Origin of the sequence: Staphylococcus sp. HMSC62A08 (assembly GCF_001839105.1) — a bacterium.
In the GTDB taxonomy this organism is placed as follows: Bacteria; Bacillota; Bacilli; order Staphylococcales; family Staphylococcaceae; genus Staphylococcus; species Staphylococcus caprae.
Genome location: NZ_KV840052.1, coordinates 73,208 through 124,548 on the forward strand (window position 1 = coordinate 73,208; position 51,341 = coordinate 124,548).

Annotated in this window: 45 protein-coding genes and 6 pseudogenes; 40 read left to right on the forward strand and 11 right to left on the reverse strand. The window is 33.4% G+C overall.

Translation table 11 applies throughout. From position 1 onward, the window contains the following. From nadE to HMPREF3264_RS11090, 9 genes and pseudogenes are all read left to right on the forward strand, one after another. Positions 1–404: NAD(+) synthase (gene nadE / locus HMPREF3264_RS11050; RefSeq protein ID WP_070873344.1), on the forward strand; the 404-nt coding region annotated here is incomplete at its 5' end. Positions 405–492: 88 nt separating this feature from the next. Further along, positions 493–1,119: a DUF2179 domain-containing protein gene (locus tag HMPREF3264_RS11055; RefSeq protein ID WP_070873345.1), complete on the forward strand. Its 627-nt coding sequence runs from the start codon at positions 493–495 to the stop codon at positions 1,117–1,119. Continuing rightward, positions 1,103–1,282: an NETI motif-containing protein gene (locus HMPREF3264_RS11060; protein ID WP_002445431.1), complete on the forward strand. Its 180-nt coding sequence runs from the start codon at positions 1,103–1,105 to the stop codon at positions 1,280–1,282. Before HMPREF3264_RS11055 ends, HMPREF3264_RS11060 begins: the two co-directional genes overlap by 17 nt. Positions 1,283–1,554: 272 nt before the next feature. Then, the gene (purB, locus tag HMPREF3264_RS11065; RefSeq protein WP_070873346.1) at positions 1,555–2,850 is read left to right on the forward strand and encodes an adenylosuccinate lyase; all 1,296 of its coding nucleotides are present in this window, start codon (positions 1,555–1,557) and stop codon (positions 2,848–2,850) included. A 123-nt stretch (positions 2,851–2,973) separates the two neighbouring features. Continuing rightward, positions 2,974–3,276 carry a YerC/YecD family TrpR-related protein gene (locus HMPREF3264_RS11070; protein WP_002445436.1) on the forward strand — a complete coding sequence of 101 codons (303 nt, stop codon included), beginning with the start codon at positions 2,974–2,976 and terminating at the stop codon, positions 3,274–3,276. 323 nt (positions 3,277–3,599) lie between these two features. Then, entirely contained in the window at positions 3,600–4,289 is a 690-nt protein-coding gene (locus HMPREF3264_RS11075) for a heptaprenylglyceryl phosphate synthase (protein ID WP_070873347.1), read from the forward strand. Further along, positions 4,289–6,477, forward strand: a pseudogene (pcrA, locus tag HMPREF3264_RS11080) (DNA helicase PcrA). Before HMPREF3264_RS11075 ends, pcrA begins: the two are co-directional and overlap by 1 nt. A gap of 6 nt (positions 6,478–6,483) precedes the next feature. Next, positions 6,484–8,487, forward strand: a complete 2,004-nt coding sequence (ligA, locus tag HMPREF3264_RS11085) for an NAD-dependent DNA ligase LigA (protein WP_070873348.1) — start codon at positions 6,484–6,486, stop codon at positions 8,485–8,487. A 12-nt stretch (positions 8,488–8,499) separates the two neighbouring features. Next, positions 8,500–9,708 carry a CamS family sex pheromone protein gene (locus tag HMPREF3264_RS11090; protein ID WP_002445442.1) on the forward strand — a complete coding sequence of 403 codons (1,209 nt, stop codon included), beginning with the start codon at positions 8,500–8,502 and terminating at the stop codon, positions 9,706–9,708. A 79-nt stretch (positions 9,709–9,787) separates the two neighbouring features. Here the strand turns inward: HMPREF3264_RS11090 and putP are convergent. Further along, positions 9,788–11,322 (reverse strand): annotated as a pseudogene (putP, locus tag HMPREF3264_RS11095) (sodium/proline symporter PutP). A gap of 379 nt (positions 11,323–11,701) precedes the next feature. Between putP and gatC the strand changes: the two are divergent. From gatC to dinB, 7 genes are all read left to right on the forward strand, one after another. After that, complete coding sequence (gene gatC / locus HMPREF3264_RS11100) at positions 11,702–12,004, forward strand: Asp-tRNA(Asn)/Glu-tRNA(Gln) amidotransferase subunit GatC (RefSeq protein ID WP_002445445.1); 303 nt, start codon at positions 11,702–11,704, stop codon at positions 12,002–12,004. A gap of 1 nt (position 12,005) precedes the next feature. Next, positions 12,006–13,463: an Asp-tRNA(Asn)/Glu-tRNA(Gln) amidotransferase subunit GatA gene (gatA, locus tag HMPREF3264_RS11105; protein WP_070873349.1), complete on the forward strand. Its 1,458-nt coding sequence runs from the start codon at positions 12,006–12,008 to the stop codon at positions 13,461–13,463. 12 nt (positions 13,464–13,475) lie between these two features. Next, positions 13,476–14,903: an Asp-tRNA(Asn)/Glu-tRNA(Gln) amidotransferase subunit GatB gene (gene gatB, locus HMPREF3264_RS11110; RefSeq protein WP_070873350.1), complete on the forward strand. Its 1,428-nt coding sequence runs from the start codon at positions 13,476–13,478 to the stop codon at positions 14,901–14,903. Between the two features lie 257 nt (positions 14,904–15,160). Continuing rightward, complete coding sequence (locus tag HMPREF3264_RS11115) at positions 15,161–16,129, forward strand: diacylglycerol kinase (RefSeq protein ID WP_002445451.1); 969 nt, start codon at positions 15,161–15,163, stop codon at positions 16,127–16,129. A 70-nt stretch (positions 16,130–16,199) separates the two neighbouring features. Continuing rightward, a complete protein-coding gene (gene rlmD / locus HMPREF3264_RS11120; protein WP_070873351.1) occupies positions 16,200–17,561 on the forward strand; it encodes a 23S rRNA (uracil(1939)-C(5))-methyltransferase RlmD in 1,362 nt (453 codons plus the stop codon). A gap of 151 nt (positions 17,562–17,712) precedes the next feature. Further along, positions 17,713–18,255 (forward strand): DUF3267 domain-containing protein, encoded by a 543-nt coding sequence (locus HMPREF3264_RS11125; RefSeq protein WP_002445455.1) that lies wholly within the window; start codon positions 17,713–17,715, stop codon positions 18,253–18,255. A gap of 369 nt (positions 18,256–18,624) precedes the next feature. Beyond that, complete coding sequence (dinB, locus tag HMPREF3264_RS11130; protein WP_070873352.1) at positions 18,625–19,695, forward strand: DNA polymerase IV; 1,071 nt, start codon at positions 18,625–18,627, stop codon at positions 19,693–19,695. A gap of 37 nt (positions 19,696–19,732) precedes the next feature. Here dinB and HMPREF3264_RS11135 read toward each other — a convergent pair. Next, positions 19,733–20,286 (reverse strand): annotated as a pseudogene (locus HMPREF3264_RS11135) (3'-5' exonuclease). Positions 20,287–20,537: 251 nt separating this feature from the next. Then, complete coding sequence (gene ftnA, locus HMPREF3264_RS11140; protein ID WP_002445463.1) at positions 20,538–21,038, reverse strand: H-type ferritin FtnA; 501 nt, start codon at positions 21,036–21,038, stop codon at positions 20,538–20,540. Between the two features lie 228 nt (positions 21,039–21,266). On the opposite strand from ftnA, the gene HMPREF3264_RS11145 reads away from it, so the two are divergent. The 3 genes from HMPREF3264_RS11145 (at position 21,267) to HMPREF3264_RS11155 (ending at position 24,107) form a co-directional block, all read left to right on the forward strand. After that, entirely contained in the window at positions 21,267–22,580 is a 1,314-nt protein-coding gene (locus HMPREF3264_RS11145) for a lipid II isoglutaminyl synthase subunit MurT (RefSeq protein ID WP_002445465.1), read from the forward strand. Beyond that, positions 22,581–23,306: a lipid II isoglutaminyl synthase subunit GatD gene (locus HMPREF3264_RS11150; RefSeq protein WP_070873353.1), complete on the forward strand. Its 726-nt coding sequence runs from the start codon at positions 22,581–22,583 to the stop codon at positions 23,304–23,306. It begins immediately after the preceding gene. A 249-nt stretch (positions 23,307–23,555) separates the two neighbouring features. Next, positions 23,556–24,107: an immunodominant staphylococcal antigen IsaB family protein gene (locus HMPREF3264_RS11155; protein ID WP_070873354.1), complete on the forward strand. Its 552-nt coding sequence runs from the start codon at positions 23,556–23,558 to the stop codon at positions 24,105–24,107. Between the two features lie 142 nt (positions 24,108–24,249). Here HMPREF3264_RS11155 and HMPREF3264_RS11160 read toward each other — a convergent pair. Beyond that, a pseudogene (locus HMPREF3264_RS11160) lies at positions 24,250–25,238 on the reverse strand (aromatic acid exporter family protein). 174 nt (positions 25,239–25,412) lie between these two features. On the opposite strand from HMPREF3264_RS11160, the gene map reads away from it, so the two are divergent. The 5 genes from map (at position 25,413) to vraR (ending at position 29,087) form a co-directional block, all read left to right on the forward strand. Next, complete coding sequence (gene map, locus HMPREF3264_RS11165; protein ID WP_070873355.1) at positions 25,413–26,168, forward strand: type I methionyl aminopeptidase; 756 nt, start codon at positions 25,413–25,415, stop codon at positions 26,166–26,168. 154 nt (positions 26,169–26,322) lie between these two features. Next, entirely contained in the window at positions 26,323–26,709 is a 387-nt protein-coding gene (locus tag HMPREF3264_RS11170) for a hypothetical protein (RefSeq protein ID WP_070873356.1), read from the forward strand. Positions 26,710–26,723: 14 nt separating this feature from the next. Then, positions 26,724–27,425 carry a cell wall-active antibiotics response protein VraT gene (liaF, locus tag HMPREF3264_RS11175; RefSeq protein ID WP_002445474.1) on the forward strand — a complete coding sequence of 234 codons (702 nt, stop codon included), beginning with the start codon at positions 26,724–26,726 and terminating at the stop codon, positions 27,423–27,425. After that, positions 27,422–28,468 carry a sensor histidine kinase VraS gene (locus HMPREF3264_RS11180; RefSeq protein ID WP_002445475.1) on the forward strand — a complete coding sequence of 349 codons (1,047 nt, stop codon included), beginning with the start codon at positions 27,422–27,424 and terminating at the stop codon, positions 28,466–28,468. Before liaF ends, HMPREF3264_RS11180 begins: the two co-directional genes overlap by 4 nt. Then, positions 28,458–29,087 carry a response regulator transcription factor VraR gene (gene vraR / locus HMPREF3264_RS11185; RefSeq protein WP_037541848.1) on the forward strand — a complete coding sequence of 210 codons (630 nt, stop codon included), beginning with the start codon at positions 28,458–28,460 and terminating at the stop codon, positions 29,085–29,087. The genes HMPREF3264_RS11180 and vraR overlap by 11 nt, the downstream gene beginning before the upstream one ends. Positions 29,088–29,150: 63 nt before the next feature. On the opposite strand, the pseudogene HMPREF3264_RS11190 reads toward vraR, so the two are convergent. The 3 genes and pseudogenes from HMPREF3264_RS11190 to HMPREF3264_RS11200 form a co-directional block, all read right to left on the reverse strand. Next, a pseudogene (locus HMPREF3264_RS11190) lies at positions 29,151–30,406 on the reverse strand (YihY/virulence factor BrkB family protein). Between the two features lie 372 nt (positions 30,407–30,778). Continuing rightward, positions 30,779–31,063 (reverse strand): hypothetical protein, encoded by a 285-nt coding sequence (locus tag HMPREF3264_RS11195; RefSeq protein WP_002445480.1) that lies wholly within the window; start codon positions 31,061–31,063, stop codon positions 30,779–30,781. A 5-nt stretch (positions 31,064–31,068) separates the two neighbouring features. Then, positions 31,069–31,533 (reverse strand): low molecular weight protein-tyrosine-phosphatase, encoded by a 465-nt coding sequence (locus HMPREF3264_RS11200; RefSeq protein ID WP_070873357.1) that lies wholly within the window; start codon positions 31,531–31,533, stop codon positions 31,069–31,071. 140 nt (positions 31,534–31,673) lie between these two features. Here HMPREF3264_RS11200 and HMPREF3264_RS11205 point away from each other — a divergent pair, with 140 nt between their 5' ends. From HMPREF3264_RS11205 to HMPREF3264_RS11215, 3 genes are all read left to right on the forward strand, one after another. Further along, entirely contained in the window at positions 31,674–31,880 is a 207-nt protein-coding gene (locus tag HMPREF3264_RS11205) for a DUF1128 domain-containing protein (protein WP_002445484.1), read from the forward strand. Positions 31,881–31,892: 12 nt separating this feature from the next. Continuing rightward, on the forward strand, positions 31,893–33,131 hold the full coding sequence (locus tag HMPREF3264_RS11210; RefSeq protein ID WP_070873358.1) for an aminopeptidase: 1,239 nt from the start codon (positions 31,893–31,895) through the stop codon (positions 33,129–33,131). Between the two features lie 111 nt (positions 33,132–33,242). Then, on the forward strand, positions 33,243–33,773 hold the full coding sequence (locus tag HMPREF3264_RS11215; RefSeq protein ID WP_002445489.1) for an acyl-CoA thioesterase: 531 nt from the start codon (positions 33,243–33,245) through the stop codon (positions 33,771–33,773). A 371-nt stretch (positions 33,774–34,144) separates the two neighbouring features. Here HMPREF3264_RS11215 and yfkAB read toward each other — a convergent pair whose 3' ends face one another. Further along, the gene (gene yfkAB / locus HMPREF3264_RS11220) at positions 34,145–35,287 is read right to left on the reverse strand and encodes a radical SAM/CxCxxxxC motif protein YfkAB (protein WP_070873359.1); all 1,143 of its coding nucleotides are present in this window, start codon (positions 35,285–35,287) and stop codon (positions 34,145–34,147) included. 152 nt (positions 35,288–35,439) lie between these two features. Between yfkAB and HMPREF3264_RS12700 the strand changes: the two genes are divergently transcribed. The 7 genes and pseudogenes from HMPREF3264_RS12700 (at position 35,440) to HMPREF3264_RS11250 (ending at position 41,100) form a co-directional block, all read left to right on the forward strand. Then, complete coding sequence (locus HMPREF3264_RS12700; protein WP_002445674.1) at positions 35,440–35,601, forward strand: SE1561 family protein; 162 nt, start codon at positions 35,440–35,442, stop codon at positions 35,599–35,601. 181 nt (positions 35,602–35,782) lie between these two features. Continuing rightward, positions 35,783–36,301, forward strand: a complete 519-nt coding sequence (locus tag HMPREF3264_RS11225; RefSeq protein WP_070873360.1) for a type 1 glutamine amidotransferase domain-containing protein — start codon at positions 35,783–35,785, stop codon at positions 36,299–36,301. 249 nt (positions 36,302–36,550) lie between these two features. After that, positions 36,551–37,360, forward strand: a complete 810-nt coding sequence (gene sgtB, locus HMPREF3264_RS11230; RefSeq protein ID WP_070873361.1) for a monofunctional peptidoglycan glycosyltransferase SgtB — start codon at positions 36,551–36,553, stop codon at positions 37,358–37,360. A 171-nt stretch (positions 37,361–37,531) separates the two neighbouring features. Further along, positions 37,532–38,350, forward strand: a complete 819-nt coding sequence (recX, locus tag HMPREF3264_RS11235) for a recombination regulator RecX (protein ID WP_070873362.1) — start codon at positions 37,532–37,534, stop codon at positions 38,348–38,350. Further along, positions 38,328–38,642, forward strand: coding sequence for a YfhH family protein (locus tag HMPREF3264_RS11240; protein ID WP_002445497.1), 315 nt, complete (start codon positions 38,328–38,330; stop codon positions 38,640–38,642). Before recX ends, HMPREF3264_RS11240 begins: the two co-directional genes overlap by 23 nt. A gap of 15 nt (positions 38,643–38,657) precedes the next feature. Next, a pseudogene (locus HMPREF3264_RS11245) lies at positions 38,658–40,174 on the forward strand (ATP-binding cassette domain-containing protein). Between the two features lie 8 nt (positions 40,175–40,182). Further along, a complete protein-coding gene (locus HMPREF3264_RS11250; RefSeq protein WP_070873363.1) occupies positions 40,183–41,100 on the forward strand; it encodes a hypothetical protein in 918 nt (305 codons plus the stop codon). Between the two features lie 226 nt (positions 41,101–41,326). Here the strand turns inward: HMPREF3264_RS11250 and HMPREF3264_RS11255 are convergent, their stop codons facing one another. Beyond that, the gene (locus HMPREF3264_RS11255) at positions 41,327–42,304 is read right to left on the reverse strand and encodes a metal-dependent hydrolase (protein ID WP_070873364.1); all 978 of its coding nucleotides are present in this window, start codon (positions 42,302–42,304) and stop codon (positions 41,327–41,329) included. A 152-nt stretch (positions 42,305–42,456) separates the two neighbouring features. Here HMPREF3264_RS11255 and mutY point away from each other — a divergent pair, with 152 nt between their 5' ends. From mutY to HMPREF3264_RS11270, 3 genes are all read left to right on the forward strand, one after another. Continuing rightward, positions 42,457–43,500: an A/G-specific adenine glycosylase gene (mutY, locus tag HMPREF3264_RS11260; protein WP_070873365.1), complete on the forward strand. Its 1,044-nt coding sequence runs from the start codon at positions 42,457–42,459 to the stop codon at positions 43,498–43,500. A 103-nt stretch (positions 43,501–43,603) separates the two neighbouring features. After that, positions 43,604–44,146: a nucleoside tri-diphosphate phosphatase gene (locus HMPREF3264_RS11265; protein WP_002445505.1), complete on the forward strand. Its 543-nt coding sequence runs from the start codon at positions 43,604–43,606 to the stop codon at positions 44,144–44,146. Positions 44,147–44,428: 282 nt separating this feature from the next. Beyond that, a complete protein-coding gene (locus tag HMPREF3264_RS11270) occupies positions 44,429–46,165 on the forward strand; it encodes an ABC transporter ATP-binding protein (RefSeq protein ID WP_070873366.1) in 1,737 nt (578 codons plus the stop codon). A 97-nt stretch (positions 46,166–46,262) separates the two neighbouring features. Here the strand turns inward: HMPREF3264_RS11270 and HMPREF3264_RS11275 are convergent, their stop codons facing one another. Both HMPREF3264_RS11275 and HMPREF3264_RS11280 read right to left on the reverse strand, forming a co-directional pair. Next, a complete protein-coding gene (locus HMPREF3264_RS11275) occupies positions 46,263–47,357 on the reverse strand; it encodes an FUSC family protein (protein ID WP_002445508.1) in 1,095 nt (364 codons plus the stop codon). A 194-nt stretch (positions 47,358–47,551) separates the two neighbouring features. Then, positions 47,552–48,844: a glutamate-1-semialdehyde 2,1-aminomutase gene (locus HMPREF3264_RS11280; RefSeq protein WP_070873367.1), complete on the reverse strand. Its 1,293-nt coding sequence runs from the start codon at positions 48,842–48,844 to the stop codon at positions 47,552–47,554. A gap of 80 nt (positions 48,845–48,924) precedes the next feature. Here HMPREF3264_RS11280 and bcp point away from each other — a divergent pair, with 80 nt between their 5' ends. The 3 genes from bcp to perR all read left to right on the forward strand — a co-directional run bounded on the left by bcp (position 48,925) and on the right by perR (position 50,887). Continuing rightward, positions 48,925–49,380 carry a thioredoxin-dependent thiol peroxidase gene (gene bcp / locus HMPREF3264_RS11285; RefSeq protein WP_070873368.1) on the forward strand — a complete coding sequence of 152 codons (456 nt, stop codon included), beginning with the start codon at positions 48,925–48,927 and terminating at the stop codon, positions 49,378–49,380. A gap of 5 nt (positions 49,381–49,385) precedes the next feature. Further along, a complete protein-coding gene (locus HMPREF3264_RS11290) occupies positions 49,386–50,336 on the forward strand; it encodes a phosphoglycerate dehydrogenase (protein WP_070873369.1) in 951 nt (316 codons plus the stop codon). A 95-nt stretch (positions 50,337–50,431) separates the two neighbouring features. Continuing rightward, positions 50,432–50,887 (forward strand): peroxide-responsive transcriptional repressor PerR, encoded by a 456-nt coding sequence (gene perR, locus HMPREF3264_RS11295; RefSeq protein WP_037541849.1) that lies wholly within the window; start codon positions 50,432–50,434, stop codon positions 50,885–50,887. Positions 50,888–51,341 lie beyond the last annotated feature (454 nt).

Here is a 51,341-nt window from a genome sequence, read left to right on the forward strand (position 1 = left end):
AGCGCATGAAAGTTCAATTTTCTATTGCTTCAAATCAAAGCGGCATCGTCGTAGGAACGGATCATTCTGCCGAAAATATTACAGGTTTCTATACTAAATATGGTGATGGTGCAGCTGATATTGCGCCTATTTTCGGTTTAGATAAAAGACAAGGTAAACAGTTACTTGAATATTTGAAAGCACCAAAACATTTATATGAAAAAGTGCCTACAGCAGATTTAGAGGATGATAAACCTCAACTACCTGATGAAGAAGCGCTTGGTGTGACATATGATCAAATTGATGATTACTTAGAAGGTAAAGAAATACCTGCTGAAGCACGCGAAACAATCGAAAAACATTATGTAAGAAATGCGCATAAACGTGAGCTTGCTTATACAAGATATACATGGCCTAAAAATTAATAATGATTAATACGTAAAAATTTAAGTGACAAATCGATGCATGACTGATAAAATGATTTGGATTTAATTGTAAGAAAAGAGGAATAATATGTCAGCAATTGCTCACAATCCATGGTTAATGGTCTTTGCTATATTTGTAATCAACGTATGTTATGTCACATTTTTAACAATGAGAACGATACTAACGTTAAAAGGTTACCGATATATTGCTGCTGCAGTGAGTTTCCTTGAAGTTCTCGTATATGTTGTTGGTTTAGGTTTAGTTATGTCTAGTTTAGATCAAATTCAAAATATTTTCGCATATGCATTAGGATTTTCAGTGGGAATCATCGTCGGTATGAAAATCGAAGAAAAATTGGCATTAGGTTATACCGTTGTCAATGTAACATCTTCAGAATATGAATTGAAATTACCAAAAAAAAAAAGAAATCTTGGTTATGGAGTTACACACTATGAAGCATTTGGTCGTGATGGCAGTCGAATGGTGATGCAAATCTTAACCCCTCGTAAATACGAACTTAAGCTTATGGATACAATCAAAAATTTAGATCCTAAAGCGTTTATTATTGCATATGAACCTAGAAATATTCATGGTGGATTCTGGGTTAAAGGTGTACGTAGACGTAAACTTAAAGCTTATGAACCAGAACACCTTGATGTAGTAGTAGAATACGAAGAACAAGAAAGTGCAAGGTCAAATGAGCAAAAAATTTAAAGTAGAAGATAATGAGACCATTTCAGACTGCTTAAATCGAATGCGAAATGAAGGATTTATGCCAACGCGTAGAATGGAGAAACCAGTCTATAAAGAGAATAAGGACGGAAGTATTGAAGTCCTTAGACAAGAAATTATTTTTGTAGGTAAACCAATCAAGTAACAAGTTATAAAATTTCATATATAAATATGTTCTAAGAGTAGGATATCGAAATGATACTAAAGTAGAATTTCTATCCTACTCTTTCTTATAGTTAATTGAGTTTCTAAGGTAATTACAATAAAATAGGAATATAAAGAAAAAAGATTTATACATTTTGAAACAGTTCTGTTAAACTAAAGACGAAAGCTTAAACACGAACTTTTAGATTAAAAAATAATTTAATGTACAGGTTTTAAATCTACAATAATACATACGATTGGAGTTTATAAAGAATGATTGAACGCTATTCAAGAGAAGAAATGTCTAATATTTGGACGGATCAAAATCGCTATGAAGCTTGGTTAGAGGTAGAAATATTAGCATGTGAAGCATGGAGCGAATTAGGTTATATTCCTAAAGAAGATGTCCAAAAAATTCGTGACAATGCAAAAGTTGATGTAGCACGTGCAAAAGAAATTGAATTAGAAACACGTCATGACGTCGTAGCATTTACAAGACAAGTTTCTGAAACATTAGGTGAAGAAAGAAAATGGGTCCACTATGGCCTTACATCAACTGATGTAGTAGATACTGCATTAAGCTTCGTAGTTAAACAAGCGAATGAAATCATTGAAAAAGACTTAGAAAGATTTATTGATGTATTAGCAGAAAAAGCTAAGAATTATAAATATACGCTTATGATGGGACGTACACATGGTGTTCACGCTGAACCAACTACATTTGGTGTGAAAATGGCATTATGGTACACAGAAATGAAACGTAACCTTAAACGTTTCAAGGAAGTACGTAAAGAAATTGAAGTAGGTAAAATGAGTGGTGCAGTTGGTACATTTGCGAATATTCCTCCAGAAATTGAAGCATATGTTTGTAAACATCTAGGTATTGATACTGCTCCTGTATCAACTCAAACATTGCAAAGAGATCGCCATGCATATTATATTGCGACGCTAGCATTGATTGCGACTTCTTTAGAAAAGTTTGCAGTAGAAATTCGTAATCTACAAAAAACTGAAACACGTGAAGTAGAAGAAGCATTTGCTAAAGGTCAAAAAGGTTCATCTGCAATGCCTCATAAACGTAATCCAATTGGTTCTGAGAATATTACTGGAATATCTCGCGTTATTCGTGGCTATATTACTACTGCTTATGAAAATGTTCCTTTATGGCATGAACGCGATATTTCTCATTCTTCAGCTGAACGTATTATGTTACCAGATGTAACCATAGCGCTTGATTATGCATTGAATCGTTTTACTAATATTGTAGATCGCTTAACGGTCTTTGAAGATAATATGCGAAATAATATTGATAAAACATTTGGTTTAATCTTCTCACAACGTGTATTATTAGCACTTATTAATAAAGGCATGGTTCGTGAAGAAGCATATGATAAGGTTCAACCTAAAGCAATGGAATCATGGGAAACTAAGACACCATTTAGAGAATTGATTGAACAAGACGAAACAATTACTAATGTCTTAACTGAAGAAGAATTAGATGAATGTTTCAATCCAGAACATCACCTTAATCAAGTCGACACAATATTTGAACGTGCAGGTTTAGAATAAAAATCTTAAATATCATGTTAGAAAAGCGGTTAAATTCCTATACTTTTTTCATTGAAACTACTACACTTTAACTAATTAGTACGTTAAAATGATGAAAGAAAACGTGTATAGGGGTTGTTCGAGATGCAAATTGAAAAATTACGTGGTCAAGCATTAGATGAATTATTTGATGCGATCCTAGCGCTAGAAAATAGAGAAGAATGTTATCAGTTTTTCGATGATTTATGCACTGTCAATGAAATACAGTCATTATCTCAGAGGCTTCAAGTTGCTAAAATGATTAAACAAGGTTATACGTATGCAACAATTGAAGACGAATCTGGAGCATCAACTGCAACAATTTCTAGAGTGAAACGATCATTACAATGGGGTAACGATGCGTACACTATGATTTTAGATAGACTTAATATCGAAACACAGTCATAAGACAATGTTGATTTAAAATTGATTTACAGTCTGACGCTGACTCGTTTTGATGTTTTAATTTTTATAAAATAATATGACCTAAGGCTTTGAAAAGTGTTTAATCATTTTTCGAAGCCTTTTATATTTGAAAATAAAAGTTCGCAATGATGATTAGTTTAAAGGAAAAATGATTGATTCAATTCTCAACAAATTCAAAATTAGACACGTCCTAGAGTAAATAAAGTTATTACTTAAATAATGTATTATTTTCATATTTACTCTTTAGAACTTAGTACTTAAAAATGCTATAATTTAGGGTATGTTAATTAAAGGAGTTACGAAAAATGTATGACATAAAAAAATGGCAACATATATTCAAATTAGATCCTGCTAAGTCAATTTCTGATGATGATTTAGAGGCAATATGTATGTCTAATACAGATGCAATTATAATTGGTGGTACTGATAATGTAACTGAAGACAATGTCATCCATTTAATGAGTAGAGTAAGACGTTATCCATTACCACTTGCATTAGAAGTCTCAAATGTTGAAAGTGTCATGTCCGGGTTTGACTTTTACTTTATACCGACAGTGATGAATAGCAACGATACGAGATTTCACAACGGTATTTTGCTAGAGGCACTGAAACAATATGGACATGTGATCAACTTTGAAGAAGTAATATTTGAAGGATATTTAGTATTAAATTCAAATAGTAAAGTAGCTCAAAGTACCAATGCCAATACGGCACTTGATATGGAAGATGTTGAGGCATATGCGCAAATGGCTAATGAACTCTTTCATTTCCCAGTAATGTACATAGAATATAGTGGGGAGTACGGTGATATTGATAAAGTCAAAGCCGTATCTAACATGCTTACAGAAACACAACTTTTCTACGGTGGAGGCATCACAAGTTTAGGACAAGCACAAGAGATGGCTGATATTGCCGATACGATTATCGTAGGAAATATCATATATACAGATATTAAAAAAGCGCTAAAAACAGTAAAAATAAAGGAGTCTAATTAATGAATTCGCTAGTCAAGAATATGAATACCGAACAAAGTGAAGCCGTAAGAACGACTGAAGGGCCACTACTAATAATGGCAGGTGCGGGATCAGGAAAAACACGTGTATTAACACATCGCATCGCTTATTTATTAGATGAAAAAGATGTCTCTCCTTACAATATTTTAGCGATTACTTTTACTAATAAAGCTGCTAAAGAGATGAAACAACGTGTTGAACAACTTGTTGGTGAAGAAGCCCAAGTTATTTGGATGTCAACGTTTCACTCCATGTGCGTAAGAATATTGAGAAGAGATGCGGATAGAATTGGCATAGAAAGAAATTTCACGATTATTGATCCTACTGACCAAAAATCTGTCATTAAAGATGTTTTGAAAAATGAAAATATTGATAGCAAGCGCTTTGAACCTAGAATGTTTATTGGCGCAATTAGTAATTTAAAAAATGAATTAAAAACACCTGAAGATGCTCAAAAAGAGGCAAATGATTTTCATTCACAAATGGTAGCGACAGTTTATAAAGGGTACCAAAGACAACTGTCTCGTAACGAAGCATTAGACTTTGACGATTTAATTATGACTACTATCAATTTATTTGAACGTGTGCCTGATGCTCTAGAATATTATCAAAATAAATTCCAATACATTCACGTAGACGAATATCAAGATACAAACAAAGCGCAATATACTTTAGTGAAATTACTTGCTAGTAAATTTAAAAATTTATGTGTCGTAGGGGATTCTGACCAATCGATATATGGTTGGCGTGGCGCTGATATTCAAAATATTTATCCTTCGAGGAAGATTATCCAGAAGCGAAAACCATTTTCCTAGAACAAAATTATCGTTCAACTAAAAATATTCTCAATGCTGCAAATGAAGTCATTAAAAATAACTCAGAACGTAAGCCAAAAGGTTTATGGACTGCCAATACCGGCGGAGATAAAATTCAATACTATGAAGCAATGACTGAACGCGATGAAGCGGAATACGTTGTTAGGGAAATTATGAAGCATCAACGTAATGGTAAGAAATATAGTGATATGGCTATTCTTTATAGAACAAATGCACAATCACGTGTGTTAGAAGAAACATTCATGAAATCGAACATCCCATATACGATGGTTGGTGGCCAAAAGTTCTATGATCGTAAAGAGATTAAAGACTTGCTAAGCTATTTACGAGTAATTGCTAATAGCAATGATGACATTAGTTTACAACGAATTATTAATGTGCCGAAAAGAGGTATCGGACCTTCTTCAGTGGAAAAAATTCAAACCTATGCTGTTCAAAATCAAATTAGTATGTTTGATGCACTTGGTGAAGTTGATTTTATTGGATTATCTAAAAAGGTCACTCAAGAATGTATCAATTTTTATGAAACCATCACTAATTTAATTAAAGAACAAGAGTTTCTTGAAATAAGTGACATTGTAGATGAAGTATTACAAAAATCTGGATATCGTGACATGCTTGAGAGAGAACAAACACTAGAATCTCGTAGTCGCCTAGAAAACTTAGATGAATTTATGTCAGTACCAAAAGATTACGAAGAAAATACACCTTTAGAAGAACAATCATTAATTAACTTTTTAACTGATTTATCATTGGTTGCCGATATAGATGAAGCGGATACGCAAAGCGGTGTAACGCTCATGACAATGCACTCAGCTAAAGGTTTAGAATTCCCAATTGTCTTCATTATGGGTATGGAAGAATCACTGTTTCCTCATATTCGTGCAATCAAAAGTGATGATGATCACGAGATGGAAGAGGAACGTCGAATTTGTTATGTAGCAATTACGCGTGCAGAGGAACTTTTATACATTACGAATGCTACGACAAGAATGTTGTTCGGACGTTCTCAATCAAATATGCCTTCACGATTCTTAAGGGAAATTCCTGAGGACTTACTTGAAAGTCATACTGGAACGAAACGTCAAACTATTCCACAGACTAAACCACAACAAAAACGTGGATTTAGTAAACGCACAACGTCACCTAAGAAACAAGTTTCTTCTTCTGATTGGAAAGTTGGAGATAAGGTTACACATAAAGCATGGGGCGAAGGTATGGTGAGCAACGTCAATGAGAAAAATGGTTCAGTAGAGCTAGATATTATCTTTAAATCTGAAGGACCTAAACGTCTACTTGCACAATTTGCGCCAATAGAGAAGAAGGAGGATTAATGGGGGATGGAAGATTTACAACGTCGCGTTAATGAATTACATGACTTATTAAATCAGTATAGTTATGAATATTATGTACAGGATAATCCGTCTGTACCAGACAGTGAATACGATAAACTATTACATGAACTTATAGAGATTGAAACAGAACATCCTGAGTATAAAACTGCAGATTCACCTACTGTTAGAGTAGGTGGAGAAGCTCAGTCCTCGTTTGAGAAGGTAAACCACGATACACCTATGCTAAGTTTAGGCAATGCTTTTAATGAGGAAGATTTAAGAAAGTTCGACCAACGTATTAGGGAAAATATTGGTAACGTCGAATATATGTGTGAACTTAAGATTGATGGTTTAGCTGTTTCACTTAAATATCAAGACGGTAAATTTGTTCAAGGACTAACGCGTGGTGATGGTACGACAGGTGAAGATATTACTGAAAATTTAAGAACCATACATGCGATTCCATTAAAAATAAAAGAACCACTCAATTTTGAAGTACGTGGTGAGGCTTATATGCCGCGACGTTCATTTATGAATTTGAATAAGCAGAAAGAAGAGAATGGTGAACAACCTTTTGCAAACCCTAGAAATGCAGCAGCAGGTTCTCTGAGACAACTCGACTCTAAATTGGCAGCGAAAAGAAAACTAAGTGTGTTCTTATATAGTGTGAATGACTTTACCGATTTTAATGCTACGACCCAAAGTGGTGCATTAAACGAACTTGATCAACTAGGATTTAAAACGAATCAGGAGAGAGAACGTGTTTCAGACATCGAAGGCGTTCTTAAATACATTGAAAAATGGACCGATAAAAGAGAATCACTTTCTTACGATATTGATGGGATTGTAATTAAAGTCAATGATTTAGATCAACAAGAAGAAATGGGTTACACACAGAAATCACCAAGATGGGCGATTGCGTATAAATTCCCAGCTGAAGAGGTGGTTTCTAAATTATTAGATATTGAATTAAGTATTGGACGCACAGGTGTTGTTACGCCTACAGCTATATTAGAACCGGTCAGAGTAGCTGGTACGACAGTTTCAAGAGCGTCTTTACACAACGAAGATTTGATACATGAACGAGATATACGTATTGGTGATAGCGTCGTCGTTAAAAAAGCAGGTGACATCATACCTGAAGTAGTTAAAAGTATTCTAGATAGACGTCCAGACGATGCAGAAACGTACCATATGCCGACACATTGTCCAAGTTGCGGTCACGAGTTAGTTCGCATTGAAGGCGAAGTCGCTTTGCGTTGTATTAATCCTAAATGCCAAGCACAGCTCATTGAAGGTCTGATTCATTTTGTTTCAAGACAAGCGATGAATATCGATGGTTTAGGGACAAAAATCATTCAACAATTATATGAAAATGAGCTTATCAAAGATGTTGCTGATATATTTTATCTTCAAGAAGAGGATTTACTTCCATTAGAACGTATGGGAACTAAAAAAGTCGAGAATTTATTAGCTGCAATTGAAAAGGCTAAAGATAATTCATTCGAACATTTACTATTTGGGCTAGGAATTAGACATCTCGGTGTGAAAGCGAGCCAAGTATTAGCTGAGAAGTATGAAACGATGGATCGCTTATTAGAAGTCACTGAAGCTGAATTGGTTGAAATTCATGATATTGGCGATAAACTTGCACAATCTGTTGTTACGTATCTTGAAAATGAAGATATTCGTGCTTTAATTCAAAAATTAAAAGACAAAAATGTTAATATGAGTTATAAAGGAATTAAAACAACAGAGATTGAAGGACATCCAGAATTTAGCGGTAAAACAATTGTACTAACAGGAAAATTAGAACAAATGACTAGAAGTGAAGCATCACAATGGCTAGAAATGCAAGGCGCTAAAGTAACAAACAGTGTAACTAAGAGCACGGATATCGTCATTGCAGGTGCCGATGCGGGTTCTAAATTAACCAAAGCTGAGAAGTTTGGAACAGAAATCTGGACAGAGGAAGAATTTGCTAACAAACAAAAAGAATTAAATAATTAGAGGAGTACGTCGATGAAGCGAACACTTATATTACTCATTTCGACAATATTTTTATTAGCTGCTTGTAATAATGGACAAAAAGATAATCAATCAAACAAAGATCAAAGTGAGAGTAAAGATAGTAAAAATTCAAACCAAGTTAAACAAATTGCAACTGACAAAAATGTTCAAGGTGATAATTACAGAACGATTTTACCTTTTAAGGAAAGTCAGGCTAGAGGTTTACTGCAAGATAATATGGCCAATAGCTATAACGGTGAAGACTTTGAAAGTGGCTTATTAGAGTTAAGTAAAGAAGTCTTTCCTACAAATAAATACCTTTATCAAGATGGACAGTATTTAGATAAGAAAACAATTAATGCGTATTTAGATCCGAAATATACGAAAAAAGAAATTGATAAAATGAGCGAAAAAGAGAAGAAAAGTAAAAAAGCAAATGAAAACTTAGGACTTAATCCTTCTCATAATGGTGAAACGAATCAGGAAAAAATTGCCGACAACTCACCAGCTTATCTATCAAATATTTTAGAACAAGATTTTTACGGTAATAGTGATTCAAAAGGTAAAAACATTAAAGGTATGACAATTGGTTTAGCTATGAATAGTGTTTATTATTATCAAAAAGAAAAAGATGGCGAGACTTATAGTAAAAATCTAAATGATAAAGACATAGAGAAACAAGGTAAACAAATGGCAAGTGAAATATTATCTCGATTACGTGAAAATAGTGATTTAAAAGATATTCCAATTCATTTTGCAATTTATAAACAGTCTGGACAAGACTCTATTTCACCAGGAGAATTCATTGCTGGAGCGACTGCAGACGATGGTCAAACAAAAATCAATGGATGGGATACGATAAAAGAGAAATCTGCTTTACTTCCATCCTCAACAGCAGAAGATTATAATGAAACACTGAATAATAATTTCAAACAATTTAACGATAACCTACAATCGTACTTCTCTAACTTTACACAAGCAGTAGGAAAGGTTAAATTTGTAAATAAAAAAGCGAAACAATTAACAGTAGACTTACCAATTGACTATTATGGTCAAGCGGAAACAATTGGTATTACACAATATGTCACTGAACAAGCTGAAAAATATTTTGATAACATTGATGAATATGAAATTCGTATCAAAGATGGTAATACACCTCGTGCGCTTATAAGTAAATCCAAAGATGACAAAGAACCTCAAGTTCACATCTATCATAATTAATACATGAAAAGGCGTCTTCGACTAAAATGAACAATCTAGTCGAAGACGCCTTTATATATATATGAATATTAGGAAATAGTTATTCTTTTACAATTTGTTTTACTTTATTTAAATCATTCTCAACGAAAGCACCAGGTTTCTTAGTGAGTTTGCTTACAATATAAGTCACTAATACACTAATGATAAAACCAGGTATAATTTCATACATACCAAAAATTTCATTGATTGATGCAAGAGGTTTAATCCATGCTATCCAAATAATTACGACTAAAGCACCAGCGATCATACCGCTAATAGCACCAGGACGTGTAAGCCCCTTCCAATAAAGTGAATAGAGTACAAGCGGGCTAAAGGCTGCACCAAAACCTGCCCAAGCATTACCTACAAGGTTTAAAATTGTATCATTAGGTTGCCAAGCAATAGCGATAGCAACAATTGCTACAAGTAATACTGAAAGTCGTCCAATCATGACGAATTCTTTCGGATGCGTTGAAGCTTTATCTTCGCCACGAATCAATTTGTAAAATCTTCTGTTAAAGAACTAGAAGTAACGAGTAATTGAGAAGAAATGGTACTCATAATAGCTGCTAAAATGGCTGCCAATAAGAATCCGCCTACAAGAGGGTGGAAAAGAATTTGACTCATAATGATAAATAATGTCTCTGGGTCTTCCATTTTGATATGCTTTTCAGAAATAAAAGCAATACCAGTTAAACCTACGCCTACTGCACCTAACAAACCAATTGCCATCCAACTAATACCTAATCGTCTTGCTTTAGGAAGTAATCGATGTGATTTAATAGACATAAAGCGTACGATAATATGTGGTTGACCGAAATATCCTAATCCCCAAGAGAATAATGAGATAATCCCTAATACAGTTGTACCTCTAAATAAATCTAAGTTGGTTGGTTTCATCTGTGCAACTTCACTAAACGTATCCCATCCGTTTAATTTCATTAAAGCAACGACAGGAACCATCACCATTGCAATAAGCATAATCACACCTTGAAAGAAGTCTGTGATAGATACGGCTAAATATCCTCCGAAGAAAGTGTAAAAAATGACTATCACTGCAACTAAAATTAATCCAAAGTGATAGTTAAGACCAAATGCACTTTCGAATAATTTCCCACCTGAAACAAATCCTGAGTGCGTATATAACGTAAAAAAGATCACAATAATCAATCCAGAGATAATCTTAATAATATTCTGTTTATCGTCTAATCTGTTCTTAAAGAAGTCAGGTAAAGTGATGGCATCTCCAGCAATTTCTGTGTATACACGTAACCTTGGTGCTACAACGAAATAGTTAATATATGCGCCTAATGTTAAGCCAATCGTAATCCATATAGCTGAAAGACCAGTGCTATAGACAGAACCTGGAAGCCCCATAATCATCCAACCACTCATATCTGAAGCACCTGCTGATAAAGCTGTAATATACGGACCAATATTACGTCCTCCAAGCATAAATTCACTTAAGTTACCTGTAGCTTGCTTATAACCATAGAAGCCGATAATTAGCAAAATAATAAAATAAACGGCAATCATTATATAGGTTTGCCAGTTTGCGTCGACTTGATTACTAAGTGTGGAACCTAATGTCAGCATCGTAAACACTCCCTTTATGTAGTTTTAATTTAGTTACATGTAATATTATACAATATAACTAAATGTTCAGAAAAGTAAAATTTTAATTATAATGCAAATATAAACTGTTGTAACAATTAAGTAAGCGCTTTCTATTTAAATGTTAGAATTCTTGAAAATGAATATAACTGTATATATATCACATTATTTAATTATTAACTGAATTGAGTCACTATAAGAAAATCCAAAATATATAAATATGTAACTTAATATAATAATGAGTATAAATGCTGATATATCAAGCATTGATTTTATGCATGATAATCAGAAATACTTAGATTTTTATTGCGAAATTTGATACAATTTGGTGATGAATGAGTATTAAGGAGGCTATTATTTAATGACTAAAGTTACACGTGAAGAAGTTGAACACATTGCTAATTTAGCTAGACTTCAAATTACTTCTGAAGAAACAGAAGAAATGGCTAACACTTTAGAAAGTATTTTAGATTTTGCAAAACAAAATGACAGTGCTGATACTGAAGGTGTTGAGCCAACTTATCACGTATTAGATTTACAAAACGTGCTACGTGACGACAAAGCAATCGAGGGCATTCCTCAAGAATTAGCATTGAAAAATGCAAAAGAAACAGAAGATGGGCAATTTAAAGTGCCATCCATCATGAATGAGGAGGACGCTTAAGATGAGTATTCGTTATGAATCTGTTGAGAAATTAACAGAAATGATTAAGAACAAAGAAATTAAACCTTCTGATGTGGTTAAAGATATTTACGCAGCTATCGAAGAAACTGATCCTACGATTAAATCTTTCTTAGCATTAGATAAAGATAATGCTATTAAAAAAGCAGAAGAATTAGATGAATTACAAGCGAAAGACCAAATGGAAGGTAAATTATTTGGTATCCCAATGGGTATCAAAGACAATATTATTACAAAAGATGTTGAAACAACTTGCGCAAGTAAAATGTTAGAAGGTTTCGTACCTATTTATGAATCAACAGTAATGAATAAATTATACGATGAAAATGCTGTATTAATTGGTAAATTAAACATGGATGAATTTGCGATGGGTGGTTCAACAGAAACATCTTACTTCAAAAAGACATTAAACCCATTTGACCATACAGCAGTACCAGGTGGTTCTTCTGGTGGTTCTGCAGCAGCGGTTGCAGCTGGCTTAGTGCCATTCAGTTTAGGTTCTGATACTGGTGGTTCTATTAGACAACCAGCAGCTTATTGTGGTGTTGTAGGTATGAAACCTACTTATGGTCGTGTGTCACGTTTTGGTCTTGTAGCATTCGCATCTTCATTAGACCAAATCGGACCTATCACTCGTAATGTAAAAGATAACGCACTTGTACTTGAAACGATTTCAGGTGTAGATGCAAATGATTCAACGAGTGCTCCTGTAGAAGATGTAGATTTCACTTCTGATATCGGTAAAGATATTAAAGGGCTTAAAATTGCTTTCCCTAAAGAATATGTAAGTGAGGGTATAAGTGAAGAGGTTAAAGACGCTGTTAAAAATGCAATTGAAACTTTAAGATCTTTAGGTGCTGAAGTAGAACAAGTTTCACTACCAAATACTAAATATGGCATTCCTTCATACTACGTGATTGCTTCATCTGAAGCATCAGCAAACTTGGCTCGTTTCGATGGTATTCGTTACGGTTACCACTCAAAAGAGGCGCAATCATTAGAAGAATTATATAAAATGTCTAGATCAGAAGGAATTAGTAAAAAAGTTAAACGTCGTATTTTCCTTGGTACCTTCGCATTAAGCTCTGGTTATTATGATGCATTCTATAAAAAGTCTCAAAAAGTAAGAACATTAATTAAAAATGACTTTGATAAAGTATTTGAAGAATATGATGTTGTTGTAGGACCAACTACACCAACAACTGCATTTAATATCGGCGAAGAAATTGATGATCCATTAACAATGTACGCTAACGACTTATTAACTACACCAGTTAACTTAGCTGGTTTACCTGGTATTTCTGTTCCTTGCGGACAATCTAACGGACGACCAATTGGTTTACAATTCATTGGTAAACCATTCGATGAAAAGACGTTATATCGTGTAGCTTATCAATATGAAACACAATACAACTTACATGACGCATACGAAAATTTATAAGGAGTGGAAATCATGCATTTTGAAACAGTTATAGGACTTGAAGTTCATGTTGAGTTAAAAACAGACTCAAAAATGTTCTCTCCATCACCAGCGCATTTTGGAGCTGAACCTAACTCAAACACAAATGTTATCGACTTAGCATATCCAGGTGTATTACCAGTCGTAAATAGACGCGCAGTAGATTGGGCTATGAGAGCTTCAATGGCATTAAATATGGATATCGCTACGAATTCTAAATTTGATCGTAAAAACTATTTCTACCCAGATAATCCTAAGGCATATCAAATTTCACAATTTGATCAACCGATTGGTGAAAATGGTTATATCGATATCGAAGTAGACGGAGAAACTAAACGTATCGGTATCACTCGTCTTCATATGGAAGAAGATGCTGGTAAATCAACACATAAAGATGGTTATTCATTAGTTGACTTAAACCGTCAAGGTACGACGTTAATTGAAATTGTTTCTGAGCCAGACATTCGTTCTCCTCAAGAAGCGTATGCTTATTTAGAAAAATTACGTTCAATTATCCAATATACAGGTGTATCAGATTGTAAAATGGAAGAAGGTTCACTTCGTTGTGATGCCAACATTTCATTACGTCCTTATGGTCAAAAAGAATTTGGTACAAAAACAGAATTGAAAAACCTTAACTCATTTAACTATGTAAGAAAAGGTTTAGAATATGAGGAAAAACGACAAGAAGAAGAATTGTTAAATGGTGGAGAAATCGGTCAAGAAACACGTCGTTTCGATGAATCTACTGGTAAAACAATTTTAATGCGTGTAAAAGAAGGTTCTGATGATTACCGTTACTTCCCAGAACCAGACATTGTACCTTTATACGTTGATGAAGAATGGAAAGAACGTGTTCGTCAAACAATCCCAGAACTACCGGATGAACGTAAAGCTAAATATGTAAATGATTTAGGATTACCTGAGTATGACGCACATGTATTAACACTTACGAAAGAAATGTCAGATTTCTTCGAAGGTGCGATCCAACATGGTGCCGACGTTAAATTAACTTCTAACTGGTTAATGGGTGGCGTAAACGAGTATTTAAATAAAAATCAAGTTGAATTACAAGATACTCAGTTAACTCCTGAAAACCTTGCCGGCATGATTAAATTAATTGAAGACGGTACGATGAGTAGTAAAATTGCTAAGAAAGTCTTCCCAGAACTTGCTGAAAATGGTGGAGATGCTAAACAAATCATGGAAGACAAAGGTTTAGTTCAAATCTCTGACGAAGCGACATTATTAAAATTTGTTAATGAAGCTTTAGATAATAACCCTCAATCTGTTGAAGATTATAAAAATGGTAAAGGGAAAGCGATGGGCTTCTTAGTTGGACAAATTATGAAAGCTTCAAAAGGCCAAGCAAATCCTCAAAAAGTAAATGGCTTATTAAAACAAGAACTAGATAAACGTTAATCAATCATATACTTACTTTAAAGCTTCTACTGTATGTTTAAAAACATGTGGTAGAAGCTTTATTTTTTGAAAAGTAGAGATTAAGTTATTTCTAAAAAATCATCATAATATAATACAAAAATTGAAAAAAGAAATCATTTTCCAATTAAAAAGACTTGGCAAAGCAGATTAGTTAAGAGAATTAGTAATAAATACTTTCAACTGATGTTTAAATCATTTAATATAATGTATGAGTATATGAAGTCGAGGGATTAACAATGAGAAAACGTGCAAGAATTATATATAATCCGACATCAGGGAAAGAACTATTTAAACGCGTATTACCAGATGTATTAATTAAATTGGAGAAAGCTGGTTACGAGACTAGCGCATATGCAACGGAAAAGGCTGGAGACGCTACAATTGAAGCAGAAAGAGCGTTAAGTAGTCATTATGATTTACTTATTGCTGCAGGTGGCGATGGAACGTTAAATGAAGTCGTCAATGGGATTGCTGAACAACCTAATCGTCCTAAATTAGGAATTATACCAATGGGTACAGTCAATGACTTTGGACGTGCACTACACTTGCCTAACGACATTATGGGTGCAGTTGATGTCATCATTGATGGTCATACAACTAAAGTAGACATTGGTAAGATGAATAATCGTTACTTTATTAATCTTGCGGCTGGCGGTCGATTAACTCAAGTATCGTATGAGACGCCAAGTAAACTGAAGTCTATTGTAGGCCCATTCGCATACTACATTAAAGGATTTGAAATGTTGCCACAAATGAAGGCAGTTGATATTCGTATTGAATATGATGATAAAGTATTCCAAGGCGAGGCATTACTCTTCCTTCTTGGTTTAACAAATTCTATGGCTGGCTTTGAAAAGTTAGTACCCGATGCGAAATTAGACGATGGTCATTTTACTTTAATTATTGTGGAAAAGGCCAACTTAGCAGAGTTGGGTCATATCATGACATTAGCTTCAAGAGGAGAACATACAAAACATCCGAAAGTGATCTATGAAAAGGCTAAATCAATTAATATCTCATCCTATACAGAGATGCAACTTAATGTCGATGGAGAATATGGTGGTAAACTACCTGCCAACTTCTTAAATCTAGAGCGTCATATTGAAGTCTTCACACCGAAAGACGTTTTCAATGAAGAATTATTAGATAACGGTACGACGCCCGATATTACTTCTGAAAAGCAACAAACAACGACCGAGCAATGAGAATATAAATCAAAAGGTTAGGAGACCCAGAATTTGCTGTCCTAACCTTTTTGCATGTGGGGGAAACGTTTTGGAAACATTAAAAAAGAACGATGTGAGAATTGGGAACGTTGTCGATTTAACACACGAAGGGCATGGTGTAGTGAAAATTGATCGTTATCCAGTATTTGTACCGAACGCATTAATAGATGAAGAGATCGAATTTAAACTCATTAAAGTTAAAAAGAACTTTGCGATAGGGAAGTTACTTGAAGTTAAAAAGGAGAGCAAAGATAGAATAACTCCACCGTGTATGTATTATTACAAATGTGGAGGTTGTCAGCTGCAACATATGACATATCAGGCACAACTTGATATGAAGAAAGAACAAGTCGTCAACCTTTTTCATAGAAAGGGACCTTTCAAAGATACGCCAATAAATCCCACGGTAGGTATGGAACAACCGTGGAGATATCGTAATAAATCTCAAATACCTGTAGGCAAGAATAAAGATGGGCAAGTGATCATGGGATTCTATCGTCAAAGAAGTCATGACATTATCGATATGGATCATTGCTTAATTCAAGATGAACAACACCAAGAAGTAATGAATCATGTTAAACAATGGCTTAATGAACTGAATATTAGTATCTATGATGAACAATCTAAAACTGGATTAATCAGACATCTCGTTGTGAGAACTGGGCACCATACTGATGAAATGATGGTTATATTTGTAACAAATGGTAAGAAATTTAAGCATTCTGAAATGCTTGTTGAAAAGCTTAAAAATGCCTTTCCTAATATTACGAGTATCAAACAAAATATCAATGACAGTCATTCAAATGTCATTATGGGCCGTCATTCTGTGACATTGTATGGTAAAGAGAAAATTGTCGATCAATTGAGTGAAGTGACGTTCAATATCTCAGACCAATCATTCTATCAAATTAATTCTGCCCAAACTGAAAAGCTCTATCAAAAAGCAATCGATTACGCGCAGTTAACTGGTGAAGAAATTGTATTAGATACGTATTGTGGCATTGGTACAATTGGTTTATATATGGCACCACAAGCGAAACATGTTTATGGCGTCGAAGTAGTACCTTCTGCAATTAAAGACGCAGAAGAGAATGCGACTAAAAACCAATTAAATAATACGACTTTTGAATGTGGGAAAGCAGAAGATATTATTCTAGAATGGAAAGCACAAGGAATTAAACCAGACGTTGTCATGGTTGATCCACCAAGAAAAGGTTGCGATGAGACGTTTATCAAAACATTACTCAAATTGAACCCTAAACGTATCGTGTATATATCTTGTAATCCATCTACTCAACAAAGAGATGCACAAATGTTAGCGAGTCATTATCATTTAGTTGAAATAACGCCAGTAGATATGTTCCCGCAAACCACACATATTGAGACCGTGGCATTGTTTGAGCGAATGTAAAAGATTATATAAATAGAATGCAATTAATTGCAAATGTATATTGAATGTTAAGGTTATATTACAAGAAACTTACTTTCTTGAAAAGAGTCTTTTTTAACCTAAATAAAAGTTGTATACTATGGTTGAAAAATAGAGTATTGGAGGGTTGGTTGTGCATAAAATAGATTTATCAGAAAATAAATTTCAACTTCAGCGATTTATTTTATTGCAAATTGTTTTAGGATTATTTGTCGTACTATTCACTTATAAATGGGCATATAAAGTCACGCACGTGATTGAACAAAATTTAGTAATGAATCTGCTATATGGCTTTATAGGATTTATTGTTCTATTGATTGTTCACGAATTGATTCATCGTGTATTATTTATCGTGTTTTCAAAAGGTGAAAAGCCTATATTGAAATATAAGAAAAGCACTATTATCGTACAATTCTCTAATACTTGTTTTAATAGATGGCAATTTACAACGATTCTATTAGCACCACTTGTAATTATCAGTGTAGCATTACTCACTTTGATACAACTCTATTCCTATTCTTCATTAATCTTTATGTTTAGTATACATACTAGTTACTGCATGATTGATGTATTTTTAGTCGCACTTGCGCTTACAAGTAAATTTAAATATATTCAAAAATATGATGAAGGTTTATATTTATATCAAAATAAACCAACCCAAGCCAATCACGAATAATCAATAGGCCACTTATCCATTGAAGCGGATAAGTGGTTTTTAGTTTTCGAAAATAATGGAATGATAATCATAGTTAAAATACGAAATATAGAAATATTCGTTTTATATAATTACTTCGTATTGGATGGCCGCGCTTTCCTAGGGGACAACTTCAGCCTGTAGTCTTCAGTTTGTTCTGTTCCCTCAGGAGTCTTGCCATCCATACTTCATTTGTTAAGAATATAAGGTTTGGCTTTAACTTATTCGTTTTTTTTTAAAATTAAAGTTGAGTTATGGTATTTAAAGTGTGCACAATACATGTAAAATATCTATTTAAAGCGTATAATAATATAAAGCTATTTTGAGAATCGTGGAAAGTGGGGTGAGACAATGGCAGAAAGAAGGATTATTCATATTGATATGGATTATTTTTTCGCACAAGTTGAAATGCGAGATAATCCCAAATTAAAAGGTAAACCGGTCATAGTTGGAGGTAAAGCAAGTAATCGAGGTGTCGTATCAACGGCATCTTATGAAGCAAGAAAATACGGTGTACATTCCGCAATGCCAATGTCTCAAGCTCACAAACTTTGTCCTAATGGATACTATGTCACAAGTCGCTTTGGTGCTTATAGAGAAGCTTCTCAACAAATTATGGAAATATTCCGTAGCTATACAGAAATTGTAGAACCCATGTCACTTGATGAAGCTTACTTAGATATTACGCATCTAGTTAGACCCGATATGCCAGCTTCAAGAATTGCTAATTATATTCGACGTGATATATATGAACAAACGCAACTTACAGCATCTGCTGGGGTTTCATATAATAAATTTTTAGCTAAATTAGCAAGTGGTATGAATAAGCCTAATGGCATGACGGTGATTGATTATCAGAATGTGCATGAGATTCTCATGCATTTAGATATTGGAGATTTTCCTGGCGTGGGTAAGGCTTCAAAGAAAGTGATGCATGATAATGGAATCTTTACAGGACAAGATTTATATAATAAAGATGAATTTGAACTCATTCGCTTATTTGGGAAAAGGGGGCGAGGTCTATATAACAAAGCGCGGGGCATTGACAATAATGAAGTTAAAGCGACACGCGTACGGAAATCCGTGGGTACCGAGCGTACATTTTCAACTGATGTAAATGATGATGATGAAATCTTGAAAAAGGTCTGGGAGCTATCTGGAAAGACAGCAGAAAGACTCAATAAATTGCAGAAATCTGGTAAAACTGTAACTGTTAAAATCAAAACATTTCAATATGAAACACTCTCAAAACAAACAAGTTTAAGAGATTCTGTTCAATCTGAAACAGATATTTATAACATTGCTTATTCACTTTATAATGAGTTAAAAGATCCTGATGTTCCGATTCGTCTTATCGGCGTAACTGTCGGCAATTTAGAACAATCGAGTTATCGAAACATGACAATATATGATTTTATATAAAAAATAAGGCTGATTATCACTTGAATATAGTGGTAAATCAGCCTTTATCTTTAAGATTCTTCCCATAAATATTGAGCATACTTGGAAGATCATCATAATGTTTAAGCAATCTAAATGTAATCATAGCACAAGCTTTCGCATCATTTAGTGCATCGTGGTGACCATGAAAATCTAATTTATAATGATTCATCAGGTGTTTCAAACCATAACGATATGCATCAATCGTGCGTTTAGCAAGTTGATACGAACAAAAATAAGTCATCGAGGGCGTTTCTATATTAAGTTGCTTTAAACTTTGGTGTAAGACATTCATATCAAAAGCAGCGTTATGGGCAACAACTGGTAATTGATCGATAAATTGTAACATGTACGGATAGACATATTCGAAACTTGGAGCACCTTCAACATCCTCAGGTTTAATACCATGAACGTTAATATTTGTTTCAGTAAAATAATCAAAAGGATTCACAAGCGTGTAGAATGATTCGGTTATTTGATTATCAATGACCTTTACCATTCCAACAGAACAAATACTCGTGCGTTTCCATTTGCTGTTTCAAAGTCTAACGCTACAAATGCATTATGATTCATTGCAACATTCCTTTCAATATAACCATTTAATACTTTGTGATTAAACGTTTTAATTATATATTTTATAACACTTCTTACAACCTGCATAGTAAAAACAATTGCACATTCACATCATCAATTCATTTTCATCACAGAAAGGGAACTCCATAACAACGCGCTATAAAATTAAAAAAACTGTCAACGAAGCGTATCACTTCATTAACAGTTTAGTTAAATCATTCTCTCATAAAAATACGATTATTAAATTAAAATTACTCTTCGTCAAAAGAACGTGCAGCTAATTCTTTTTCATATAAGTAAAGTGTATTGCAATCATCGCCAATACGAGTTAGATAATCAATGTGTGTTTCAAAAGTTGATTCTTCTTCAACTTGTTCATCTAAGAACCAATTTAAGAATGAAATTGTAGCATAGTCTTTATCTTTATGTGCAAGTTCAGATAAGTTATAGAAACGTTTAGTTACATCTCTTTCTTGATCTAAACCATCTTTAAAAGTTTCTAAAATAGATGAGAATTCAACTTTAGGTGCTTTTAATGTATCAAATACTGCATGTTCGCCACGGTCGTTGATATAGTCATAGATTTTTTTACCGTGATAACGTTCTTCTTTAGCTTGTTCAATATAGAAATTCGCAAAACCTTCATAAGACTCTTTATCACAATAAGCAGCCATTGCCATATAAGCATGCGCAGCGAAATATTCGTGGTTCATTTGTTCATTTAATGCTTTGAGTAGATCTTTACTTAACATCTTTTTTCACCTCATATAAAAATTTAATTAATTAATAACACTTATAAGTATAACAGACCTTTTCTCAATAGTAAATAATAATTATTCTAATCTAGAGATAACCATTCTCAATTACAGATAATAATTATTCTAATATGTAAATAGATAGCCTCCTACGAATTGAGAATCTTTTTTGTTATACCCTTTACATGTTATAATTATGCGAGTGGAATTAAGAGGAGGAAACGCATGAGACAATGGACTGCAACCCACATGGCTAAGTTGGCTCGTAAGGCAAGTATCGCTGTTGGTAAAAAGGGAACGGACTTACCTGGGCAAATTGCACGTCGTGTGGATCAAAATATATTAAGAAAATTGTCTGAACAAGTAGATGATATTGTGTTTATTAGTGGGACAAATGGAAAGACAACAACATCTAACTTAATCGGACATACTTTAAAAGCAAATCAAATTAAGATTATTCATAATAACGAAGGCGCAAACATGGCTGCTGGGATTACATCTGCCTTCATTATGCAAATTTCTAAAGAAACTAAAATCGCTATCATAGAAATCGATGAAGGTTCAATTCCGCGTGTGTTAAAAGAAGTGACACCGTCAATGATGGTGTTTACGAACTTCTTCAGAGATCAGATGGATAGATTTGGTGAAATAGATATTATGGTTAACAATATTGCGAAATCAATTAGTAATAAAGGAATTAAATTATTGTTAAATGCCGACGATCCATTTGTTAGTCGTTTAAAAATCGCAAGTGATTCACTTGTATATTATGGTATGAAAGCACATGCACACGAATTCGAACAAAGTACGATGAATGAAAGTAAATATTGCCCTAATTGTGGTCGTCTATTGCAATATGATTATATACATTACAATCAAATCGGCCATTATCATTGTCAATGTGGTTTCAAACGTGAAGATCCTACATATGAAGTATCATCTTTTGAAGTTTCACCATTTTTAAATATGACAATTAATAATCATTTATTTAATATGAAGATTGCTGGAGACTTTAATGCATATAATGCAATCGCTGCGTATACTGTATTACGAGAATTAGGTCTTAGTGATGAATCAATTGAAAAAGGTTTTGAAACGTACACTTCAGATAATGGACGGATGCAGTATTTTTCTAAAGATAATAAAGAAGCGATGATTAATTTAGCTAAGAATCCGGCTGGTATGAATGCAAGTTTATCCGTTGGAGAACAGCTAGAGGGCAAGAAAGTCTATGTGATTAGTTTGAATGACAATGCTGCAGATGGCCGTGATACTTCATGGATATATGATGCTGACTTTGAAAAGTTAAGCAATCAAGATATTGAAGCAATTATAGTGACAGGTACGCGTGCCGAAGAACTTCAATTGCGTTTAAAGCTAGCTGAAGTCAATGTACCTATTATCGTTGAAAAGGACATTTATAAAGCAACTGCTCAAACAATGAACTATACATCGTTTACGGTGGCTATACCAAACTATACATCTCTAGCACCTATGTTAGAGCAACTCAATCGCTCATTTGAAGGAGGGCAGTCGTAAATGAATGAATTAACGGTTTACTACTTTATGTCAGATAAATTAAATTTATATAGTGATATTGGTAATATTATTGCGTTAAGACAACGCGCTAAAAAAAGAAATATTAAACTTAACGTCAAAGAAATTAATGAAACTGAAGGCGTAACATTCGACGATTGCGATATCTTCTTCATTGGCGGAGGTAGTGACAGAGAACAAGCACTTGCTACTAAAGAATTAAGTAAGATTAAAACGTCTCTTAAAGAAGCGATTGAAGATGGGATGCCAGGACTTACGATATGCGGAGGATACCAATTCTTGGGTACTAAATATATTACGCCAGATGGTACTGAGCTTGAAGGTTTAGGTGTGCTAGATTTTTACACTGAATCTCAAACGGATCGTTTAACAGGTGATATTGTCATTGAGAGTGACACTTTCGGAACGATTGTAGGCTTTGAGAATCACGGTGGAAGAACATATCATAACTTTGGTACATTAGGACATGTGACACATGGTTATGGTAATAATGACACTGACCGTGAAGAAGGTATCCATTATAAAAACTTGTTAGGCTCCTATTTACATGGTCCTATTTTACCTAAGAACCATGAAATGACAGATTATCTCCTTGAAAAAGCATGCGAACGTAAAGGTATTCCTTTTGAACCTAAGGAATTAGATAACACCGAAGAAGAAGCAGCTAAAAGCGTCCTCATCGAAAGAGCAAAAGGAAACAAACACTAATGTGTAAATAAAGTGAAAATCGAATATTTGTATAGAGAGTTAGGTTGAATGACCAATTGTGGTTTTCAATTTAACTCTTTTTTTATGAGACACTTAGGATGCTTAGATGTCCTAAAAATTTTATATTTAGACAGTAAAGTGCTAAAACGCTTAATATAAGAAATATAATTAATTATAAATTAATCGATTGATATACTGAACTCGTAAGGGAGAATTTTAAATTTATACAACTAAAATAGGAGTGAGAAAATGAAAGGTTTAAAATTGATGGGTCTGACACTCGCTGCATCAACGATTGCTTTTTCACTTTCGCAAGTTGCACACGCTGAACAAATGGTTAAAGGGGAAAATAACGAAACACATTATGGCGTTCACATGAACGAAGCTGAAGGCGGTTATACACATAAAGGTAATGCTGGACAAAACGCATCTTACCTTGTAGATTCAGATTTTGTTAACGCATTAGATAGTGGACAGTTGAATTTTAACGGCTACTCTATCGATCAAGATAACGACGACAATGTAGAATACAAAAAAGTTTATGACCAAGAAGTTAGAGCAACAAGCGACGATACTGCTGTGAGTATTCGCTTTAAAGTAACAGATCAATCAGTCACTTTAGATCAGATGAAAGATGCTTATCCTAGTGATAAATTAAATCATATCCCACACACAAGTTCGAATGCAGATCAACCTGATGACGGTACATACGTATATCACGGTGATCAAATCAAATTACAATTCAAAGTTGAAGACGGTTATGTAACTTCAGTTACAATCGGTCAAGGCGAAACAGAATAAATTTTACTAGTAAATCATAAAATAATACCTCAGAAAGACGTATAATGATTCAGTCTTTCTGAGGTATTTGTATGTTCAGAGCTTTTCATTGTTAATCATGCTATTTCATTTTGCCCCCCAAAAAACTCCTTTTAATATCTTTTTATTTGGCATAGCGTGAATCTAAAATTTTATAAATCAGTAGCATTTCATATATGAGATGACTTTTCATTTGATTTTGATCAAATTCCTCTAAGCGCTTCACAGATGTCTTCAAAGTTGAAGCTGATTTCTTCTGCCGTTTAAAGCTACCATTACTAATAATTTCATTGATACTATTGCTAATATTAATGATTGCCATTTTTTCATTAGGTGTAAAAGCAACGTGCGTGTTCTTAGGTAAATAGATGATATTAGATAAATGTGAAATAAATAAACGATTATTATATGCACGATTTGTTATTTTATTTAGCAACTTCCAGTCATCTTCTTTATTTTTATGATAATGGAGTTCATCTCTTTGATAGCTTGTTAATGTTTCAATTTTTGAGCGATAATATTTAATTTAGTGAGTTGTTTATTACTCTTTTCTGAGCTGAACTTACCTAGTAATAACTCTTGGCAACGGGCGTAAAATAACTCGTACATCTTTTTCTCTGAAAGTGATAATTGGTCTTCAAGTTGATGATAATACTTGGGAGGTAAGATGATAAAGTTAACTAAGCCAGCCGTCACAAGTCCTATCAGGGCAGTTAATAATCTAGAAAAGAAATTGAAATAGTACGCTTCATGGATACCTGGGATCATTGCGACTGATGTAAGTACAGCAACATTTGTCCCCACTTGTAAATTGAGCTTAGTGCAAACTAAAATTGTAAATGTTGCAGCTAGCGCATAACTTAGAGGGGATTGATCTCCAAAAATATATGTAAAGATTACCGCAAATAACGCACCTATTACCGTTGCAGGAAGACGTTTATATCCTTTTTTGATGGAAGCCTTAGCAGTAGGTTCAATGGTTACAATCGCAGTTAATATTGCGAATATCGGGGTGAGGTTAAGCAACATACAAAACACCGTTGTTAGGAAAGTTGCAAGACCAGTTTTAATTGTCCTAGCCCCAATAATATGTTTATACCATTTTACGTTCATACTTATATGACCCCTTTGCAGTAAAAGGGAATTCGAAAAGCTAATACTTTATACAAATTCTCTTTATCTTAAAAATAATTTTACAATGTAACGTGATATATGATTCATGTTTAGTATATCAAAAAAAATTTGCTATAATAAGATGTAATAAAATTTATAAAGGAACGGGATAAAATGATTGTTAAAACTGATGAAGAATTACAAGCGTTAAAAGAAATAGGATACATTTGTGCTAAAGTCAGAGACACAATGCGAGAAGCAACAAAACCTGGTGTCACAACTCGAGAGTTAGACAATATCGCCAAAGAATTATTCGAAGAACATGGTGCAATCTCTGCGCCAATCCACGATGAGAACTTTCCAGGTCAAACATGTATTAGTGTGAACGAAGAGGTAGCACACGGCATTCCTGGTAAACGTATGATTCGTGAAGGCGATTTAGTAAATATTGATGTGTCAGCATTAAAAAATGGCTACTATGCCGATACAGGCATCTCATTTGTCGTTGGTGAATCAGATAATCCTATGAAACAAAAAGTGTGTGATGTAGCAACGATGGCATTTGAAAATGCAATGACTAAAGTGAAACCTGGTGCGAAATTAAGCAACATTGGTAAAGCTGTGCATGCTACTGCACGTCAAAATGACTTAACTGTCATTAAAAATTTAACTGGACATGGTGTTGGACAATCATTACATGAATCACCAAAACATGTCATGAATTATTATGATCCTAAGGATAAAACGTTATTAAAAGAAGGTCTTGTTATCGCTGTAGAACCTTTTATTTCATCACGCGCTACATATGTGACTGAAGGTAAAAATGAATGGGCTTTCGAAACAAAAGATAAAAGTTTTGTGGCTCAAATAGAGCACACAGTCATTGTTACAAAAGAAGGTCCAGTATTAACAACTAAAATTGATGACTAATCGTTGCATCATTTTCAGATTTAATGAAGTAACTAAAATAATCATATGAAATCCTCGTCGGACTAAAGTATGAACTCAATATGGTTCCGGAGCCTATTACGTTAGGTTTCGGAATTGTTTTATAATAAAGCTTAATCAGTGACGAGGTGGTACTATGAATTATATGGATTTATACTTACAACATTTTCTAAAATCAACAATTAAAGATAGTATCAATGAATACAGAATGATACTCGATAAAAAATTAAAAAGTATTGAGAGTTATATTAATTATTTAAGTGAAAAAAGAACGCAACTCAAGAAGTTAATTGACAGCTTAACACTCTCATTAGAAAATAAATATATCGACATCGTAAATAATCATGACATTTATTGTGCTGAGGAAATTCATGATACAGAAATTGAAAGTATTAAAACAAAACTTGATGATATAGAAGCGTATTATGCGAGAATAGAAGCGGATATTCATCAACAATCTAAAGAAAAAATTACTACAGAAAATGAATGTAACTTAATTTATCATATGAGTGCTGTAGCATAGAAAGGTGGCGAAACATGACGCATAAATATATATCAACTGAGATGTTGATAATTTTTACAGCTTTAATGATTATCGCTAATTTTTATTATATATTCTTTGAAAAAATTGGCTTTCTTCTCGTCTTATTATTAGGATGCGTGCTCGTGTATGTGGGGTATGTATTCTTTCATAAAGTAAGAGGTTTACTGTCATTCTGGATAGGTGCGTTACTTATCGCCTTTACTTTATTATCAAATAAGTACACGATTATCATTCTTTTTATATTCTTAGTTGTACTCATTATCCGCTATTTAATTTATAAATTTAAACCTTTAAAGGTAGTTGCAACAGATGAAGAAGTGACATCACCTATTTTTATAAAGCAAAAATGGTTCGGTGAACAACGTACACCCGTATATGTGTATAAATGGGAAGATGTGCAAATTCAACATGGGATTGGCGATATCCATATTGATATGACCAAAGCGGCTAATATTAAAGAAACTAATACAATTGTTGTTCGTCACATCTTAGGTAAAGTACAAGTGGTTGTGCCATTAAATTACAACATTAATTTACATACAGCTGCTTTTTACGGAACGGCATATGTAAATGACAAATCATATAAAATTGAGAATAATCATATTCAAGTTGAGGAAAAAACTAAAGATGACAACTATACAGTCAATGTTTACGTTTCAACATTTATTGGAGACGTTGAGGTGATTTATAAATGAATCACTACTTAAGAGCAATTGGATCGATGCTAATACTTGTCTATAGCATGCTCACTGCTTTTTTATTCATTGACAAAGTTTTTGTTAATATTATTTATTTTCAAGGGATGTTTTACACCCAAATATTTGGAATTCCCGTATTTTTATTCTTAAATATATTAATTATCTTATTATGCATCATTGTAGGGTCTGTGTTAGCGTATAAAATCAATCAACAAAATGATTGGATTAAATCTCAAATTGAAAGATCGATTGAAGGGGAAACAGTTGGTATTAACGATCAAAATTTAGAGTTATATAGTGAGACTTTAGATATTTATCATACATTGGTACCCTTAAATCAAGAATTGCATCGATTGAGAATGAAAACGCAAAATATGACGAATGAAAACTATAATCTAAATGATGTGAAAGTGAAAAAAATCATAGAAGATGAACGCCAGCGCTTGGCTAGAGAATTGCATGATTCGGTAAGTCAGCAATTATTTGCCGCAAGTATGATGCTTTCAGCGATTAAAGAATCTAAATTAGAACCGCCTTTAGACCAACAAATTCCTGTTCTAGAGAAAATGGTTCAAGATTCACAGCTTGAAATGAGGGCGTTACTTCTACACTTAAGACCTATAGGATTAAAAGATAAGTCTCTAGGTGAAGGAATTAAAGATTTAGTCATTGATCTTCAAAAGAAAGTGCCTATGAAAGTGGTTCATGAAATTCAAGATTTCAAAGTACCTAAAGGTATTGAAGATCATTTGTTTAGAATTACTCAAGAAGCGATTTCCAATACATTAAGACATTCGAATGGTTCGAAAGTAACGGTAGAATTATTCAATAAAGAAGATTATTTACTGTTAAGAGTTCAAGATAATGGTAAAGGTTTCAATGTAGATGAAAAATTTGAACAAAGTTATGGTTTAAAAAATATGAGAGAACGCGCATTAGAGATTGGTGCCACATTCCATATCGTATCGTTACCAGATTCAGGTACACGTATAGAAGTCAAAGCACCATTGAACAAGGAGGATGAATCAAATGGCGATTAAAGTATTATTTGTGGATGATCACGAAATGGTTAGAATAGGTATTTCTAGTTATCTTTCTACACAAGAAGATATTGAGGTAGTAGGTGAGGGTGCTTCAGGAAAAGAAGCCATTGAGAAAGCACACGAATTAAAGCCAGATTTAATTTTAATGGACCTACTGATGGATGATATGGATGGTGTAGAAGCCACAACCGAAATAAAAAAGGATTTACCACATATTAAAGTCGTGATGTTAACAAGCTTTATTGAAGATAAAGAAGTTTATCGTGCGTTAGATGCCGGTGTGGATAGTTATATTTTAAAAACAACAAGCGCAAGTGATATTGCTGAAGCAGTACGTAAAACATATCAAGGTGAATCAGTGTTTGAACCTGAAGTACTTGTGAAAATGAGAAATCGAATGAAAAAACGTGCGGAATTATATGAAATGTTAACAGAACGTGAAATGGAAATCTTATTATTAATCGCAAAAGGGTATTCAAATCAAGAAATTGCGAGTGCATCTCATATTACAATTAAAACTGTTAAAACGCATGTGAGTAATATTCTAAGTAAATTAGAAGTACAAGATAGAACACAAGCTGTTATCTATGCTTTCCAACACAATCTTATACAATAAAATAACAAAAAATAAAAGGCGAAAGTCACGGTGAAAACGTGTCCTTCGCCTTTTTTTAGTGGTTTATTTTTGATTTTTATCATCGTTGTCATGGTTGTTTTTAAATTTATCAACGATTTTATCTTTAAGTGTTTCCTGATCTTCAGGTTTCTCATTATCAGCATTTTGATCTATATTATAATTTTCATCTTTATTCTGAGGTGTGTCATTGTTGTATTCATAAGTTGTGTCTTCATTATAATGATTTTGATTGTTGTCATCATGGAGTAACGCAGCTTCTTCAGGAGTATGACCTTTGATGACTTTTCTTTGGTGAATAAGCGCATTGATTTCTGCACCAATGATGATTATGAAGCTTGTAATGTACAACCATAAGAATAAGATAATGAAACCGGCAAAAATAACATATGTTTTGTTGTAATTACCAAAGTTTGAGATATACCAACCAAATAAGAATGAACCAACTAACCAAATAATAGATGTAAATAAAGCACCAGGAAGTACTGAACGTAATTTTGTTTTAACATTTGGTGCAACAGAATATAATACTGTGAATAGAAGAATGATGATAATCAGAGGTAGTACGATTCTCACTACATCGAAGATCCATTCTACTTGTTTATCTAAACCTAAAGGTCCAAATAAGAATTTGCTAATCACAGGTCCTAATGTAATCAACACAATCGCCACTACAAATACGATACCTAAAACGAGTGTATAAATGACACTTAGAATCTTAAGCACAATGCCATTTCTTGCATCTTCTACGTCATAAGCGACATTAAATGAATTGATAATGGCAGACATACCATTAGACGCAGACCAAATGGCTAAGATTAAACCAATGGATAGAACGCCACCATTGGCACTATCTGAAATACTACTAAATATCTTAGTGACAACATCAGCAGTACTTTGATCAGGTATATATTGACTGACCTTGTGGTTGATTTGGTCAGTGTTAATAGTTATAAATTGTCCTAATAAAGTAAGTAAGAAGATGAGCATAGGGAACATTGCGAGCACGAAATGATAAGTCATTTGAGCCGCTAGACCTGATGCATCGTCTTTACCGATTCTATAAATTAAGTATTTTAGGAAATTAGAATCTTTTGTGTACTTTGCTGGCTTGTTTAAACGAGATAGAAAGAATACTTGGTCCTTTTTCTTAGGTGACTTTGACTTGAACTCTTGAGGTTCAATGTATGTACGATCGACTTTAATTTGTTTGTCTTTATCGTCATTTTTTTGTGTTGACGTTCTTCTTGTTCCTTAGCTGAATTAAGGAACTTTGAAGTCGTTTTTTCTTGTTTTGACATGACAATCTCCTTTGCTTTGTATAATCGAAAAATGTATGACTGTTATATTCCCAAGTTAAGTTAGAATTAAAACAATAAATGGCAAATTATGTCATTTATTTTAATAATCACCTTAAAGTTTTAAGTAAATTAATATTTCATTCAATATTTTGTCTTAAATTGATAGGAAAGGCAATAGCTATAAAGTGAATTTTAAATAGAATATCTTTCAAATCAATTCAATGTATGAAATATATGAAGACAATTAGGTTTAAATATATAGTCACTCATGATGGGTCAATATAAAAAGACGCCCATAAAGCGAGATATACAATCTCTAACAATAAAGGCGTCTTGTTATAAAGTATAGCTAAGTCGTGCTTATTCTATCGATTATTTACCTAAACGTTGGTTTTTACGATTAACGAATGTATCCTTAGCATCTTTGATAGAACGTTCTAATTCCGGATTGTTACGACGAATTTCTTCAATCGTATCTTTCCAGTACATTACTTCATCTTTAATGCTATTAAATTTAGAAGGTTTACGTGAACGATTGCCTTCTTTAGCATCTTTGAATGATTGTTTTAAAGCGTTACGTGTAGATTTATCGGCTAAAGTAGCAGCGCCGCCGATAATTGCACCAATTAGAATACCAGGAACTAATTTATTTTCCATAGTGATTACCCCTCTTTCAAATTTGCATCTTTAACGATGTAATCAATTAAATTATCACATGATGATTGTACCATTTCAAATACACCTTCAAAATTGTTTGTGTAATACGGATCTGGCACATCACTTTCTTCCATGTTACTAAATTCTAGCAATTTGAACAATTGTCCGTGTAGATTTGGATTGATTCGGCGAATATTATCCACGTTACTTTGATCCATTGCTATAATATAGTCAAAATCATCATTTGGTTCAAAAAGTTCACTAATCATATGATCGAAGGGGATATTGTGTTCTTTCAATATCGCTTGGGTACCTTCGTGAGGTGGTTCGCCTAAATTCCAACGTCCTGTACCTCGTGAGTGAACTGTAATACCTGAAATGCCTCTGTCTTGCAGCCTTTGTCTCATGATAGCTTCAGCCATTGGAGAACGACATATATTACCGAGACATACAAATGCTACGTCTACCATAATTATTCCTCCAAACTATGTAACTATATCCCCATTTTATAGAGTATTTAAACAATAAGAAAGTACTTAACCTCAAATTCTATTAAAGTTTAATAAAGTATGGTAATTTGATAGAATATTGAATTAAAGAGGTGAATCCCATGTCATTATCAAATGAAGAAATGATTGCAGAAATCAGAAAGAAATTAAATATAGTCAATCAAGGGTTACTGAATCCAGATAAGTTCAAATCTTCTAATCACGAAGAAATCACTGAAATATATGAATTTGTAATGTCTAAAGATTCGTTTTCTCCGAGTGAGGTCACTGCGATTGCAGACCATTTAGGACAACTTAGACAAGATTAGGGGGACTACAGTATGGCTAATTATCATGAAAAGTTACAACAATATGCGGAACTACTTGTTAAAGTAGGCATGAATGTTCAAGAGAATCAACCTGTATTTATTCGCTCTTCAGTTGATGCCTTAGAATTAACGCACTTAATAGTTGAAGAAGCTTATAAAGCAGGTGCATCTGATGTTCGAGTAAAATATGCTGATGCGCGTTTGAAACGTCTTAAATTCGAACATGAATCTGTTGAGCACTTTGAAAATAATGAATTAAAGCAATACGATATTGATGAACGTTTAGATTATGTTAAACGTGGTGCAGCTAATTTAGCATTAATTGCTGAAGATCCAGATTTACTTAATGGTATTGATGTGAATAAATTAAAAGCATATCAAGCTCAGTATTCTAAAGGCTTTAAACCATATATGGAAGCGAGTCAAAAGAATCAGTTCCCATGGGTAGTTGCAGCATTCCCAACAAGAGATTGGGCACGCCGTGTTTATCCAGACTTGGATGAAGAAGAAGCATATGAAAAATTCATGGATGAAGTATTCGATATTGTGCGAGTGGATGGCAATGATCCTATTGAAAACTGGAATGCCCATGTAAAATCTTTAAGTGTTCATGCAAAAAGACTTCAAGAAAAGAATTATAAAGCACTTCACTATATCTCTGAAGGTACAGACCTAACAGTTGGTTTACCTAAAGGACACTTATGGGAAGATGCGACAAGTTATGTCAATGGAGATGGACAACCGTTTATTGCCAATATTCCTACAGAGGAAGTGTTTACTGCACCTGATAGAAATAATGTGAATGGTTATGTCACAAACAAATTACCTCTAAGTTATAATGGTAATATTATCGACGGATTCACATTAACATTCAAAGATGGTGAAATCGTTGAAGTTAAAGCTGAAAAAGGCGAAGAAGTTCTTAAAGATTTAATTAACACAGACGAAGGCTCAAGAAGATTAGGCGAAGTCGCTTTAGTACCTGATGATTCGCCAATTTCAAATCGTCGTACTATTTTTTACAATACACTATTCGATGAAAATGCTTCTTGCCATCTCGCTATCGGTTCTGCATATGGTTTCAATGTTAAAGGTGGTACCGAAATGACGACAGAAGAAAAAATTGCAAGTGGATTAAATGATTCGAACGTCCATGAAGACTTTATGATTGGTAGTTCTGATTTAACGATTTATGGCATTCTACAAGATGGTACGAAAGAGTTAGTCTTCGAGAATGGTAATTGGGCCTAATAATAAAGTATGCATATTACTTTTCAAAATTAAAAAAGTAAAATAATAATTAATGAATTTAGCTTACTGGGAGTTAAAGTTCTGGTATATAAAGATGGGGAGAAATAGAGTATGTCTAATGAAAATAGAAAAATGAAAGCAATGTCTGAAGCAAAATGTATCAAACATAGACAAGTATTTCCACAAGATACGAATCATCATCATACAATGTTTGGTGGTTCTTTGATGGCAAATATTGATGAAATAGCAGCTATTTCAGCTACAAAACATGCGGGCGCACAAGTGGTGACTGCTTCCACAGACTCAGTAGATTTCTTAAGACCAATTAAAACAGGAGACATTCTTTCTTATGAAGCGATGGTGTCATATGCTGGAACAAGTTCAATGGAAATTTGTGTGCAAATTATTATAGATGATGTCTTTAATAATGAGCGTCATCTCGCAGCCTTAAGTTTCCTAACATTTGTAGCACTAGGCGAAGACGGGAAACCTATAAATGTTCCAGGTGTCTATCCTGAAACTGATGTTGAAAAGTGGTTCCATGAAAGTGCACCTTCACGTGTTGAAAGACGCAAAGAACGTCGTTCAGAAAGCAAGAAAACGATTGAATATCTATCCAGAGTTAGACATATTGAAAAATAAACAATCAGTCAGAGTCATCATTCTCATAAATAATAGCAGTAAGAGGATTTCAGTTAGAAACTTCTTACTGCTACTTTTATATTTTATACTTCGTATTGCTTGGCTCCCTTGCCGCGGGCATGGCTTGGGAGTGATACAGAATTCTAGAATTTAAGAATTCGTATTATCACCCCCGCAAGGATGATTAGATGTTGAGCCATTTTATGAGCTCAATATCAATCAGCTACTGCGTAGCCTGTCTTTTAAAAATCAACTGACTTACAAGTAGTCTCAAGACGCATGCTATTCCTGCAGGCGTGTCGCCATCAATACTTTGTTTATCTTTTAAGAATAATGCTACTTATTCTAACGTCTTTGTATGTTGTTATTACTTAAGAAAAAATGTGGCGTGAATGCATTTCTTTTTCTTTGAGTTTGAAGTCTGTTTGAGGATAGTACATATTTTTAACTAATACATTAGGACCTAGACATTGGAATTCAGGGCAATGACAGTTAAGTGATTGTGCTAATTCTGAATGAAGCCATTGATCAAATACATCAGTGAGTTTATCTTTTTGAATGTTTGAAATTGTACCATTTTCATCACCGAAGTCAGTCACAATAACATTGCCAGTAAAGACATTGACATTTAATCGACTACGTCCATCTGGGTCATTTCTCATTGTGACATTCTTCGCGTTTCTTAATCTATGTAGTAATTTTTGGTCATTTTCATCATTAATACAAGGATAAATAGGTAAAGTTCCAAATAGCATCCAAGTCTCTTCATCGCGAATATCTAATAAGTAATTAATGGCGTCTTTCATTTCTTTAAGAGAAAGAACATTCAGTTGACTCGCGAAATCAGCAGGATACATAGGATGTACTTCGTGACGGCTACACTTCATATCATTTACAATTTCATGATGAATTTTATCTAAATAAGGTAACGTGCTTTGATTCAACATTGTCTCAGCAGAAACAAACATACCTTGTTCCGATAAAGTTCTCGAATTATCTAACATTTGTTCATATAATTTAAGTTTTGCTTTTAAAGGTGGTTGCTTCTTCATTGCTCCGAAACCAACATCGGTAAACTCTTGTATTGTTCCCCAGTTGTGAGAAATATGCATCACATCGATATACTCTGCAATATCTAAGTATCTGTCTTGCGGCAATGTTAAATTTGAATTCATTTGAACGTAAATGCCTCGATTGTAAGCATACTTAAGTAAAGGTTTAACGACATTTTTAATCGATTTCTTGGAGAACATTGGCTCGCCACCAGTAATCGACATCGTTCTTAAGTTCGGGATTTCATCCAGTCTTCGATAAATAATATCCATTGGTAGAGGGTCTGGATCTTTTGTTTGAAGTGTATAGCCTACTGCGCAGTGACTGCAGCGCATATTACACAGATTGGTTGTTGTAAATTCTATATTACTTAGTGTTAATCCACCATGATCAATGATATCGTTATACGCTTCCCATGGGTCATTTTGGATAGAAATAGGTTTTTTATTTGTGATCAACATGAATTATTACTCCTAAATATAAACTTTCCATCTACTTTGTTTATTACGTAAAAAGTACAGTAAACATTATTAAGATTATATCGCTTTTTGTCAAATTCTGTTAGGATATGAGTATCTTAAAAAAATATTTAAAGAAGGAGCGCTTATTTTAAATGAATGAACAACAAACAATTGATCAGATTAAAACACGTCTAAATAAATTTATAGAGGATATTGACCATGTGAATCCTGATGAAGTACGTGTAGAAGATATTGACGAATGGATTGGTCTATTAGATCAATTAGAAGAGAAAGTAAAACAAGTTTCAAAATAAGGCTCATACTATAATAATGATGTAGATTTAACAAATCCTCTTATTTTAATTTCTAAATCGAGGATTTGTTTTTTATTTTAAGAAAAGTGGGAAATGAAAGGACTTAACATCTTATGTTTAAACATTAATCATCTTGTCTATATATAGATTAGAATTAATTAGAGAAAGGTGATTATTAATTATGACTAAAAAAGTAGCAATCATTCTTGCAGATGAATTTGAAGATATTGAATTAACAAGTCCTAAAGAAGCTTTAGAAAATGCTGGATTTGAAACTGAAATCATTGGGGATACTGCAAAACATGAAGTTGTAGATAAACATGGTGAAAAAGCGACAGTTCAAGTAAGCATTGCAGATGCTAAACCAGAAGATTATGATGCATTATTAATTCCTGGTGGTTTCTCACCTGACCACTTACGTGGCGATGCTGAAGGTCGTTATGGCACATTTGCTAAATACTTCACTAAAAATGATGTTCCAACATTTGCAATTTGCCACGGTCCATTAGTATTAATCGATACTGATGACTTAAATGGCCGTACATTAACTGGTGTATTAAATGTACGTAAAGATTTATCAAATGCAGGCGCGCAAGTTGTTGATGAATCAGTAGTTGTTGATAACAACATTGTAACAAGCCGTACACCTGATGATTTAGACGATTTCAATAGAGAAATTGTTAAACAATTAGAAGCATAATTCAGTATTCTAAATTATTTAATATGAGATATGAGGCTGTCGACAGAGTATTCACTCTGTTGGCAGTTTTATTTTTATTTAAAAGTGATTGAAATAAGCATCCTTAGCTATTTTGGAATATAGCTAAGCCAACGGGTCCAGACACGGATACACCTTGGGACTGATTTTTATCATAAGCTATAGCTAAACGATGAAACTACTGGTAAACTCACTTTAAGAGGGTGAGTTTAAGAAAAAAGGAGCAAACGCATGAAAAGAAGCGAAAAATATGCGGATTCTTATAATGATCAACGTAGTGAAATGCGAAGACCTCATTATAATACGTATTATCAACCAGTAGGTAAACCACCAAAAAAGAAGAAAACTAATAAAATCATATTAAAAATATTGTTCGTCATCATTATCGTGTTTGTTTTATTTGTAGGTTTGATGTATTTCTTATCTTCAAGAGCGAATGTTGATGATTTGAAGTCAATTGAAAATAAAAATAGTTTCGTACCTGCAGATAACATGCCTAATTATGTTAAGGGCGCATTTATATCGATGGAAGATGAACGTTTTTATAAACATCATGGTTTTGATTTAAAAGGAACAACACGTGCATTGTTTTCAACCATTAGTGACCGGGATGTTCAAGGCGGTAGTACAATTACACAACAAGTAGTCAAAAATTATTATTACGACAATGAACGTTCATTTATGAGAAAGATTAAAGAATTATTTGTTGCGCATAAAGTTGAACAACAATATAACAAGAATGAAATTTTAAGTTTTTATGTGAACAATATTTATTATGGTGACAATCAATATACGGTTGAAAGTGCAGCAAATCATTATTTTGGTACAACAGTGAATAAAAATAATCAAAGTATGCCACAAATAAGTGTATTACAAAGTGCCATTTTAGCGAGTAAAGTGAACGCGCCAAGTGTATATGATGTCAATGATATGTCTGAGAGTTTTAAAAACCGTGTTAAAGCTAATTTGGAAAAGATGAAACAGCAAGATTATATTACAGACGCACAATATAAAGAAGCTATGTCACAATTAGGAAATTAATTACAAAATCAAGCACCTGCTTTCTACAGAAAATGATAGAGCGCAGGTGTTTATTTATATCGTTACATAATGGTTCTCAAAAAAGGCATAGTTGTTTATGAACATGTAATAAATGTGCCATAATAATGGTAATTCATGTTTAAAACATTTTCAGGAAAGGGAGGGTGAGACGTGCCTAAAGTTACAAAACTTGAAGTTCAGAAAAAGAACAAAGAACGATTTAACTTATATTTAGACGGTGTATTTGAAATGGGTATTGATATCGATACGCTCGTTAAATTTAATTTAAAAAAAGATCAAATACTAGAAGCGGCTGATATGGAACAAATTCAAAAATACGATCACTATAGACGTGGTGTAAATATGGCGATTCAGTATTTATCTTATAAAAAACGTACTGAAAAAGAAGTTCGGCAATACCTAGAAAAAAATGAAATTTCTGAAGATGCAATTGAGCAAGTGATTGATTATTGCTATAAAGAAAAGTTTATTGATCATGAAGATTATGCTGAAAGTTTGAAAAACACAATGATTCGTACGACAGATAAAGGACCAGAGATTTATAAACAAAAGCTTTATCAATTAGGTATTGAACCTAAAATCATTGATCACTATACAGCGCTTTATGAACAAGAACAACCTCTTGAAGATGTCATTAAAGTAGGCAATAAAATAATGAAAACGAAGAAGGGGCCTGAAGTTAAAGTAAAACAAAAAGTTTCACAAGCTTTAATGCAAAAAGGCTTTACATTTGAGACAATCCAGGTTGCGATGTCTGAGCTCAACTTTTCCCAAGATGAAGAGACATTAGATAATTTATTGCAACGTGATTTAGAGAAAGTCTATAATAAAAATTGTAGAAAATACGATGGTCAAAAATTAATGATGAAAACCATTGAAGCGCTTATGAGAAAAGGTTATAAGTATGATAAAATTAAAACAAAATTAGAAGAAAGTGGTATTACAAATGGTACAGAAGAAATTGAGTGAGATGTCAGAACAAGAATTAAGACATGAAATTCAGACATATAAAGAAAAAATGCGTAAAGCTGAAATGAATGGCATTATGAATGAATACGATGTGTACCAAAGTAAAGTCATCATTGCAGAAAGTTATCTGGTTGATCGTAATAAAGTTGAAATAGGAAAGATTTATAAATTAAACGATGGCAGTGAACAATACTTCAAAGTAGAAAGACTGAAAGGTGTTTTTGCTTGGGGGTTCAGAATTAAAAGTAGTGAACCAGAAGAAGGTCTACCATTAGCATTATTAAAAATTTAGAAGGATGTTTAATCAATGGGAAGCTCAATTGTATTAAGGTTACTTAAAGTGACACATTACTATAGAAATAAAAGTTCAAAGAAATGGTATTTGCCCTTTGGATATGATGCAGAAGATATCAATTTAAACAATATCTCTTTACATATTTATCAAGGTGAATCACTTGGTATTATTGGTGAACCAGGCTCCTCGAAGACGTTAATTGGTAGAATTTTGAGTGGGACTGTTAAACCTGATAAAGGGAAAGTCATTCGTACTGAGAATCTATTTTACGGAGATATGGAGCACCGTCATGTTACATATCAAACTGTTCAAGATTTTGTAGACAGCGCTGTGCAATTATTTCCTTACAAAGTAAATGACCACAAGGCAGAACAAATTATTCAATGGGCACATTTAGGAGATAAAGCGAAGACAAGTATTTCAAATTTATCTCCAACTGAGTATGCTCAATTATTACTGAGTATCGCCCGTTCTTCTCAAAATAAAATCATCATCCTTAGCCACGTATTGACACATTTAGATGATGTATTCTTCAAAAGAGCAATTGAATTATCAGATGATTACATACAAAGTAACCAAACATTAGTATTGATTGATAATGATATAGACAAGATTAGTGAAACAGCTAACTATATCACTTGGGTGTCTCATGGACAAATTCGTAAAGAGGGTTCGCTAAATCAAGTTTTACCTGTGTTTAGAGAACATGAAAGGACCGTCAAAGTATTGATTCTAAGACGCAATTGGAAAGCTTCGATTTAGACTGGAAGAAAAGCCGTACACGTATACCAGAAATGACGTATAACTTTAAGAGAATTGAGCGCTATAATCATGCTAAGCCACCTGTCTTTTTAGTAAGGTTCTGGACATTATTTGCGAGTTTCTTAATCGGTCTAGCATTGATGGGGGTATTACTCTTCAACAATTTAGGCAAAGTTCATATTTCTGAAAGTAATACCCAAGCCGCAATACAAAACCAAAGCAAAGATCCATATGAAGATAAATTAGCTTATGGCCTTGCGCTTGATGGTTCTACCACATTAAAAGGTACAAAGAATACGGAATTACCTAAATATGGATTAGCGACAATTACAGGTGAGAATAGTAAAAAATATCGAATAGAAATGAACCAAAAGACGTATACGGTTGGAAAAAGTGACTTATTCTATTTTAATCCTGCTGGTTTATATGAATCACACAGTTTTAAAAAGCTTTCACCTTATATTAAAACCAACTATAGTACATACATAGAGTATTTTAATAGTCATTTACACCAAAAGCATGACAAAGTTACGAAGACCCTTGTTCCAGAGAAAGATAGTCGTTATGTCGTACCAATCACTCAACAACCGATTAAAATGATTTTCGGAGATGAAGATACACTTTCAGGATTTGTGGTACCTATGGAACATAAAACAGAATTGAAGAAAAAATATAATATAAAAAAAGATGTATGGATTACGAAATCTGGCAATGGTTATTTCATAGCAGATATGAAAGATAACAAATGGATATATATTGAATTGTAGGTGTGAAAATGATAGATAATATAATCTTATACTTTAAAAACTTGCCACATCTGATAGGTTACTGTACTCAACGGATAAAGCAAACTTGGCATTGGTTTGTCATTAGTTTTGTAATAGGTCTTGTGTTTATTTTAGGTTTAGAAGGCATCTTCAATTTGAATCATAATACGGAATTGGTACAAGTGCGTTGGTTATTCAGAGTAACAGCGCTTGTTGTCTTTGGGCTTATAGTGTTTTCTATATACTTAGGCTATAAATATTATAGAAAAGATTATATGGTAATAAAGTCTTTCCATATTTCAGCTGTCACACCGTTAATTGTCATTGCATTGATGACTTTAGTGACGATGTTAGTTCTTGGTTTAATTATCGCATTTTTAAAGCCAGTCAATTTTGATACTTCAATCTTTGCGTTTATTTATTATAGCGTCATGGCAAGTATATTTATTGTAATTGCAGCTGTCATGTGTGGTTTATTACAATTCATTGTTAAACGATTTCATCTGCTATACTTAATTGCTAGTGCGATTTGTTTCTTTATCGTGCCGATATTATTTATACCTAAGACACATTCAACAATAATTGAACATATATTAATGTTGAATCCAGTTTATTATCTTGTGAATGGTAGTGCAGAGTCGGTGGTATTTGGAGCAGTAAGTATGAATAATATTCCGTATCATATTTATTTTATTTTCCTTCTGGCAATCATGTGTGTGATAAATTATGCGCTAGTTCGTCACATTGCTTTTGATAAATATGATAGTCAAGTTACTTTGGGTGATAATGACACTTCAAAAGCTATCGAACATGAAGATGAAGACAAGAAGAAAGATGAGCATTTCAAAGGTGAAAATGGACGTCATGATGGTAGCGTGAAAGGACATACCGCTCGTAACGTAAATGATAATGATGGTAACCGTTAACGTTAAGGTGAATGGTGGTTTGAAGGTAAGTGGTCATTGGTCATTTGAGGGATGTGATCATTTGCAAGTTAACGGTAATTTGTTAGCGTATTGAAGATAGGTTAATCATAATATTTGTTTACAGTTTGAAAAAACTTAGACTATAAGTGTTTAGATAAATTTAGATCAAAGCCAAGGCACCCCTTATCATTGGTTGGAGGAAGGGGTGCCTTGGTTTCTTTGTATGTTATTGTGAGTATAGTTTGCGTTGTAGTTTGTCTTCGCTAAAGACCCAGCCAATGTAGGAGTGGTCGATTTCGTTATCTCGCGTTAAATGTGCTATTGCGACGAATGAGTATCGACCATTGTTAAGATATCTTAAATCCATTAATCGTATTTCTGTTGCACCATCTTCTAAAGGTGTCGTTTGCCAACGATAAATAGAAGAGAAGTTTAAGAAAGTAAAGATATCTTTGTTTCCTTTTACTTTCCATAGTAATGTGTCTGGCGTCATAGATTGACGTTTTACTTTATCAGTAAATTCAACGTCTTTCCAACGTGCAGTACCTACATAATCATGTTGTTCAGTTTGAATCGCAACACGCCAAACATGAAATTTGATTGTAGGGGCGACAAAGACTTTCACAGCATTATGCGAACGATCGATACGTTTGAGCGCTTCTTTTTTAATTGTTGCTTGCATCATGAAACGCACGATATAATAAACGACTAAAATTGCGACGATAGGAAAGAAAGCAAGATAAGGATGAACACCAACAATCCAAAGTAAGACGCCAATACATAGTAGAGTGAAGATAATTGGATCAAAGGTGCTTATCACACTTAGTTGTATCCACTTATTTGTAATAGGTCTTAGTGCCTGGGTGCCGTATGAATTAAATATATCTACAAATACGTGTAAAAAGACGGCAAGTTGTGCCCATAGCCACACGTGTAGTGGCTCAGTATGATTAAAAATCACAAATATTAGAAATGTTATTAAAATCGGCCATAAAATGGTAAAAGGTATAGAATGTGTAATTCCTCTATGATGGGAGATATAGGTCGCGTTATCCTTTAATTTTAATACTGTATCGCCATCTGGTATTAATGAACCTGCTACTAATGTTGTAGCAGTAGCTGCAAATGAGCCTGCCATAACTGGATCTTGAGTAGCTAACGCAGTGAGACCCACACCCATAACAATGTGCGTGGCTGTGTCCATAATTGTTCACTCTTTTCATCTTTATTTAATATATATTATAATCTAAAAGTCACAATAACAAAATTAACTTACTTCAATCGATTATTGTTTTTAAAAGTAAAGACTAACATCAAATAAATCAAAATTGAAAGAGTAAAGAAAGGATTAATTGCATGTATCATAACGAATCTTTTAAAAAGAATATTGTAGATTGGTTTGAAAAGAATCAACGGGATTTGCCATGGAGAGAAACGACAAACCCTTACTATATATGGCTGAGTGAAGTAATGTTGCAACAAACACAAGTCAATACAGTGATCGATTATTACTATAGATTTATTCATCGCTTCCCGACAGTTGCAAGTTTAAGTGAAGCTCATGAAGATGAAGTGCTAAAGTATTGGGAAGGTTTAGGCTATTATAGTCGAGCTCGAAATTTCCACACTGCTATTAAAGAAGTTGAAGCACAATATGATGGTGAAGTCCCTTCTGATCCAGAACTTTTCAAAAAGTTAAAAGGTGTGGGACCTTATACACAAGCGGCAGTGATGAGTATCGCATTTGATCAACCGCTTGCAACTGTTGATGGCAATGTCTTTCGTGTATGGTCAAGGTTGAATAATGATGACCGTGATACGAAGTTACAATCGACGCGTAAAGCATTCGAGCAGGAATTAAATCCTTATGTACAAGAAGCCTCAGGGACATTTAATCAAGCAATGATGGAGTTGGGTGCATTAATTTGTACTCCGAAATCACCATTATGTCTATTTTGCCCAGTTCAAGAAAATTGTGAAGCTTTCCACGAAGGGACCACACAGGAACTTCCTGTAAAAACGAAAAATATTAAAAAGAAAACAGTAAATCAAAAGGTTCTACTTATTAGAAATAGTAAAGGACAATACCTTCTCGAAAAACGACAAGAAAAATTATTAAATGGTATGTGGCAATTTCCTATGAGAGAAGAAAGTGATGCAGATGCGCAACTTTCTGATTATCTTGGATTACATGTTCAATCTTTAGAAGAACCTATTTATGAACTTCGACATCATTTTACGCATATGACATGGAATATTAAAGTATATAGTGTACCTGAGACACATGACATTCCAGATGATGAATTGCCTTCAAATATGAAATGGTTTGATTTAGATGATAGAGAGGCTCATACTTTTCCAGTTTCAATGGATAAAATATACCGTTTCATAGTGGGATAGATGTGTTGATTCACTTATAATGGAAGCGCCTTTATTTATTAAGCATGTAGATTAAAATATGATATAATCTAAATGGCTAAAAATATTAAAGGTGGTGTGGAGTATGGTTAAGGAATCCATACCGAAAGAAGGAGAATCAATTAAGATTCAAAGTTACAAACATGATGGAAACATTCATCGTGTGTGGTCGGAAACAACAATCTTAAAGGGTACTGACCATGTGATTATAGGTGGAAATGATCACACGTTAGTGACTGAGAGTGACGGGCGTACATGGATTACTAGAGAGCCGGCAATTGTATACTTCCATTCAGAGTATTGGTTTAATGTTATCTGCATGTTTAGGGAAGACGGCATCTATTATTATTGCAATTTATCATCACCTTTCGTGTGCGATGAAGAGGCACTTAAATATATTGATTATGATTTGGATATTAAAGTTTATCCAAACGGTAAGTATCATTTATTAGATGAAGATGAGTATGAACAACATATGAATCAAATGAACTATCCTCATGATATTGATGTGATTTTAAGAAGAAATGTTGATATCTTACAACAATGGATAGAACAGAAGAAGGGGCCATTTGCGCCAGATTTTATTAAAGTATGGAAAGAACGTTATAAAAAGATTAGAGATTATTAAGCAAAATAGATGTAATACATGAAGCAATGCTTTATATTGTTAAAGGTGTTAAACAATAAATCGTATTCATGATTTAAATGTATTACAATCTTGCAATGAGACTATTCCACCATTATAAAGAATGACTTAACATCGTAATATAAGCTTGTATAGTATTTTATATCAGAGGTTGAAACATTATCATGACGTTGCTTACAAATAGAGGTAAGCGATTGAAATGTGTTCAACCTCTGTTCATTTTTGATAAATAAAATCTGCGTGCATCACAGGGGGTAAATACGCATGATTAAACGATATTTAAAATTCGTTCAACCGTATAGATATCGTATTATAGCAACAATTATCGTTGGTATTATCAAATTCGGTATACCTATGTTAATTCCATTGCTTATTAAATATGCGATTGACGGCGTGATTAATAATCACTCACTTTCAAATAGTGAGAAATTCAGTCATCTCGGTGTGGCGATTGGCATAGCGCTATTTATATTTTTAATTGTTCGACCACCCATTGAGTATATAAGACAATATTTAGCTCAATGGACAAGTAACAAAATTTTATATGATATTCGTAAACAATTATATAATCATCTACAGGCATTAAGTGCACGTTTTTATGCTAATAATCAAGTGGGACAAGTCATTTCTCGTGTCATTAATGATGTAGAACAAACGAAAGACTTCATCCTTACAGGATTAATGAACATTTGGTTAGATTGTGTAACAATTATTATCGCTCTATCAATTATGTTCTTCTTGGATGTGAAATTGACAATTGCAGCGATATTCATCTTTCCATTCTATATTTTAACGGTCTATTTCTTCTTTGGAAGATTAAGACAATTAACTCGCGTACGTTCACAAGCGCTAGCAGAAGTTCAAGGATTCTTACATGAACGTGTTCAGGGTATGTCTGTGATAAAAAGTTTTGCAATTGAAGATAATGAAGCGAAAAACTTCGATCATCGAAATGGTCACTTCTTAAAGCGTGCTTTCCAGCACACACGATGGAATGCATATTCCTTTGCAGCAATTAATACTGTTACAGACTTAGGGCCAATCATTGTCATTGGTGTTGGCGCTTATTTAGTGATTAATGGCTCTATTACTGTTGGTACTTTAGCAGCTTTCGTAGGCTACTTGGAACAACTTTTTGGACCATTAAGAAGACTTGTATCATCATTTACGACATTGACTCAAAGTTTCGCCTCAATGGACAGGGTATTCCAATTGATGGACGAAGATTATGATATTAAGAATGGCATCGGTGCACAACCTATCGAAATTAAAAAAGGTCAAATTGATTTGAAACATGTGAGCTTTAAATATAATGAAAATGAATCAGAAGTGTTACATGACATTAACCTTACAATTAATAAAGGTGAAACAGTGGCCTTTGTTGGTATGAGTGGTGGCGGTAAATCGACACTCATTAGTTTAATACCTAGATTTTATGATGTAACTGCTGGAGAAATAAATATTGATGGAAATAACGTTAAAGACTTCTTAACTGGCAGTTTAAGAAATCAGATAGGGCTCGTACAACAAGACAATATTTTATTTTCAGATACAGTGAGAGAAAACATCTTGCTAGGTCGACCTGACGCGACAGAAGAAGAAATCGTCGAAGCGGCTAAGATGGCAAATGCGCACGACTTTATTATTAATTTACCTGAAGGTTACGACACTGAAGTTGGAGAACGAGGTGTGAAACTTTCCGGCGGTCAGAAACAACGTCTTTCTATTGCTAGAATCTTCTTAAATAACCCACCTATATTAATCTTAGACGAAGCAACGAGTGCACTTGATTTAGAAAGTGAAGCCATCATTCAGGAAGCACTTGATGTATTAAGTAAAGATAGAACAACCTTAATTGTGGCACACCGTCTATCTACGATTACACATGCTGATAAGATTGTTGTTATGGAAAATGGACAAATCGTGGAAACAGGTACACATCAAGAATTAATTGCGAAAAAAGGTGCTTACGAACATCTATACAGCATCCAGAATTTATAATGAGAATGATGCAACTTTATCGCTAATATAATTATTTATAAACAAAACCACCTTTATTCTATGGTTAATTGTAGAATAAAGGTGGTTTTGACATATGTTACAAATCAAAATCTTCGTCGGAAATATCAATGTCTGAATCTGAACGATGATAGGTGAAGAAACTTAATCGAATTCTATCTAAATGTTCAAGGTGATATCTGTATTCCTCGATTGCTGCAATAATCTGCATCATATTACCATAGGAATAACGAGTTTGATGAGGATTGTTTATTAATTCTTGTTGGAAGGCATCCATCAAGTTTTTCTTTTGTGGATTATCTACTTCGTAATCTAGCTGTGTAACATCATATTTTGCCTTTTTAGATAGACTTTTATAAATTTGTTCATGAACTGCAACTAACGAATCCAATTCAAGTTTAATTTGTAATAATAATTGATTGTTAAGTTGATGTAAGTCATTTTGAAAACGTGACATACGATTTAATACTTCATAGGCTTGTCTAGTCGTTCTTACTACTTCTTTAAATAGTATCTTCTTTCTATTCTGTTGATAGATATGCTTCTTAGTTAAAGGTTTCTCTTCATTATAATAATCATAGATTTGCTCTAATTTAGTGATACGTGAGTTAAGTTGTGAACAGTCTTGCTTAATATTATGAAATTCTGAAGTATCATTAAGCACAAGTTTAAACCACACAAAGATATCAGATGAAATATTCATTGAGTTGTAATAAATTTTGGTTTCAAATTTTGGAGGTAGAAATACTAAATTGACAATTGAGGAACTTAGTACACCTATCATTACGAGAGCGAATCTAAAGAATGCCGCTACATAGAAAGAACCAGTGTGTTGCCCCATAATTACTAGAGCAGTCACACTTGCTAGGGTAGCAACGTGGGCTAGGTTAAATTTGAATAGAATTGCGATTAATAAGATAACCGTAACGCCCATTATGATGAAGTTATTACTAAAAATAGTTACCATGGTCACGGCAAGTATGGCACCAATAATATTACCTATGGCTTGTTCTGAAACAGTTTTAATAGAGCGATAAACACTTGGTTGCATCGCTACAACTGCACTGACACCAGCGAGTGCTTTCAGACCAATATTTGCCGGAAGTAAAGAAGCGATAGACATAGCTAATATGATGGCTATACCAGTTTTGAAAATCCGAGCTCCTAGTCTCAAATATAACGCTCCTTCGATTTAATTTTGAATCATATAATTATATATTCTCATTCATTATTGTTATACACCGAGACGCTAAAATTTTCAAGTTAATACAAATGATCTTAAAACATTCTTTTTGAAAATTTTGTGATACAAAAAAGACCTCTGCCCGGATTGAGCAGAGGTTTGAATCTAAGACTAGGGAAGGGTGATTATTTTTTCATTTGGCTAAATGCATAATCAGCGGCTTCGAGTGTTTGATCAATGTCTTCTTCTGTGTGTTCTGTAGTTAAGAACCAAGCTTCAAATTTTGAAGGTGCTAAATTAATACCTTGATGTAACATTAATTTGAAGAACTTAGCAAAGGCTTCGCCATCTGAATTTTCAACTTGTTCATAATGCGTAATTTTTTCATCTGTGAAGTACAATGTCAGTGAGCCATATATTCTATTAATTGTGGCTGTAATATTGTGTTTTTCGATTAATTTAAGTAATCCTTCTTCGAGGCGTCGACCTAATTGATCTAATTTTTCATAGACACCGTCTTGTTCTAATACTTCTAATAAAGCAATACCTGCTCTCATAGATAATGGATTTCCAGCCATCGTTCCAGCTTGATACGCAGGTCCTAATGGCGCAACATGTTCCATAATATCTTGGCGACCGCCGTAACCACCAATAGGTAAGCCACCTCCAACGATTTTACCGAATGCAGTTAAGTCAGGTTTAACACCTAATAAATCTTGGGCAGCACCATAATGGAAACGGAATGCTGTAATCACTTCATCGTAAATTACTAATGTACCATTATCATGTGAGATTTTATTCACTTCTTCTAAAAATCCTGGCTGAGGCATAACCATACCAAAGTTACCAACAATCGGTTCAACAAGTACAGCCGCAATTTCATCTCCCCAATAATCGATTGCTTCTCTGTATGATTCGATATCATTGAAAGGTACAGTAATTACCTCTTGAGCAACGCTTTGAGGGACACCTGCTGAATCTGGAGAACCTAATTGAGAAGGACCACTTCCAGCAGCAACAAGAACTAAATCAGAATGACCATGATAAGATCCGGCAAACTTAATAATTTTATTTCTCTTAGTATAGGCACGAGCAACTCTGATTGTCGTCATCACTGCTTCAGTACCTGAATTGACGAAACGTATTTTTTCTAATGAGGGAATAGCTTCTCTTAACTTTTTAGAGAAATCAATTTCAAGTTCAGTCGGCGTGCCATATAGAACACCTTTAGCAGCTTGATCCTGAATTGCCTCAGTAATATGTGGGTGTGCATGACCAGTAATGATTGGTCCATATGCTTGAAGATAATCAATAAATTTATTGCCATCTACATCATATAAATAAGCACCATGACCTTCTTTCATCATAACTGGAGCGCCGCCACCAACTGCCTTATAAGAACGTGAAGGTGAATTAACGCCACCTAATATATATTCATTAGATAGTTCCTGAAGACGTTCGCTTTCAGTAAAATTCATATCTATCAACCTCTTTTAATTTAATATTTTCATCTAATATCGTATCATAAAATCAACATTATTAAGAAATAGGTGAGCATATGTTAAATAAAGGCGAACAATTTCCTTCATTTTCATTAGAAAATCAAAATGGAGAGGTAATTACTAATGAAACATTAAAAGGGCGTAAAGCAATCTTATATTTCTATCCAAGAGACAATACACCGACATGTACAACTGAAGCATGTGACTTTAGAGACCATTTATCAGATTTTAATGAACTTGACGTAGATGTTTATGGAATTAACGGAGATTCTAAAAAGAAACATCAAAACTTTATCGAAAAGCATCAACTTAACTTCGACTTATTAGTCGACGAAGAATATAAGTTGGCAAATGAAGTAGGTGTATATCAATTAAAAAAATCTTTCGGCAAAGAAAGCATGGGTATTGTTAGAACGACGTTTGTGATTGATGAAAATGGATATATTATGGATGTTATTGAAAAAGTTAAAGTCAAAACTCAGATAGAGGAATTAAAAAATATCCTGGGGTGATTTAAGTGAAAATCGTAAGCCTGATTAGATTGAAAGATTTAGAAGATGAACTTATTAAAAAGTTTCCTAATGAGGAGTTTAAGTTTTATAAAAAAGCGGAAACCATTCCAACTGAAGATAGGGAAACATTAGATATACTCATTGGGTATGATGGAAGTATAGATAAAGCATTCATAGAAGAATGTAAAAATTTAAAATGGATTGCATGGTATGCTACAGGAGTAAATAACCTTCCATTAGATTATATTAATGAAAGAGGAATTATCGTTACAAACGGGAGAGGCGTACAAGCTAAACAACTATCAGAGTATATTATTGCATTTATTTTAGATGATTATAAAAAAATGCGAACTTCATATGAGAATCAATTGGCACATCGATTTGACTCTAAATTGACAGGTCATAGGGTGAACGGTGAAACACTTTTATTTTTAGGCACTGGTGCTATTGCGCAAAAAACTGCGTATTTGGCCAAAGCGTTTGGAATGAAAATTGTCGGAGTCAGTAAATCAGGTCATATGAAAGATCACTTTGACAAAACATATACTATAGAAGAAATTGATAAAGTGATTGGAGAAGCAAATATTATTGTTAATTCTTTACCTGAAACGAATGAAACAATACACTTGCTTCAGAAACACCATTTTGAACAAATGAGAGACGATGCATTGTTTATTAATATAGGACGAGGTACTGTCGTCGATGAATCACTATTAATAGATGTTTTAAGAAATCAAATCATTAGACATGCCTATTTAGATGTATTTGAAAATGAACCGCTCGCAAGCGATAATCCATTATATGATTTAAATAATGTAACAATTACGGCTCATATCACAGGTAATGATAAGCATATTAATCGAGATGTTACAGCAATTTTTGAGAAGAATTTAAAGCATTTTCTCAATAAGAATGATGTAATTGAGAATAGGGTGGACTTAAATAAAGGCTATTGACTGAAAACAATACGTACTTATTGACATTCATTATTACGAACAGTTATATTAATATTAAGTAATAATAATTATTAATTAGAAAGATGGTGAATTCAATGAGTGCGGATTTAGAGTCAATTGAACATGAACTTGAAGAATCAATTGCGTCTTTAAGAAAAGCAGGCATACGTATTACACCACAAAGACAAGCAATTATACGTTATCTCATTTCTTCACATTCACATCCAACTGCGGATGAGATTTACCAAGCACTTTCACCTGATTTTCCTAATATAAGTGTAGCAACTATCTATAATAATCTAAGAGTATTTAAAGATATTGGCATAGTTAAGGAACTCACATATGGTGACGCATCAAGTAGATTTGATTTCAATACACATAATCATTATCACGTTATATGCGAAAAATGTGGTAAAATCGTAGACTTCCATTATCCTCAACTTGATGAAGTTGAACACTTAGCACAACATGTTACTGACTTCGATATTACACATCATCGAATGGAAATTTACGGCACATGCAAAGAATGTAAAGAAAAAGATAATAACTAAAAACTTTAGACTAATGAACTAGGCAACTTCTCTTGAGAGGTTGCCTATTTTTCTGTATGAACTCATGTAATTGTGAGGCAAATTAGAAACAGATGATAAATGGATAAATGGGTGCGTAGAAAAAGCTAATTACACTATAAAGTCTAATTGTTCTTAATGAAGAAATTAATTCACTGATAAGGTAAATTTAACCTTAAAAACTCTAATAAATTGATTGACGATAGTCTTATTACTTGATACTATATAAAAGTCGTCAAAAACAGATTAATTAATTGAAAACTTTAAGTAAAAACCTTAAAGTTAATGTTAATAAAGTGTAATTTTGACTATTGAACTTTTAAACGAAACATTATAAGATATTATTTGTTGAATTAATTAACAAGAAACAAGAAATAAACGAAAGAATTTATTCTTGACTTATTAAATTGATTTAGATATAATAATGTATTGTAAG

Bases quoted from the DNA above. Each gene is read 5' to 3' on its own strand.
- HMPREF3264_RS11055 (WP_070873345.1), top strand. From the start codon at position 493: ATGTCAGCAATTGCTCACAATCCATGGTTAATGGTCTTTGCTATATTT.
- HMPREF3264_RS11060 (WP_002445431.1), top strand. From the start codon at position 1,103: ATGAGCAAAAAATTTAAAGTAGAAGATAATGAGACCATTTCAGACTGC.
- purB (WP_070873346.1), top strand. From the start codon at position 1,555: ATGATTGAACGCTATTCAAGAGAAGAAATGTCTAATATTTGGACGGAT.
- HMPREF3264_RS11070 (WP_002445436.1), top strand. From the start codon at position 2,974: ATGCAAATTGAAAAATTACGTGGTCAAGCATTAGATGAATTATTTGAT.
- HMPREF3264_RS11075 (WP_070873347.1), top strand. From the start codon at position 3,600: ATGTATGACATAAAAAAATGGCAACATATATTCAAATTAGATCCTGCT.
- ligA (WP_070873348.1), top strand. From the start codon at position 6,484: ATGGAAGATTTACAACGTCGCGTTAATGAATTACATGACTTATTAAAT.
- HMPREF3264_RS11090 (WP_002445442.1), top strand. From the start codon at position 8,500: ATGAAGCGAACACTTATATTACTCATTTCGACAATATTTTTATTAGCT.
- gatC (WP_002445445.1), top strand. From the start codon at position 11,702: ATGACTAAAGTTACACGTGAAGAAGTTGAACACATTGCTAATTTAGCT.
- gatA (WP_070873349.1), top strand. From the start codon at position 12,006: ATGAGTATTCGTTATGAATCTGTTGAGAAATTAACAGAAATGATTAAG.
- gatB (WP_070873350.1), top strand. From the start codon at position 13,476: ATGCATTTTGAAACAGTTATAGGACTTGAAGTTCATGTTGAGTTAAAA.
- HMPREF3264_RS11115 (WP_002445451.1), top strand. From the start codon at position 15,161: ATGAGAAAACGTGCAAGAATTATATATAATCCGACATCAGGGAAAGAA.
- dinB (WP_070873352.1), top strand. From the start codon at position 18,625: ATGGCAGAAAGAAGGATTATTCATATTGATATGGATTATTTTTTCGCA.
- ftnA (WP_002445463.1), bottom strand. From the start codon at position 21,038: ATGTTAAGTAAAGATCTACTCAAAGCATTAAATGAACAAATGAACCAC.
- HMPREF3264_RS11145 (WP_002445465.1), top strand. From the start codon at position 21,267: ATGAGACAATGGACTGCAACCCACATGGCTAAGTTGGCTCGTAAGGCA.
- HMPREF3264_RS11150 (WP_070873353.1), top strand. From the start codon at position 22,581: ATGAATGAATTAACGGTTTACTACTTTATGTCAGATAAATTAAATTTA.
- HMPREF3264_RS11155 (WP_070873354.1), top strand. From the start codon at position 23,556: ATGAAAGGTTTAAAATTGATGGGTCTGACACTCGCTGCATCAACGATT.
- map (WP_070873355.1), top strand. From the start codon at position 25,413: ATGATTGTTAAAACTGATGAAGAATTACAAGCGTTAAAAGAAATAGGA.
- HMPREF3264_RS11170 (WP_070873356.1), top strand. From the start codon at position 26,323: ATGAATTATATGGATTTATACTTACAACATTTTCTAAAATCAACAATT.
- liaF (WP_002445474.1), top strand. From the start codon at position 26,724: ATGACGCATAAATATATATCAACTGAGATGTTGATAATTTTTACAGCT.
- HMPREF3264_RS11180 (WP_002445475.1), top strand. From the start codon at position 27,422: ATGAATCACTACTTAAGAGCAATTGGATCGATGCTAATACTTGTCTAT.
- vraR (WP_037541848.1), top strand. From the start codon at position 28,458: ATGGCGATTAAAGTATTATTTGTGGATGATCACGAAATGGTTAGAATA.
- HMPREF3264_RS11195 (WP_002445480.1), bottom strand. From the start codon at position 31,063: ATGGAAAATAAATTAGTTCCTGGTATTCTAATTGGTGCAATTATCGGC.
- HMPREF3264_RS11200 (WP_070873357.1), bottom strand. From the start codon at position 31,533: ATGGTAGACGTAGCATTTGTATGTCTCGGTAATATATGTCGTTCTCCA.
- HMPREF3264_RS11205 (WP_002445484.1), top strand. From the start codon at position 31,674: ATGTCATTATCAAATGAAGAAATGATTGCAGAAATCAGAAAGAAATTA.
- HMPREF3264_RS11210 (WP_070873358.1), top strand. From the start codon at position 31,893: ATGGCTAATTATCATGAAAAGTTACAACAATATGCGGAACTACTTGTT.
- HMPREF3264_RS11215 (WP_002445489.1), top strand. From the start codon at position 33,243: ATGTCTAATGAAAATAGAAAAATGAAAGCAATGTCTGAAGCAAAATGT.
- yfkAB (WP_070873359.1), bottom strand. From the start codon at position 35,287: ATGTTGATCACAAATAAAAAACCTATTTCTATCCAAAATGACCCATGG.
- HMPREF3264_RS12700 (WP_002445674.1), top strand. From the start codon at position 35,440: ATGAATGAACAACAAACAATTGATCAGATTAAAACACGTCTAAATAAA.
- HMPREF3264_RS11225 (WP_070873360.1), top strand. From the start codon at position 35,783: ATGACTAAAAAAGTAGCAATCATTCTTGCAGATGAATTTGAAGATATT.
- sgtB (WP_070873361.1), top strand. From the start codon at position 36,551: ATGAAAAGAAGCGAAAAATATGCGGATTCTTATAATGATCAACGTAGT.
- HMPREF3264_RS11240 (WP_002445497.1), top strand. From the start codon at position 38,328: ATGGTACAGAAGAAATTGAGTGAGATGTCAGAACAAGAATTAAGACAT.
- HMPREF3264_RS11250 (WP_070873363.1), top strand. From the start codon at position 40,183: ATGATAGATAATATAATCTTATACTTTAAAAACTTGCCACATCTGATA.
- HMPREF3264_RS11255 (WP_070873364.1), bottom strand. From the start codon at position 42,304: ATGGACACAGCCACGCACATTGTTATGGGTGTGGGTCTCACTGCGTTA.
- mutY (WP_070873365.1), top strand. From the start codon at position 42,457: ATGTATCATAACGAATCTTTTAAAAAGAATATTGTAGATTGGTTTGAA.
- HMPREF3264_RS11265 (WP_002445505.1), top strand. From the start codon at position 43,604: ATGGTTAAGGAATCCATACCGAAAGAAGGAGAATCAATTAAGATTCAA.
- HMPREF3264_RS11270 (WP_070873366.1), top strand. From the start codon at position 44,429: ATGATTAAACGATATTTAAAATTCGTTCAACCGTATAGATATCGTATT.
- HMPREF3264_RS11280 (WP_070873367.1), bottom strand. From the start codon at position 48,844: ATGAATTTTACTGAAAGCGAACGTCTTCAGGAACTATCTAATGAATAT.
- bcp (WP_070873368.1), top strand. From the start codon at position 48,925: ATGTTAAATAAAGGCGAACAATTTCCTTCATTTTCATTAGAAAATCAA.
- perR (WP_037541849.1), top strand. From the start codon at position 50,432: ATGAGTGCGGATTTAGAGTCAATTGAACATGAACTTGAAGAATCAATT.